46 protein-coding genes, 2 tRNA genes and 1 pseudogene (1 of these 49 only partly in view) are annotated in these 57,671 nt (G+C 39.0%); 28 read left to right on the top strand and 21 right to left on the bottom strand.

Going from position 1 to position 57,671, the window contains the following annotated elements:
- From leuC to H3U82_RS02355, 12 genes are all read left to right on the top strand, one after another.
- Positions 1-353: the final stretch of a 3-isopropylmalate dehydratase large subunit gene (gene leuC, locus H3U82_RS02410; protein WP_198209020.1), read on the top strand. Its footprint begins 1,054 nt before the window's first position; the window shows 353 of its 1,407 coding nt (coding positions 1,055-1,407); its start codon lies beyond the left edge, outside the window; its stop codon occupies positions 351-353.
- A 95-nt stretch (positions 354-448) separates the two neighbouring features.
- The gene (locus H3U82_RS02405) at positions 449-574 is read left to right on the top strand and encodes an entericidin A/B family lipoprotein (RefSeq protein WP_078474712.1); all 126 of its coding nucleotides are present in this window, start codon (positions 449-451) and stop codon (positions 572-574) included.
- A gap of 18 nt (positions 575-592) precedes the next feature.
- The gene (locus H3U82_RS02400; RefSeq protein WP_051506459.1) at positions 593-733 is read left to right on the top strand and encodes an entericidin A/B family lipoprotein; all 141 of its coding nucleotides are present in this window, start codon (positions 593-595) and stop codon (positions 731-733) included.
- Between the two features lie 66 nt (positions 734-799).
- Entirely contained in the window at positions 800-1,441 is a 642-nt protein-coding gene (leuD, locus tag H3U82_RS02395; RefSeq protein WP_100125930.1) for a 3-isopropylmalate dehydratase small subunit, read from the top strand.
- Positions 1,442-1,532: 91 nt separating this feature from the next.
- Positions 1,533-2,603, top strand: coding sequence for a 3-isopropylmalate dehydrogenase (gene leuB / locus H3U82_RS02390; RefSeq protein ID WP_037392326.1), 1,071 nt, complete (start codon positions 1,533-1,535; stop codon positions 2,601-2,603).
- 107 nt (positions 2,604-2,710) lie between these two features.
- On the top strand, positions 2,711-4,048 hold the full coding sequence (locus tag H3U82_RS02385; protein WP_100125981.1) for a paraquat-inducible protein A: 1,338 nt from the start codon (positions 2,711-2,713) through the stop codon (positions 4,046-4,048).
- Positions 4,035-5,672, top strand: coding sequence for an intermembrane transport protein PqiB (gene pqiB, locus H3U82_RS02380; RefSeq protein WP_198209018.1), 1,638 nt, complete (start codon positions 4,035-4,037; stop codon positions 5,670-5,672). The genes H3U82_RS02385 and pqiB overlap by 14 nt, the downstream gene beginning before the upstream one ends.
- Entirely contained in the window at positions 5,672-6,208 is a 537-nt protein-coding gene (locus tag H3U82_RS02375) for a membrane integrity-associated transporter subunit PqiC (RefSeq protein ID WP_025330978.1), read from the top strand. The genes pqiB and H3U82_RS02375 overlap by 1 nt, the downstream gene beginning before the upstream one ends.
- Positions 6,209-6,636: 428 nt before the next feature.
- A complete protein-coding gene (locus tag H3U82_RS02370; RefSeq protein ID WP_084564498.1) occupies positions 6,637-6,891 on the top strand; it encodes a hypothetical protein in 255 nt (84 codons plus the stop codon).
- Positions 6,892-7,144: 253 nt separating this feature from the next.
- Positions 7,145-8,260 carry a chorismate synthase gene (aroC, locus tag H3U82_RS02365; protein ID WP_084585107.1) on the top strand — a complete coding sequence of 372 codons (1,116 nt, stop codon included), beginning with the start codon at positions 7,145-7,147 and terminating at the stop codon, positions 8,258-8,260.
- Positions 8,261-8,361: 101 nt separating this feature from the next.
- The gene (locus H3U82_RS02360) at positions 8,362-8,799 is read left to right on the top strand and encodes a ProQ/FINO family protein (protein WP_025330981.1); all 438 of its coding nucleotides are present in this window, start codon (positions 8,362-8,364) and stop codon (positions 8,797-8,799) included.
- Positions 8,800-8,843: 44 nt separating this feature from the next.
- The gene (locus H3U82_RS02355) at positions 8,844-9,611 is read left to right on the top strand and encodes a TatD family hydrolase (RefSeq protein WP_198209016.1); all 768 of its coding nucleotides are present in this window, start codon (positions 8,844-8,846) and stop codon (positions 9,609-9,611) included.
- A 207-nt stretch (positions 9,612-9,818) separates the two neighbouring features.
- On the opposite strand, the gene H3U82_RS02350 is transcribed toward H3U82_RS02355, so the two are convergent.
- Together H3U82_RS02350 and H3U82_RS02345 are read right to left on the bottom strand one after the other, a co-directional pair.
- A complete protein-coding gene (locus H3U82_RS02350) occupies positions 9,819-11,798 on the bottom strand; it encodes a ligand-gated channel protein (RefSeq protein ID WP_198209014.1) in 1,980 nt (659 codons plus the stop codon).
- 311 nt (positions 11,799-12,109) lie between these two features.
- Positions 12,110-12,202 (bottom strand) — tRNA-Ser (locus tag H3U82_RS02345).
- A 460-nt stretch (positions 12,203-12,662) separates the two neighbouring features.
- On the opposite strand from H3U82_RS02345, the gene eno reads away from it, so the two are divergent.
- From eno to H3U82_RS02330, 3 genes are all read left to right on the top strand, one after another.
- On the top strand, positions 12,663-13,946 hold the full coding sequence (gene eno, locus H3U82_RS02340) for a phosphopyruvate hydratase (RefSeq protein WP_198209012.1): 1,284 nt from the start codon (positions 12,663-12,665) through the stop codon (positions 13,944-13,946).
- A 30-nt stretch (positions 13,947-13,976) separates the two neighbouring features.
- The gene (ftsB, locus tag H3U82_RS02335; protein ID WP_198209010.1) at positions 13,977-14,297 is read left to right on the top strand and encodes a cell division protein FtsB; all 321 of its coding nucleotides are present in this window, start codon (positions 13,977-13,979) and stop codon (positions 14,295-14,297) included.
- Between the two features lie 293 nt (positions 14,298-14,590).
- Positions 14,591-14,968 carry an STAS/SEC14 domain-containing protein gene (locus H3U82_RS02330; RefSeq protein WP_198209008.1) on the top strand — a complete coding sequence of 126 codons (378 nt, stop codon included), beginning with the start codon at positions 14,591-14,593 and terminating at the stop codon, positions 14,966-14,968.
- 78 nt (positions 14,969-15,046) lie between these two features.
- On the opposite strand, the gene H3U82_RS02325 is transcribed toward H3U82_RS02330, so the two are convergent.
- On the bottom strand, positions 15,047-15,739 hold the full coding sequence (locus H3U82_RS02325; protein ID WP_198209006.1) for an alpha/beta fold hydrolase: 693 nt from the start codon (positions 15,737-15,739) through the stop codon (positions 15,047-15,049).
- Positions 15,740-15,956: 217 nt separating this feature from the next.
- Between H3U82_RS02325 and H3U82_RS02320 the strand changes: the two genes are divergently transcribed.
- A complete protein-coding gene (locus H3U82_RS02320; protein ID WP_198209003.1) occupies positions 15,957-16,442 on the top strand; it encodes a YbhB/YbcL family Raf kinase inhibitor-like protein in 486 nt (161 codons plus the stop codon).
- Positions 16,443-16,519: 77 nt separating this feature from the next.
- On the opposite strand, the gene rbfA is transcribed toward H3U82_RS02320, so the two are convergent.
- The 4 genes from rbfA to rimP form a co-directional block, all read right to left on the bottom strand.
- Positions 16,520-16,891 (bottom strand): 30S ribosome-binding factor RbfA, encoded by a 372-nt coding sequence (rbfA, locus tag H3U82_RS02315; protein ID WP_025330989.1) that lies wholly within the window; start codon positions 16,889-16,891, stop codon positions 16,520-16,522.
- Positions 16,892-16,971: 80 nt separating this feature from the next.
- Positions 16,972-19,893, bottom strand: coding sequence for a translation initiation factor IF-2 (gene infB, locus H3U82_RS02310; protein ID WP_198209001.1), 2,922 nt, complete (start codon positions 19,891-19,893; stop codon positions 16,972-16,974).
- 10 nt (positions 19,894-19,903) lie between these two features.
- Entirely contained in the window at positions 19,904-21,391 is a 1,488-nt protein-coding gene (nusA, locus tag H3U82_RS02305; RefSeq protein ID WP_037392462.1) for a transcription termination factor NusA, read from the bottom strand.
- A 47-nt stretch (positions 21,392-21,438) separates the two neighbouring features.
- Positions 21,439-21,921 carry a ribosome maturation factor RimP gene (gene rimP / locus H3U82_RS02300; RefSeq protein WP_084585112.1) on the bottom strand — a complete coding sequence of 161 codons (483 nt, stop codon included), beginning with the start codon at positions 21,919-21,921 and terminating at the stop codon, positions 21,439-21,441.
- 441 nt (positions 21,922-22,362) lie between these two features.
- On the opposite strand from rimP, the gene H3U82_RS02295 reads away from it, so the two are divergent.
- The 4 genes from H3U82_RS02295 to H3U82_RS02280 all read left to right on the top strand — a co-directional run bounded on the left by H3U82_RS02295 (position 22,363) and on the right by H3U82_RS02280 (position 27,527).
- Entirely contained in the window at positions 22,363-24,234 is a 1,872-nt protein-coding gene (locus H3U82_RS02295; RefSeq protein WP_084564512.1) for a potassium transporter Kup, read from the top strand.
- A 31-nt stretch (positions 24,235-24,265) separates the two neighbouring features.
- Complete coding sequence (gene argC / locus H3U82_RS02290; RefSeq protein ID WP_198209960.1) at positions 24,266-25,312, top strand: N-acetyl-gamma-glutamyl-phosphate reductase; 1,047 nt, start codon at positions 24,266-24,268, stop codon at positions 25,310-25,312.
- 54 nt (positions 25,313-25,366) lie between these two features.
- Entirely contained in the window at positions 25,367-25,714 is a 348-nt protein-coding gene (erpA, locus tag H3U82_RS02285; RefSeq protein ID WP_025330995.1) for an iron-sulfur cluster insertion protein ErpA, read from the top strand.
- Between the two features lie 292 nt (positions 25,715-26,006).
- On the top strand, positions 26,007-27,527 hold the full coding sequence (locus tag H3U82_RS02280; protein ID WP_084551049.1) for a catalase: 1,521 nt from the start codon (positions 26,007-26,009) through the stop codon (positions 27,525-27,527).
- 357 nt (positions 27,528-27,884) lie between these two features.
- Here the strand turns inward: H3U82_RS02280 and H3U82_RS10825 are convergent, their stop codons facing one another.
- From H3U82_RS10825 to H3U82_RS02225, 7 genes are all read right to left on the bottom strand, one after another.
- Complete coding sequence (locus H3U82_RS10825) at positions 27,885-34,208, bottom strand: calcium-binding protein (RefSeq protein ID WP_232336094.1); 6,324 nt, start codon at positions 34,206-34,208, stop codon at positions 27,885-27,887.
- A gap of 102 nt (positions 34,209-34,310) precedes the next feature.
- Complete coding sequence (locus H3U82_RS02250) at positions 34,311-35,297, bottom strand: hypothetical protein (protein WP_198208999.1); 987 nt, start codon at positions 35,295-35,297, stop codon at positions 34,311-34,313.
- Between the two features lie 129 nt (positions 35,298-35,426).
- Positions 35,427-35,591: a hypothetical protein gene (locus H3U82_RS02245; protein ID WP_198208997.1), complete on the bottom strand. Its 165-nt coding sequence runs from the start codon at positions 35,589-35,591 to the stop codon at positions 35,427-35,429.
- Between the two features lie 100 nt (positions 35,592-35,691).
- Positions 35,692-36,678, bottom strand: a complete 987-nt coding sequence (locus tag H3U82_RS02240) for a hypothetical protein (protein WP_198208995.1) — start codon at positions 36,676-36,678, stop codon at positions 35,692-35,694.
- A 72-nt stretch (positions 36,679-36,750) separates the two neighbouring features.
- Positions 36,751-36,972 carry a hypothetical protein gene (locus H3U82_RS02235; RefSeq protein WP_198208993.1) on the bottom strand — a complete coding sequence of 74 codons (222 nt, stop codon included), beginning with the start codon at positions 36,970-36,972 and terminating at the stop codon, positions 36,751-36,753.
- Positions 36,973-37,056: 84 nt separating this feature from the next.
- A complete protein-coding gene (locus tag H3U82_RS02230; RefSeq protein WP_198208991.1) occupies positions 37,057-38,043 on the bottom strand; it encodes a hypothetical protein in 987 nt (328 codons plus the stop codon).
- Positions 38,044-38,314: 271 nt separating this feature from the next.
- Positions 38,315-40,981, bottom strand: coding sequence for a calcium-binding protein (locus H3U82_RS02225; protein ID WP_198208989.1), 2,667 nt, complete (start codon positions 40,979-40,981; stop codon positions 38,315-38,317).
- Positions 40,982-41,449: 468 nt separating this feature from the next.
- Between H3U82_RS02225 and H3U82_RS02220 the strand changes: the two genes are divergently transcribed.
- From H3U82_RS02220 to H3U82_RS02210, 3 genes are read left to right on the top strand one after another with little or no spacing between them, the layout of a single operon-like run.
- Entirely contained in the window at positions 41,450-43,615 is a 2,166-nt protein-coding gene (locus tag H3U82_RS02220; protein WP_198208987.1) for a type I secretion system permease/ATPase, read from the top strand.
- Between the two features lie 34 nt (positions 43,616-43,649).
- Positions 43,650-45,077, top strand: a complete 1,428-nt coding sequence (locus H3U82_RS02215; protein ID WP_084553533.1) for an HlyD family type I secretion periplasmic adaptor subunit — start codon at positions 43,650-43,652, stop codon at positions 45,075-45,077.
- Complete coding sequence (locus H3U82_RS02210; RefSeq protein WP_198208985.1) at positions 45,077-46,396, top strand: TolC family protein; 1,320 nt, start codon at positions 45,077-45,079, stop codon at positions 46,394-46,396. Before H3U82_RS02215 ends, H3U82_RS02210 begins: the two co-directional genes overlap by 1 nt.
- Positions 46,397-47,048: 652 nt before the next feature.
- Here H3U82_RS02210 and lptG read toward each other — a convergent pair.
- The gene (gene lptG, locus H3U82_RS02205; protein WP_198208983.1) at positions 47,049-48,137 is read right to left on the bottom strand and encodes an LPS export ABC transporter permease LptG; all 1,089 of its coding nucleotides are present in this window, start codon (positions 48,135-48,137) and stop codon (positions 47,049-47,051) included.
- A complete protein-coding gene (gene lptF / locus H3U82_RS02200; protein ID WP_084547227.1) occupies positions 48,137-49,246 on the bottom strand; it encodes an LPS export ABC transporter permease LptF in 1,110 nt (369 codons plus the stop codon). Before lptF ends, lptG begins: the two co-directional genes overlap by 1 nt.
- A 133-nt stretch (positions 49,247-49,379) precedes the next feature.
- On the opposite strand from lptF, the gene H3U82_RS02195 reads away from it, so the two are divergent.
- Positions 49,380-50,789, top strand: a complete 1,410-nt coding sequence (locus tag H3U82_RS02195; RefSeq protein WP_198208982.1) for a leucyl aminopeptidase — start codon at positions 49,380-49,382, stop codon at positions 50,787-50,789.
- Positions 50,790-50,799: 10 nt separating this feature from the next.
- A complete protein-coding gene (locus H3U82_RS02190) occupies positions 50,800-51,243 on the top strand; it encodes a DNA polymerase III subunit chi (protein ID WP_025331009.1) in 444 nt (147 codons plus the stop codon).
- A 56-nt stretch (positions 51,244-51,299) separates the two neighbouring features.
- On the opposite strand, the gene rfbD is transcribed toward H3U82_RS02190, so the two are convergent.
- The 5 genes from rfbD to H3U82_RS02165 all read right to left on the bottom strand — a co-directional run bounded on the left by rfbD (position 51,300) and on the right by H3U82_RS02165 (position 55,513).
- Positions 51,300-52,160, bottom strand: a complete 861-nt coding sequence (gene rfbD, locus H3U82_RS02185; protein WP_084553505.1) for a dTDP-4-dehydrorhamnose reductase — start codon at positions 52,158-52,160, stop codon at positions 51,300-51,302.
- 175 nt (positions 52,161-52,335) lie between these two features.
- A complete protein-coding gene (gene ribD, locus H3U82_RS02180; RefSeq protein WP_198208981.1) occupies positions 52,336-53,478 on the bottom strand; it encodes a bifunctional diaminohydroxyphosphoribosylaminopyrimidine deaminase/5-amino-6-(5-phosphoribosylamino)uracil reductase RibD in 1,143 nt (380 codons plus the stop codon).
- 3 nt (positions 53,479-53,481) lie between these two features.
- On the bottom strand, positions 53,482-54,075 hold the full coding sequence (locus H3U82_RS02175; RefSeq protein ID WP_198208980.1) for a cytochrome C: 594 nt from the start codon (positions 54,073-54,075) through the stop codon (positions 53,482-53,484).
- 105 nt (positions 54,076-54,180) lie between these two features.
- Positions 54,181-54,636, bottom strand: a complete 456-nt coding sequence (gene nrdR / locus H3U82_RS02170; RefSeq protein ID WP_025331013.1) for a transcriptional regulator NrdR — start codon at positions 54,634-54,636, stop codon at positions 54,181-54,183.
- A 388-nt stretch (positions 54,637-55,024) separates the two neighbouring features.
- The gene (locus H3U82_RS02165) at positions 55,025-55,513 is read right to left on the bottom strand and encodes a GNAT family N-acetyltransferase (RefSeq protein WP_198208979.1); all 489 of its coding nucleotides are present in this window, start codon (positions 55,511-55,513) and stop codon (positions 55,025-55,027) included.
- 146 nt (positions 55,514-55,659) lie between these two features.
- Between H3U82_RS02165 and msrAB the strand changes: the two are divergent.
- From msrAB to H3U82_RS02150, 3 genes and pseudogenes are all read left to right on the top strand, one after another.
- Positions 55,660-56,652: pseudogene (msrAB, locus tag H3U82_RS02160) on the top strand (bifunctional peptide-methionine (S)-S-oxide reductase MsrA/peptide-methionine (R)-S-oxide reductase MsrB); the annotation flags it as partial.
- Positions 56,653-56,890: 238 nt separating this feature from the next.
- Positions 56,891-57,463, top strand: coding sequence for a CDP-diacylglycerol--glycerol-3-phosphate 3-phosphatidyltransferase (pgsA, locus tag H3U82_RS02155; RefSeq protein ID WP_041879843.1), 573 nt, complete (start codon positions 56,891-56,893; stop codon positions 57,461-57,463).
- Between the two features lie 107 nt (positions 57,464-57,570).
- Positions 57,571-57,646 (top strand) — tRNA-Gly (locus tag H3U82_RS02150).
- Positions 57,647-57,671 lie beyond the last annotated feature (25 nt).

Here is a 57,671-nt window from a genome sequence, read left to right as displayed (position 1 = left end):
GACGAATTGAAGACCTACGTATTGCTGCCAGTGTCGCAGAAGGACATCACAAAGCAGATAATGTAAAAAGGGTATTGATTGTACCCGGTTCCGGTCTGGTTAAGCAGCAGGCAGAAGCAGAAGGACTGGATAAAATCTTTACAGCAGCCGGATTTGAGTGGCGTGAACCGGGTTGTTCAATGTGTCTGGCCATGAATGCAGACCGCTTACAGCCGCAGGAGCGCTGTGCCTCAACGTCTAACCGAAATTTTGAAGGCAGACAGGGCAACGGCGGACGTACTCATCTGGTTAGTCCGGCAATGGCAGCGGCTGCTGCCATTGCCGGACATTTTACCGATGTGCGACAGATATAAAGTGAATAACTTGCAGTTTTAAGCCAGCACGTGCATGATAAGCATGTAGTTCTGATTGAATTTGTTAATATTTATCTTTGTTGAAGGAGTACGGTATGAAAAAAATGTTGTTAATTGCTGCAATGGTTATGGCCGTAGTTACTGGTTGCCACACAATTCACGGTGTGGGACAGGATGTCAAAGCTGGTGGTCAACATTTATCCAATGCTGCCAACAGATAACAATACAAGGATAAAATCATGAAAAAATTAATGCTTTTGAGTCTTGCTATTGTTGGTTTTCTGGCCGGTTGTCATACTGTTTCCGGTGTAGGCCGCGATATTTCTGCCGGCGGTCAGGCTGTAAGTAATGCTTCTGACAACGTACGTTCAGAAATGTAACTGCATGCAAGCCCGAAAGGGCTTGCATAAAATTCAATCATAAACTACAAAATACTAAAATACCGCATGAAATCTTTTACTACTCTTACTGCACTCGTAGCGCCTCTTGACCGCGCTAATGTAGATACTGATGCAATCATTCCCAAACAATTTCTTAAATCCATTAAACGCAGCGGCTTCGGGCCGAATGCATTTGATGAATGGCGTTATCTGGATCATGGTGAGCCAGGTATGGATAACAGTAAACGTCCGCTAAATCCAGACTTTGTGCTTAATCAGCCACGTTATCAGGGCGCGCATATTCTGCTCACACGGAAAAACTTCGGTTGCGGCTCCAGCCGTGAGCACGCTCCCTGGGCTCTGGATGATTATGGCTTCCGTGCCATTATTGCACCTTCTTTTGCTGATATCTTTTTCAATAACTGCTACAAAAATGGCTTATTACCTATCGTTCTGCCTGAAGAAATCGTTGATCTCTTATTTCACGATGTGACAGCTAACGAAGGTTATCAGCTAAATATTAATCTGCCGGAACAAACTGTTAACACGCCGGACGGAAAACATTATCATTTTGAGATTACTGAACACCGCAAACACTGTCTGCTCAACGGTCTGGATGAAATCGGACTGACATTACAACACGCTGATGCTATCAAAGCATATGAAAATAAACATAAGCAACAACAACCATGGCTGTATCAGTCCTGACTGAATCATAAATTTTCAATCATTTATAATCTGAAAAACTAACTGACAACTCAAAATTATCAGTCATTAATCGATAAGCAGAAAGAATAAAATGAGCAAACATATTGCTATTCTTCCCGGTGACGGTATCGGACCGGAAATCATCGGACAAACCGTACGCGTTCTGGATAAACTGATTGCAGAGGGGCTGGATGCAGATTATCAGTATGCACCATTGGGCGGAGCAGCCTATGATGAATACGGACATCCCTACCCTGAATTTACTCAGAATATCTGTCGTCAGGCAGATGCAGTATTGCTTGGCGCAGTCGGCGGTCCTCAATACGATAAACTGGAACGTTCTTTACGCCCCGAACGCGGTCTGCTGGCCATACGCAAAGACCTCAATCTTTTTGGCAATCTGCGTCCGGCAATCCTCTATCCAGAACTGGCCAATGCTTCTACATTAAAACCGGAAGTAGTTTCCGGACTGAATATTCTTATTGTGCGTGAATTAACCGGCGATATTTATTTTGGCGAACCGCGCGGAATTCATACATTAGCTAACGGTGAACGCGAAGGTATCAACACCATGCGTTACAGTGAGAGTGAAATTCGCCGTATCGGTAAAATTGCGTTTGAAGCAGCACAAAAACGCAACAAAAAACTTTGTTCCGTCGATAAAGCCAATGTTCTGGAAACAACAGAATTATGGCGTGAAATCATTACAGAAATGAGTAAAGATTATCCTGATGTCAGTGTTAGCCATATGTACGTAGACAACGCCGCCATGCAACTGGTTAAAGCACCTAAGCAATTTGACGTTATCGTAACAGGCAACATCTTCGGTGATATTCTTTCTGATCAGGCTTCAATGCTTTCCGGCTCTATTGGTATGCTGCCCTCCGCTTCTCTTAATGAAACCGGTAAGGGCATGTATGAACCCTCCCATGGTTCTGCTCCTGATATTGCCGGTCAGAATCTGGCTAATCCACTGGCTACTATACTTTCTTTAGCGATGCTTTTACGTTACAGCCTGAATAACGAAGATGCAGCTCAGCGAATCGAAGCAGCTGTAGGCAAAGTGCTGGCACAAGGTTTGCGGACAAGTGATATATTTGAAGAAGGTTGTACGCGTATTTCATGCAGCCAGATGGGTGATGCCGTACTTGCTGCGTTATAAGATAATTGCACATTATCATTAAATTACGTATATTGAACTTAACAGAGAATTTATATCTCTGTTAAGTTATTTTTATATAGCTATTTTTATAATTGAAATTTGATATCTTGAGCTACCGTTCCACACAACAGGCGCAAACTTCATTAACTGACTTGCCAGATGGCAGCCTGCCGGCACATCATGTTGGCTGCCCCTGCTGTGGTCTTTCTCTGTCTATTCCTTCGCTGACTCCCGGCGAATATGCTCATTGCCCCCGTTGCAGGCAGCATCTGGTCAGAATTGAACATCATCCACTGGATACGCCAACAGCTTATGCTATTGCTTCATTAATTATCATGTTAATTGTGTATACACAGTTATACATGAGCATAGATTTACTTGGCATACATGTAGAGCTAACTATTCCGTATATGGTTGAGACACTGGCCCAGCAGGATTATTCTTTGCTGGCGGAAGTCATGTTCCTGTTAACTTTTGGTTCGCCGGTACTGTTTCTGTTATTGTGTCTGTACGTATACACAGGTTTGCGCTACCGGCAGATATTACCCGGTATGCTATACGCTACCCGTACACTGGTTCGTCTGCGCCACTGGATTATGGTCGATGTATTTTATATTGCCACACTGGTAGCTTATATTAAAATCAGTGGTATGGCACAAATTCATTTCGGACTTGCTTTCTGGCTGATGATGGTACTGGCCATTTTACTTATCCGCACTTCTCAGGGTGTACCTGAACACTGGATTTTTTATCAGATACAGCGCCTTACCGGCAATGATCCTGTTTTACAGAACAATAGTGCTGATACCATCAACTGTAATTATTGTCTTTTTGAGCAACCAGCCAGCCTGAATGTATGCAGCGTTTGCGGTTCGTATCTGAGCCGCCGTAAACCGTTAAGTCTGAGCATTAGTATGGCCTTTCTGCTGGCAGCCATTATTTTCTATATACCGGCTAATTTATTGCCGATGATGATTACCCGCTCGCCGGGCACCAATCTTTCTAGTACCATTCTTGATGGTATAGAATACATGTGGAATGATGGTGACGTTTTAATTGCAGTTGTTATATTTAGTGCCAGTATGGCCATTCCCATATTGAAAATTATTTCTATGCTGGTTTTACTGTATTCTGCTGCTTACCGTCCATTAATGTCTGCACACAAATTAACCATACTCTACCGCATTACCGAATCAATCGGGCGTTGGTCAATGATTGATATATTTGTCGTTATCATTCTCATGTCGGCATTTTCCACACCACTGGCCAATGTAACCCCGGGTGCTGCCACCATTTATTTTTGTGCAGTTGTCATCCTGACCATGGTTTCTGCACTGAGTTTCGACCCGCGTTTACTCTGGGATGAAGCAGTACAACAAAGAAAACACCATAAACCTCATTATAAAAACAGCAGTAAAAGGCATTCTCATCATGAGCCAATCTGATAATCAGACGCCGCAGGCAACTGCCACAGTAAAACGTAATCCACCCTTTAACGTACTGGTGTGGATTATTCCGGTGCTGGCATTATTAACCGGGGCATGGCTGCTTTTTCAGCATCTGCGCCATACAGGGCCGGAAATTACTTTGTATATAAAAGATGCTGACGGACTTGAAATTAACACGACTACCATTAAAGTCATGAACGTCACCGTCGGTAAAGTTACTGCAATCAGAATCAGCCCGGATGAAAAAGGCGTACAAATCAAAGCGCAGATGACAGCTGACGTCAAAAATATGCTACGTAAAGACACTCAGTTCTGGATTGTTAAACCACGCATAGATCAGAGTGGTATTACCGGCCTGAATACCTTAGTTTCCGGTTCATATATCGCTTTTACTCCGGGGCACAGCAAAGAAAGAGCAGAAACATTTACAGTTGCTGATTTACCTCCGGTCACTGCCATATCGCAAAGTGGTATACGTTTGCGTCTGAAAGGCCACAGTGACAAGCTGCTTAATCCGGGCAGCCCGGTACTTTACGGAGATATCAGTGCCGGACAAATTGAAAAAGCCTATTTTGACCCTAAAGACAACAGTGTACATTATCAGGTCTACATCAATAGTCCGTATGACAGCCTGATAGGCGACAAAGTTAAATTCTGGCTGCAGACCGGCCTGCAGGTTACTGCTTCTGGCGGCGGTGTACATATTGATTCAGCTCCCATACCCGCACTGCTCTCCGGTGCAATCGTATTCAAAACCATGTTTGAGGGTAAAGGCAATCCTGTTGCCAACAATACCGAATTTACTCTCTACAATAGCGAACGGGAGCTGGATAACCTGCCAACAAATCGTGCCCAATACTATGTTGTATTCTTCCAGCAGTCTGTACGCGGACTCAGCGTTGGTGCTCCGGTTGAATATCAGGGTATTAATATCGGTTCTGTTGCAGATGTACCTTACTTTGCCCCAAATGACAGCCATAAACTTTTCCAGCATGGCTGGATACCAGTACGTTTACGTATTGAGCCGGGACGTATGGAAATAAATGCCGGCAAACAGGACGATAAAATCTGGCAGCAGCAAATCCAGCAGGCACTTAATCTGGGTTTATCTGCATCTCTGGAAAAAGATAATTTGATTACTGGTAATCAGTATATTAGTTTATCTCAGGCACAACCGGGAGAATCACTGTTTAAACCAGTAACACAATATCAGGGATATACCGTTATCAGCAGCACCCATACCGGACTTGATATGATCCAGAATCAATTGACTGCACTATTAGCCAAAATGAATAAGCTGCCTATAGAAAACACCATGAAACAGCTGGATATGACACTGGCGCAATTAAAAACGACTCTGGCCAGTGCAGACCGTTTGTTGTCACAAAATAAAACTCAGCAACTACCTGCTGAGCTGGCGGCTACGCTGAAAGAATTACGGACTACATTACAAGGTGTATCCAGCACCTCGCCACTATATGGTGATATTCAGCAAACCCTGAAAAGTATTGACAGCACCCTGAAAGATGCACAGCCAACACTGAAAACCCTGAAACAACAACCCAATGCCCTGATTTTTAACCGTCGCGGGCATGATCCGGAACCAAAAGGAGCCAGATAATGAAAATTTTGTTACCACTTGTCTGTGCTGTCAGTCTGACGCTTGGTGCATGTGCCGGTAATCCAATTACTTACTATCAGCTACCCGGTAGTAACTATCAATTGCCGGCTGGCAGCCAGAGAATTCCGGTACAACTCAAAGTGGTACTGGCTGAGCGCCTTAATCAGGGGAATTTAGTTTATCAGGATAGTCCGACAACTCTGCATTTTGCCCAGCAGCATCTATGGGCTGATGATCTTGGCGATGAAATTAGTCAGACTCTGGCTAATGAACTTAATAAACAAAGTATTCGCTATCTGTTTACTCCTGAAAATAAAACTAAAACCACACTAACTGTATATATACAGTCTTTTCAAGGTAGCTATGATGGTTATATCTACATCAGTGGTTACAGCAGCTGGCAGGGTATTAATAATGAACAAGGTCAGAATTTTAATGTCCGGCTACCTCAGCAAGGCAATGGCTACAATAATATGGTTAATGCTCTGGCTCAAGGACTCAGTAATGTAGCCAAAAGCATTGCTCCATATAATTAATTATTGCAATACTAACCAGGATCGCAGTTTGGCCTAATAAGCACATTTGACAATTTTTTTCTAAACGGGACATACCGTTACTAATTCAAGTGCATAAGATGGCAATTCAGTAAATGAAAATGCAGATGAGATGAGCTATGATGGGGAATTTATCAATACCCCATCATTTATAATAATAAAAAATTATTCTTTTAATGCCATATTTAATAAATATAGATAAAACAATAATATAAATCAGTAAAAATATTGATATTCTCTATATTAATAATGATACTTTCAGTTAAATGATTTTTCATTCTATACTCTCCATATCACAAAATTATCTAATGTATTAAGTGCAACAAAATTACACTAATCACACCATAAATTTATTCGCCAGATAACTAGAAAGATTTATAATAAAACAATATTTCTATCCGAAGAGAATTATGAGATTAAAACTCGTTTCCCTTATTGCTTTACTTCTAGTTGGAGCATGCAGTATTGGCATGCCTTCTAATGTGGCAGTCGGTATTGGTGGTGGCAATCACAATTTTGGTCTTGGTACGACAATTAACTTTCCGATTAGAACCAAGCCCGTACCATCAGAACCACCCGTTATAGCCGGTACAGAACCAGCCGGCCAGCCTGAAAAACCGGCAGCAAAAACAACCGATCAGAAAAAACAGCCTATCAATAAATAAAAATATTACATTTGATTCATTATTAAATTTTACTATCCATTTAACATATTTTTTACTTATCAGGCTTATCATATCCTTATTTCTGTTGATAAGAGACAAAAATTTCTGGTAAAAAAGGTAAATTTATAACCATATCAAAGCATCTGCGCCAAAAACAAACGAACTGCCAGACAAATTATGCCTAAACCGTATAAACCATGCTAAACTCAACAGCAAAATTATTTCTGATACTGAAAATGTAAGAGTAAAACTTATGGCCGGCAATACTTTCGGACAAATCCTTACTGTTACCACCTTTGGTGAAAGCCACGGTGCTGCAATTGGTTGTATCATAGACGGGTGTCCGCCGGGACTGGCTTTAAATGAGGCCGATATTCAGCATGATCTGAACAGACGTAAACCCGGTACCAGCCGCCATGTTACTCAGCGTCGTGAAGCAGATATTGTCGAAATTCTTTCCGGCGTATTTGAAGGAAAAACCACCGGCACACCGATAGCTTTATTAATCAGAAATACTGATCAGCGCAGTAAAGATTATAGTGATATTGCTCAGAGTTTCCGCCCCGGACATGCGGACTACACATATTGGCATAAATACGGTATCAGAGATTATCGCGGCGGCGGACGTAGCTCAGCTCGTGAAACAGCTGCCCGGGTAGCAGCAGGCGCAGTAGCCAGAAAATGGTTACGTCAGCATTTTAATACTGAAATAATTGCCCATATCACCCAGATTGGTGAAAAAAATATCTCTTTTGAAGATTATGCCTATATAAACAATAATCCTTTTTTTGTCGCTAATAAAAGCCAGATTCAAGAACTGGAACAATATATGGATAGCATACGTAAAGCATGTGATTCCATCGGAGCCAAACTGCATGTTACTGCTCGTCATGTTCCAGTCGGACTGGGTGAACCGGTTTTCGATCGTCTTGATGCCGATATAGCTCATGCCATGATGGGCATTAATGCAGTTAAAGGCGTAGAAATAGGTGCAGGTTTTGAATGTATACGCCAAAAAGGCAGTGAACACGGAGATGAGCTGACACCTGAAGGATTTAGATCTAATAATGCCGGTGGCATATTAGGAGGCATCAGCAGTGGTCAGGATATACACATTAATCTGGCCATCAAACCAACCAGCAGCATTGCCACACCTCGCCATTCAATAGATATTCATGGCAAGCCGGTTTTACTATCGACCCAAGGTCGTCACGATCCTTGTGTCGGACTGCGTGCAGCTCCAATTGCTGAAGCAATGCTTGCTTTGGTACTCATGGATCATGCTTTACGCCAGCGTGCACAAAATGCTGATATTCACGTAAATACACCTGATATTGCTCATTATTTATCTGATGAAGCTAATATCTGAATATTTTTTATAGCCATAACTGCAAAGTTATCATCTGTATCAATGATTTAATTCATTATTATTTCATTGAAATGGCCATAAACCCACAAGGAAGTAACTTTATGAGTCAAGAAACCGCTTTGGGTGCAGCCCTGAAATCAGCTGTACAGACCATGAGCAAAAAAAAGCAAACTGATATGATTGCCGAACATATCTATCGCAAATATGATGTATTTAAGCATTTTAAACCATTGGCAATCGGCATTGATCAGGATTTAATTACTGCATTACCACAATATGATCCTGCTCTTATAGCACGCGTTCTGGCCAATCACTGCCGCCGGCCGCGATATATCAAATCTCTGGCACGCGGAGGAAAGCGTTTTGATTTGAATAACCGCTTTAAAGGTGAAGTTTCACCAGAAGAGCAGGCTATTGCTAAACAACATCCCTCTATGCAGACAGCAAAACCGGCATCAGCAACTGAAGTCGCAGAAACCCCCTCTGCAAAAGCTGAAACTGATCACAGCAGTAGCAGCGAAGAATCATCACAGAACTAATACCAGCAGATACACGAGCCCTCAAGCTCGTGTTTTTTATTTTCATGCTATTTGACAGCCACTGCCATCTCAATCACAGCCCCCTGACAGAAAATTTAACCCAAGTACTGCAACAGGCTGCTGATAAACATATTGATCATTTTCTCGTACCAGCCACCAGTCCTGCTGACTGGCTGACAACTATCGAACTGCAAGAAGCTTACTCTTGCATATATGCGGCAATAGGCATTCATCCCTGGTATATCAACAGTCACAATGATTCTGCACTCAATCAACTCGAATCATTACTACATACACATCCAGATATTATGATGGGAGAAATTGGTCTGGATTTTGCACGAATAAATAACACAACAGACAAAAATTTGCAGATTAACTGTTTTGAAGCCCAACTAAGAATAGCCAAATCTCTACAGCGTCCTGTCATTATTCATAACGTCCATGCTACCGATGCTTGCATACACAGTATTAAACGTTGCCAATTTACTTTTGGCGGGATTGCTCATGCCTTTTCCGGCAGTATGGAAGAAGCACAGGCTTGGATTAAGCACGGTTTTTTTATTGGTGTTGGTTCTTTATTATTACGAACACAGGCAAAAAAAATTCGGCACATTGCCGAAAAGCTACCTTTACAACATATAGTAATCGAAACTGATGCACCTTATATGTCTCCTCTGCCGCATCAGAATAACACTCCTGATAATTTACGCCAGATTGCTGAAATCATAGCCGGCTTGCGCAATAGTCACTGGCAGGATATAGCTTCCATTACTAGCAAAAATACGTTTCAAGTTATTTCACAAAAAACTTAGTCTCAGTATTATTTATTAACTGAAAGAATCATTGGTGAAAGGCATGAATAACACTAGAATGTTTTTTGCTTAGTACTCATATACAGAAATTTAAATAACTATTCATCATTAGGAATCTGCCAGCTTTCAATAATTGAAAGCTGGCAGATTTATACTTTTTCAAAAATTAATAATAAGAAATTATTTTGAAACAGCAATAACTTCGGATTAGAAATTAACTTGTGCACTGATACTATAACGGCGCCCATCCAGAGTACGACCATAATCTTTCTGATCAACTCTTTTATCAAATATATTATAAATACCGCCACTTAAAATTAGATCTTTTTTCGGTTTAAATACCAATCCTGTATCTACAAAACCATATGATGGTTTACCAATTGCCATTGAGGTTCGTGACAGATAATCTGAAGTTCTGCTGCGGAAATTCCATCTGGCCCATGTAGATAATTTTTCCGTCGCATTCCAGTTAAGCGTTGTATTGAACATATTTTTTGGCATTTCATTTAATGGTTTACCACTAAACTGACCACTCTTTTGCTCACTATGTGTGTAGGTATAATTCGCAGACCAGTCTACTTTTGGTGTAATTTTCCAGCCAAATGTTGCTTCTATACCGCGTAAAACTGCTTTATCCACATTTTCGCGCTGACTGATGAAATCAAAATATTCATTACGCCAAGAACAGGCATTTGAACCAGCCTTACCCTGACAGGTACGTACTTCCGTTATTTTGTTTTTAAACTTTGTATAATAAGTAGTTAAACCAGCAGAAAGATTACGGTTATTATCCCAGTTGAAACTGATTTCGAAATTATCTGATTTTTCCGGTTTCAGATTTGAGTTACCTATAATAATACCATTAGAATATCCACCACCGGTTACCTGCCCCCAGCCATCTGATGCTGCACGCAGTGCAGGTGCTTTATAACCACGGGAATAACCACCCTTTATTGTCCATTCTTTATTAGGCGTCCATACACCATAAAACTTTGGAGTGATCTCAGAACCATAATTTTCATCATGATCCAGTCGTGCTGCACCAGTCAGTGCAAATGTTGGTACGATACGCCATTCATCCTGTCCGAAAACTGCCCAAGAATCACGCTCCAGATGAGTTAACCGCCGCCCGTTAATAACAAGCTGGTTACCCGTATCATTCAGTTCTTCCCGTTGCCATCTGCCGCCGATGCTCAAAGTATGTTTATTCAGGCGAAACTGAGTCTGGGTATTAAAAATAGTATTTTTTTCGTGCATATCACGTGACGGATTATCATTTTCCTCACGCTGAACATATGTCTGAGTATCGATTTTATCGTAGTAACCCCGATGAGTAATACTATACTGATTGCGATCATACAGCGTGTAATCGTCTGTAGGTTTTACACCCCTGCGCGGTGCTGTATCAATTGTTTTACCTACTTTACCATTGCGATTCTGTAAACTTCGGTTTACTTCAAAATCAATTGTATTTTTATCATCCGGTGTCCAGGACAAAACCAGATCACCATTGCGCATACGCTGTTCTTTATAGCCGCCAATAAATTTATCTTCTTCGCGGTGAGAATATCCTGCATTAACACGGATGCCTAATTTGTCCTGAATTAACGGACCGGAAACATAAACGCTGCTTTGCAGGGTATTACCGCTATTACTATGCTGTTGTATAGTAGCATCTGCTTTAATTGAACCTGTCCAGTCAGCAGCTGTTTTTTTGGTAATGATATTAATCACCCCACCCATTGCATCTGATCCATACAAAGCTGAAGCAGGACCACGAATCACCTCAATCCGCTGAATCGCTGAAATTGGTGGCATCCAGCCCTGCTCAATTCCCGGACCATCAGAATTAGGACGAACCCCGCGAGAATTTACCCGTTTGCCATCTATCAGCAACATAGTATAAGCACCTGACATCCCACGGATACTGATATCTTTCGTACTGCCACCACCGGTTACTACCACTCCTGGCACATCCAGCAAAGCATCAGTGACATCGTGATATTCCTTAGTTTCGAGTTCTTTGGCATTAATCACAGTAATTGATGCTGCTGCATTTTTTGCCTGTTGTTTAAATCCTGAAGCTGTTACCACTACATCATCCAGTTCTGCTTCTGCAGCATATAACGGAGATATTAAAGTTGAGAGTAATGCCAGTGAAAACGAATGGTGAACCAGTTTACGCATAATGAAGACGGACCTCTGACGAATTTATTTTAATAAAATAATAAAATTTAAATAAATTATTTAGTTAAATTCATTTAAATGATAATAGTAATCATTATATAATTTAACATAAATATACCTAAAAAGCATCAGATTTATTGACAAAATATAAAAAAGAATACCATTTGAGTTGGGGTAGGTATTATGTCATGGCAAGTAATGACATAACTCAATGATTTTAAAATAATATTTACCAATAGCGATACATGCTCTCATTTTAAAACCAGTAAATAAAAAATCCCTGAAATTTAATTCAGGGATTTTTTGTAATATGGCGGAGAGTAAGGGATTCGAACCCTTGATACAGGTTTTGCCCGTATACTCCCTTAGCAGGGGAGCGCCTTCGACCACTCGGCCAACTCTCCGTAGAGAAGTTGCGAACTATACCTAATCAACTCTTAACTGTCAAACAAAAATATACAAAAAAATCTCCGAAAAGGTGGCCTATTTGCTAACACCATAGCAGTAAACAATATTTTCTTTACGCCTATAAACCACTGACGGATACAAACCTGAGCTTTACTAAAATCCCGATCTCAGATAAAGCTGATATATAGCCACCATCACTTCCTGAGAGTTTTAGCTGATTCTCCAAAGCACTTTTAACAGAAAACAATTTGTTTACTTTTATATAATAAGCATATGCTACTTGATTGTTCTATTTAATTTACCGCTCAAAAAATCATGTGTAAATTACCCTTTTCTCATACTCAGCCTCCGGTATAATACAAAGTTTAACCATCTGGTCAACCCGATGACTGGCAAAATTATTGTTTGTAGTCTTTATCGCATAACAATATAAAATTTAAAATTCTGGAGACTTGCATGAGTGCAATTATTGACATCTTTGCGCGTGAAATACTGGATTCACGCGGTAACCCAACAGTTGAATGTGATGTTCTGCTTGAATCTGGGGTAATGGGCAGAGCTGCCGTGCCTTCTGGCGCGTCTACCGGTGAAAAAGAAGCACTGGAACTGCGTGACGGCGATAAACAGCGGTATTTGGGCAAAGGTGTATTACAGGCTGTAGAGAATGTTAATAATGAAATTGCACAGGCACTTATTGGCATTGATGCCAGTGAACAAAGCTATATCGACCAGATTATGATTGATCTGGACGGTACTGATAATAAAGGTCGCCTTGGAGCCAATGCTACGCTGGCAGTTTCATTGGCAGTTGCCCGTGCTGCAGCAGAAGATGCCGGTTTACCACTATATCGTTATATAGGCGGTGCTGGGCCAATGTCCATGCCTGTTCCCATGATGAATGTTATCAATGGCGGTGCACATGCCAATAATAGCCTTGATATTCAGGAATTCATGATTATGCCGGTGGGCGCAGAATCATTTCGTCAGGCATTGCGCTGTGGCGCTGAAGTATTTCACCATCTGAAAAAATTATGTAATGATAAAGGTATGTCTACCAGTGTTGGTGATGAAGGCGGTTTTGCGCCAGATTTAGCCAGCCATGAAGAAGCCATTCAGCTGATTCTGTCTGCTGTAGAGGCAGCAGGCTATATTCCTGGTAAAGATATCGTACTGGCTCTGGATTGCGCTTCCAGTGAATTTTACAAAAACGGGAATTATGAATTAACTGCAGAAAATCTGAGCCTGACCAGTGCCGAGTTTGCTGACTACCTGACTGACCTTATTAACAAATACCCTATTGTGTCTATTGAAGACGGCATGAGCGAACATGACTGGGAAGGCTGGAAACTTCTGACAGAACGTCTGGGTAAAAAAGTACAGCTGGTTGGTGATGATCTGTTTGTCACCAATCCGGCTATTTTAAGCGAAGGTATAGCCCAGGGTCTGGCTAACTCACTTCTGGTTAAGGTCAATCAGATTGGTACATTGTCCGAGACACTTAAAGCAGTAGATTTAGCCAAACGCTTTGGCTATACCAGCGTAATGAGCCATCGCTCTGGCGAAACCGAAGACAGCACCATAGCTGATCTGGCTGTAGGTACAAACTGCATGCAAATTAAAACTGGTTCACTTTCACGCTCTGATCGTATTGCCAAATATAATCAGTTGCTGCGAATTGAAGAAGAACTTGGTTCTGCAGCCTACTATCCGGGTAAAAAAGCTTTTTATCAGCTTAGCTAATTCTGATATGGAATATTATAGGCAAATAAAATGAAGTGGGTAACCTGGGTACTGTTATTTGCATTGGCAGGTTTACAATACGACTTGTGGATAGGGCATGGCGGATGGCACGATATGTGGAATTTAGAGAACAACGTCATAAATCAGAATGCCAGTAATGAAACCCTGATACAGCGTAATCGTGCTCTTACCGCCGAAATTAAAGATCTTGCCGATGGAAAAGATGCAATAAATGAAATGGCCCGGGATAAACTGGGTTATATACAGGATGGCGAAGTTTTCTATCGTTTTGTACCTTCAGGCACACTTGTAACTACTACAAATAATCAGAATAATATTCCTCAAAGATAAAGAAAAACACTTTGGCATTACCAAACCAGCAGTTTTTAGTACTAAAAACTGCTGGTTTTATTTTATGGCAATAAAATGCAATATATTCTGTTTCCAACAGATGATTTAATTTGACTAACAAAACCCATCAACCTATAGCTTGGTTGTATCAATACCACAGCTTTTAAAATTTTCTAATCAATATCAGAATAGACTTACAAGAATCATAGCCAATGTATTAATCAATTAGTATGATATTTTAAAATCTGCTGAATCAGGTAAGATAAATTGTTCAGGGCATTAAAGGCAAATATATGATTTCTATCCATCAGAAAAGTTATGGTTTAGACGTTGTACTATACAATGAATTTACACTAGAAGACTTTCATCAGCTGGAAAAAGCTTTGTTAAAAGCCATTGAACACATTCATTTACCTAATTTGTTACTTGATCTAAGCCAGATGAAAGATTTCACTATAGATATGGCTTTAGAACATCTCAGATTTCTTCGTCAGCATGCTCATGATTTTGGTCGCACGGCTATTGTCGTTGACGATATTTGGATTCGTATAGGTATACGTCTTGCTAATTTACTAACTTTGCAACGACCCAGATATTTTAGTGATACAGCTACAGCACAAAAATGGCTGGAACAGAATACACAGAATTCAAATGTCATACGCAATAATTAACCGCTTGATTTATCAGTAAGCATGCTTAATATATTTACCTGATAAAACCAGGAATTTTTTTAATTAAATTTAATTACATCAAAGCTGATTGAGCCAGCAGAATATCGTTTCAGCTAATATTTCCGGTTGCTCCAGTGGCAACATATGCCCGCTATTTTCAATTATTTTCAGACTAGCCTGAGGTATAAATTCCTGCAACTCCTTAGCTTCATCGATAGAGCGCATCTGATCCTGCGCAGCAGCAATAATCAAAGTCGGGCAGGAAATTTTCTGACCTGTCGGAGTTTTACGGTTTAGCAAAGATTGTCTGCTTAACACATCAAAACCCAAACGTTCACTCATCTGCCGGATTCTGCTAATCATCTCTTGATTATTTTGATTATCAGGTCGCAACGTCTGAATTATAGCTTTATGCCCCAAACCACGAAAATTTAAATGCTGCTGAATTTGTAAAGTATTTTGTTTTGCTGCATATTGCTGTGGTGTATCCTCACGCAATGAAGTAGCAATTAAGACAAGGGCGGCAACCCGCTGCGGATACTGGGCGGCCAGTGTTCTTGCAACATAGCCGCCAAGCGAAAAACCAATGAGCACAAAACGTTCAGGAGCTGAAACAGCAATATTTTCTGCCATAGCAGCAATACTGTCTCCGTTTGCCAGTGATGCACATAATACCGGCTGGGATTCAGCCAAATTAGCTTTCATATCATCCCATAATGTTTCATCCAGCATAAAACCAGGAATGCATACCCAAGGTAATATTTCTTTCATCTTGATAATCTCAATAGAGCAAATCACTGGCCTGATATTCTATAACAGTTTATCAATCAGCCAAATTAATGTTTGCAATTATTTTGCTACCAATCTAAAACCCTTTTAACTGATTTCATTATTATTTATTATTCTTACATTGCGTTGACTTAATTAACCTTATCCAGCAAAATTAAATCACCACATATCTTATCTTCTAATGACATTGAGAAATATAATGCCAAATACATTTACTTTAACCAGTCCTGAATTCAAAAACGGCGACACTGTTGATTCCTCTTATCAAAGTGATCGTGACAACCAGTCTCCTGCTTTAATTTGGGAAAATGCGCCAGCCGAAACCAAAAGTTTTGCAATTCAATGCCATGATCCTGATGCGCCTACAGGAGGTGCAGGCTGGTGGCACTGGATGGCTATTAATCTGCCAAAAGACTTAACTGAACTGAAAAGAAATGCTGGTGCAGAAGGAGGGCAGAATTTACCTGCCGGAACACGTCAGCTACGTAACGAGACCGGAACTTTAGGTTACTCGGGTTTTTATCCGCCAGTAGGTCATCCGCCCCATCGTTATATTTTTACTGTTTATGCTCTGAATACCGATAAAATTGATTTACCCGAGGATGCAACTACTAGTTATGCGGGTTTTGTAGTGAATAGTCATGCCATTGCCAAAGCCTCAGTAATGGTCCACTATGGTCGCTAAATTCATAATATAAATCAGGTTAAATAATATAAAAAGAGGTTGTCCAATCTTGGACAACCTCTTTTTTTAAGCTTCATTTAATCTTCAACCGGTTTTTCTTTAGACACTTTATCAATCAAATGCGAAATACTCATACCTCGTTCAAGCGAGTCATCATAAATGAACGTCAGCTCAGGTGTACGGAATAAAGTTATTCGACGAGCCAGTTCGCTACGCAAATAACCCTTAGCATGTTCCAGTGCTTCTTCGGTTACAGCACGGGTACTGTCATCCAGCACAGTGTAATAAATAGTAGCATGACTATAATCGCGGGTTACTTCTACTTCATTAATTGTAATAAAACCGGCACGCGGATCTTTGAGACCAACACGCACAAGTTCGGCCAGTTCACGCATAATCTGCTCTTTGACACGATCCTGACGAGCATAACCACGCTGAGGTTTACGCATAATCATTCCTTTCTGTGATCAGGCCAGTAAATTCAGGCAGCCGGAAACTTCTCTGGCTGCCTGTTATACCCTAAATCATTTTAAAGCTTACGGGCAACTTCAACTACCTCAAAGACTTCCAGCTGATCACCTTCCATAATTTCATTGAAGTTTTTCAGCATTAGACCACATTCGAAGCCTTGACGTACTTCCTTAACATCATCTTTAAAGCGTTTTAATGAAGCCAGTTCACCTGTATGCACAACCACATTATTACGAATTAACCGAACATGAGAATCACGCTTGATTAAACCATCGGTTACCATACAGCCGGCGATATTACCCACTTTTGATACGTTAATAACCTGACGAATTTCTACTGTACCAATCACATTTTCTTTTTGTTCTGGTGCAAGCATACCGCTTAAAGCTGCCTTCACATCATCAATAGCATCATAAATGATATTGTAATACCGGATCTCAATACCTTCATGTTCAGCCAGTTTACGTGCAGTGGCATCAGCACGTACATTAAAGCCGATGATAACTGCGCCAGAGGCGATAGCCAGATTCACATCAGATTCTGTCACACCACCTACACCGCTATGCAATACATCAACCCGTACTTCATTAGTAGACAGTTTACGTAAACTACCTGCTAAGGCCTCATAAGAACCCTGAACATCTGCTTTAATAATAATCGGCAAGCTTTGCGCCTGATTTTCACCCATGTTATTAAACATGTTTTCCAGTTTGGCGGCCTGCTGTTTAGCCAGTCGTACATCACGATATTTACCCTGACGGAACAGAGCAATTTCACGTGCTTTTTTCTCATCGGCCAGTACAATAAAATCTTCACCGGCATTAGGTACATCTGACAACCCCAGAATTTCTACCGGAATAGACGGACCGGCATCAGTAATGGTTTTGCCGTTCTCATCTACCATGGCACGTACACGACCAAAAGTTGTACCGGCAAGCACAACATCACCTTTACGCAACGTACCGCTTTGTACCAGCAAGGTTGCTACCGCACCACGCCCTTTATCCAGACGAGACTCGACAACAATACCTTTAGCAGCAGAATCTACAGGTGCTTTCAGCTCCAGAACATCTGCTTCCAGCAATACTGCTTCCAGCAATGCATCAATATTGGTGCCCTGTTTGGCTGAAACATCAATAAACTGTACATCACCACCCCATGAATCAGGGATGACTTCATGTGCTGTCAGTTCCTGACGAATACGTTCAGGATTGGCGCCTTCTTTATCAATCTTATTTACAGCCACCACTAAAGGTACTTTTGCAGCTTTAGCATGTGCAATGGCTTCAATAGTCTGAGGCATTACTCCATCATCAGCGGCAACCACCAGAATCACAATATCGGTAGCCTGTGCACCGCGGGCACGCATAGCAGTAAATGCTTCATGTCCCGGCGTATCCAGGAAGGTAATTACACCGCGTGGTGTTTCCACATGATAGGCACCAATATGCTGTGTAATACCACCTGCTTCACCCTGAACAACACGGGCACGGCGAATATAGTCCAGTAAGGATGTTTTACCATGGTCTACATGTCCCATCACAGTAACCACCGGCGGACGGGGTAATTCTTCAGCCTCAGTAACGGTAGTATCTTCATCCAGAAAGGCTTCAGGATCATCAGCTGCAGCAGCCTTACCGATATGCCCCATTTCTTCTACTACAATCAGGGCGGTTTCCTGATCCAGTGACTGGTTGATGGTCACCATCATACCCATCTTCATCAGAGTTTTAATCACTTCTGCAGCCTTAACAGCCATTTTATGTGCGAGCTCAGCAGCTGTGATGGTTTCCGGCACCAGCACTTCATGAACTACAGGCTCAGTAGGTGCCTGGAAGGCATGCTGATTTGGTTCCAGTTTAAGCTGTTTCTTACCACCTTTTTTACCACCTCGTCTGCTGCTGCGCCCCTCTTCTGAGTTAGCCGTATCTGCCGAGCGCCGGTTTTTACCACCGCGCGCTGATTTACCTTTTGGCATATCGTCTTCACGCTGATGACGCTGCTCATCCTTTTTACGCCGGCCTGCCGATTCAGACACATTTTCTGCTGCTTTCGGTGCATTACTGCTCACTGGCTTTTTCTCAGTTGGCTTAGCCGAACGCACTTCAGCAGTTTTCTGCTCACTAACTGCTTTACTTTCTTCCTTAGCCTGCTGTTTAGCTGCTTCGCGCCGTGCCTGACGTTCCTGTTTCTGTTTCAGTAACATTTCACGATGAGCGCGCATAGCTTCAGCACGTCTGGCCTCTTCATCACGCTGAGCCTGCTCTTCAGGACTGATAATCGGCTTGGCTGCTTCAGCCTTAAGTGCAGCCAAATCAATTTTTTTCGCATTCCGGTTACGGTTGTTGCGCTTGGATTTAGGCTGCTCAGTTTTGTCTGCTGCTGGCTTTTTATCAGCAGGTACTTCTGCAGGTTGAGCTGCTGCGTTCTGTTGCTGTTTCACTTCCTGTTTTACCACTTCTGTCTGCACAGACTCCACTTTAGGTTTCTGTTCGGTTTTACTAGCCGCTGCTGCTGCTTTCAGACGCGCTGCTTCTGCAGCTGCTGCCGCAGCAGACTCTTCTCTGCGTCGCGCTTCAGCCTGCTCTTCAGCAGCTTTTCTTGCCAGTTCTTCAGCCTCAGTATCTGCTGTTTTCACCGGTTCGGATTCAGGCTGCGGAAGATTCTGTTTTTCTTCTGCCTGTCTGGCTTCCTGTTCTTCCGGCGGTACAGCAATACGCCGCCGCCGGCGGGTTTCAACTTCAACACCGCCAACAGTACTTTTTTCAGCTGGTTTTTTACGATTCAGTGTGATGGTACCGGCAGACTGACTACCATTAGACTGCTTTAAATAAACCAGCAACTGTTTTTTATCTGCAGCTGTCAGTTTATCCGACGCCGCCTGTTTGTGTACTCCTGCTTCGGCTAACTGTTCCAGCAACCTTGAGGTTGATAAATGCAGTTCCGAGGCAAATTGTTCTACAGTTATTTGATTACTCATTCGCGTACCCTCATACTTCGTCAAACCAGTGGGCGCGTGCTGCCATCACCACTTTCTTGGCGGTTTCCTCATCAATGCCTGTAATTTCAATCAGTTCATCTACTGACAATTCAGCCAGATCATCACGGGTTTTAATTCCTTCATTGGCCAGATCATGCAGCATTTCCTGATCAACACCTTCCAGATTTTTCAAATCTTCGTCCATGTGTTCTAACTGCTCTTCAGAGGCAATGGCCAGGGTTAAAATGGCATCACGGGCACGATTACGCAATTCTTCTACCGTACTTTCATCAAAACCCTCAATTTCCAGCATTTCCTGAACAGGAACATAAGCCACTTCTTCCAGACTGGTAAAGCCTTCCTGAACCAGTACCTCAGCTACGTTTTCATCAACACCCAGGTTATTGATAAACAGCTCACGTACGGCTTTATCTTCAGCTTCATGGCGTTCTTGAGCCTCATCCACAGTCATGATGTTCAGCTGCCAGCCTGTTAGTTCGGCTGCCAGACGTACATTCTGTCCGCCACGTCCGATTGCCAGGGCCAGCTGATCTTCTGCCACAATCACATCAACAGAATGATGATCTTCATCTATCAGAATACGAGTTACTTCTGCAGGGCTCAGTGCATTAATCACAAACTGTGCAGTTTCAGGCGACCACAGCACTACATCAATACGCTCACCTGCTAACTCTTCCGTTACTGCATTGACACGCGAACCGCGTACACCAATACAAGTACCCTGCGGATCAATACGTGCATCATTGGATTTCACCGCAATTTTGGCACGTAAACCCGGATCACGAGTTACTTCCTTAATTTCCAGCAGACCATCTTCAATTTCCGGTACTTCCATTTCAAACAGTTTTAACAGGAATTCTCGCGAAGTACGTGTCAGAATAACCTGACTGCGGTTACCAATCTGGTCTACCCGTAAAAACAAAGCCCGTACTCTGTCGCCATTACGGAAGTTTTCGCGCGGAATCATCTGATCTCGCGGCAACAGTGCTTCCAGACGACCAATTTCTACGATTGCACCGTGCCGTTCCACACGCTTAATCGTACCCAGAACAAGGCTATCTTTACGCTGTAAAAATTCATTTAAAATCTGTTCACGTTCTGCATCGCGAATGCGCTGCAAAATAACCTGTTTGGCTGTCTGTGCGCCAATCCGGCCAAATTCCACATTTTCGATTGGTTCTTCGTAATACTCACCAATCTGCAGCGTAGTTCCCGGAATTTCTTCCTGAATCTCTTCAATGGTTTTTTGAATATCGGGATAGGTATAATCCTCATCAGCCACAATCAGCCAGCGGCGAAAACTGCTGTAATCGCCGGTATTGCGGTTAATCACCACCCGCACATCCATATTTTCACGCTCAGTTTTTTTCTTTGCCGCACTGGCCAGAGCAAATTCCAGCGCGCTGAATACTACTTCTGTATCTACATTTTTTTCACTCGCCAAAGCTTCGGCCAGTAGTAAAATTTCACGACTCATTTAATTCTCCTTGTAAGCCTTTGCTTACAAAAATATGAAATTTCAATTTAAAAATCAAATTCTGGTTTTAAACGTGCTTTATCAATATTCTGCCATTCTATTAAAACTGTCTTACCGGCTGCCACAGCAGCACGTTTGGCCCGACGCGCTTCATTAATTTCTTCCAGGGTAATACTGATTAAATCGTTTTCATCAATACCATTAATCCGGCCAATAAAATTCTTTTGCCCGTCTATAGGCAAACGTGTCTTAATCTTGGCCAGTTGCCCGGTAAAACGCGTAAAATCTGCCGGTTTGGTTAAAGGACGGTCTAAGCCCGGGCTGGAAATTTCCAGACGCTGATAATCCACATCCTCTACAGCCAATACCCGGCTTAAATGATTACTGACCGCAACACAATCATCCAGGGAAATACCGCCTTCTGCCTTATCAATAAAGACGCGTAAATCCCCCTGAGCAGTCAGCTCATAATTAACCAGCTCATAGCCCAGACCCGGCAAAGTTTTTTCTAAAATGCCCTGAATATCCATCTGTGCTCCATAAAAACAAAAAAATGGCCTTAGGGCCATTTCTCAATAATTCGAAAAATTTCTTTATTTTAACTCATTGTTGAAAAAAAAGAAACCACCTGCCATTATTCAAATTTAAAATTAATACCGATTAGCACAAACATATCAATTAATTGCGTCATCGGCACTGTATAATCACTGTCTGAAATCAGTCATAATAATTAACATTATGTAAATTTTTCATAACAAATTATGAAATAATGTCAACAATTTACCGTTTCGTTCAGATATACTGATAAATGATGCATCTGTATCATATCCAAAAGCACAAAATTAATATGAATTAATTATAAGTTGCTATGACTATTGAATAAAAAACTAAAGAAACTCACACTTAAGGGATTGGCTAAAGTTGACGTTAAGACTAAACTGCACTCCCCTATAATCACTAGAGGTAAATAAATGCGTAAACAGTTTTCTGCCAATACCGCAATGACACTGGCTGCATTGGGTATTGTTTACGGTGACATTGGAACCAGTCCTCTGTATGCCTTAAAAGAAAGCTTCCGCGCTTCTACAATCGCTCCCACAGAAACTAATGTACTGGGCTTTGTTTCTTTGATTGTATGGTCATTACTCCTGATCGTTACTCTGAAATATGTTCTGTTTATTCTGCGAGCCGATAATAATGGTGAAGGCGGCGTTGTTGTACTGATGCAGCAGGCAATGCAGCATCTTAAGGGTAAACCTGTATGGATTGTGATGATGATGGGGCTTACCGGCACCGCCCTTTTTTACGGTGATGCCATGATTACGCCGGCCGTATCGGTTTTATCCGCTGCAGAAGGGTTAACGGTAATCAGTGAAAACTTCCGCCCTTATGTTATGCCTATAGCATTGATTATCCTGTTCGGACTTTTTTTCATTCAAAAAAAAGGTACACACAAAATCGGTACACTGTTTGGTCCGGTTATGCTGATATGGTTTAGTGCTATTGCACTGATAGGTCTGTATCAGATAGTTCAGGCTCCGAAAATTATTCTTGCTTTCAGCCCTTTCTATGCAATTAATTTTGCCATTAATCATGGCTGGGACGGTTTTATCGGGCTGGGCTGCGTTGTACTGGCTGTAACCGGTGCAGAAGCCCTCTATGCCGATATGGGACATTTTGGTCGTAAACCAATCCAGACAGCATGGATAAAAATTGTTTTACCTAGTCTGATTATCAATTATCTGGGTCAGGGTGCCCTGATTCTGCATAATCCGAATGCAATTAATAACCCGTTTTTTCTCAGCGCACCGCACTGGCTATTGATTCCATTAATTATTCTGGCTACTTTTGCAACTATTATTGCCAGTCAGGCCGTTATTGCCGGAGCTTACTCGCTTACCCGTCAGGCAATACAGCTTGGCTTTGCCCCACGCATGAATATTATCCATACCAATAATGAAGAAGTTGGTCAGATTTACCTGCCGCTGGTTAACTGGCTGTTACTGGTAGCAGTCACATTAGTAGTACTGGCTTTTCACGATTCAGAACATCTGGCTTCAGCTTACGGTATTGCGGTTACGGGTACTATGGTTATTACTTCATGTCTGTTCTGCGTAGTAATGATTAAAAACTGGCGCTGGCCAATCCCGCTTGCCTTACTGCTTACTTCGGTTTTTCTGTGTTTTGATCTGGTTTTCTTCAGCAGTAACCTGCTAAAACTAATTCATGGCGGCTGGTTCCCGGTAATGGTAGCCCTGATTGTGGTTACATTATTCTCAACATGGCGTCGCGGACAGGCACAATTGCTACAGGCACAGCAAAATCAGGAATTTTCATTGGATAATTTTGTTGAAAACCTGCACGACTACCCGCCTCAGATTGTTTCCGGCAATGCAGTATTCATGGTTTCCGACCCGTTCAGCATTCCACGAGCACTCCTGCATAATCTGAAACACAATAAAGTACTGCATAGCTATAATGTATTGCTCAGCGTCAAAACCAAAGAAATACCCTATGTAGCCGATAATGACCGTATTGCCATGAAACAGATTGGTCCCCGCTTTACCAGAGTCATCGCCAATTATGGTTTTCAGGAAACAGCCAATATCACCCATATTCTGAAATTGATGGCTGATCAAGGGATTAAACTTGATACCATGGATACCTCTTTTTTTCTGTCACACGACAGCATTGTTGTTGCCGCCAAAACCAAACATGGCAATATGGGGCGGTTACGTGCACGCCTTTTCAAATGGTTATATAAAAACAGTGCTTCAGCCGGTAATTACTATCATATACCGGCTAACCGCGTCGTCGAACTCGGCGCTCAGGTCGTGATTTAACTACACAGCAATTGCAAAAAATTCATGAGAGATCCATATGAGCATTAAAATCGGCATAGTCGGAGCCACAGGTTATACTGGTGTAGAACTATTACGTTTACTGGCACAGCATCCGGAAGCTGAAATCATCACCGTTACCAGCCGCAGCACTACCGGAACAACGCTGAGCGATTATTTTCCCAGTTTGCGCGGCATCTATGATCATTTGATTTTCCAACATCCCAATCAGGCCGACTTAAGTAAATGTGACTTAGTATTTTTTGCAACACCTAACGGTGTAGCCATGCATGAGGCTCCAATATTACTGACACAGGGAGTTAAAGTAATCGACCTGTCTGCAGATTACCGTATCAAAGATGTAGCAGTCTGGCAAAAATGGTATCCGTTTACTCATGCCAGCCCCGAATGGATCGCAAAAGCTGTTTATGGTTTGGCGGAACTGAACCGTACTGCCATTACTCAGGCGCAGCTGGTAGCCAATCCGGGCTGCTATCCGACTTGTGTCAGCCTGCCTTTATTACCGTTATTGCAGCAACAATGTCTGATTCATGACATGCCGCTTATTGCCGATTGTAAATCAGGAGTATCTGGTGCAGGTCGCAAAGCAAATACCGGTAACCTGTTCGCAGAATGCAGCGATAATTTCAAAGCTTATGGTATCAGCGGACACAGACATTTACCGGAAATCAGGCAAACACTGAATCTTTTACAACCTAATTCAGGTAACAGTCTGGTGTTTGCACCTCATCTGACGCCCTTGATTCGCGGCATGCATGCCACCATATATATTCAGGTAAAAGAAGGTTGCAACCCATATCAGTTGATTGCCGATTATTATCAATCCAGCCCGTTTGTTGATGTCATGCCTGCTGGCAGCACACCTGAAACCCGCTCAGTCCGCGGAGCAAATCTCTGCCGCATCAGTATACAACCTGCGCCGCAGAATAATACCTGGATTATTCTTTCTGTAATTGATAATCTGGTAAAAGGTGCAGCCGGACAAGCTGTACAGAATATGAATATCATGTTCGGGCTTGATGAAAAAAGCGGATTAAATCTTATTCCCCTCTTGCCATAACCGGTCAGCAGGATAGACAATCAAGTATGCACATATTATTAAAAGGACTACACCATGTCAGAAACCGATATTGAAACACCGATTATCTTTACTGAAAGCTGTTGTACCAAAGTAAAAGATTTAATTGCAGAAGAAAACAATCCGGACCTGAAACTGCGCGTATTTGTAACAGGGGGAGGATGCTCAGGTTTCCAGTACGGTTTTACTTTTGATGAAATCGTTAATGATGATGATTTTGAAATCCAGAAAGATGGCTTAACATTTCTGATCGATCCAATGAGTTATCAGTATCTGGTTGGTGCTGAAATCGATTATTCTGAAAGTCTGCACGGTTCACAATTTGTTATCCGTAACCCTAATGCAACTACCACCTGTGGCTGTGGCTCGTCTTTCTCTGTTTAAGTGAATCGACTATATAGCAAGATTTCTTTACTCAAACAACTGAATTAATTTTCTAAACCAGCCAAAGCAGGCTGGTTTATTTATGGGCAACAACCAGCGATAACCAAAAATTGTTCACTTTAAAACTCAATACATTAAAAATTTCACACAATTTAAAAATAATTGTCATTTACAATAAAATGTAAAAATAACAAACAGTTAACATTCGATTTTATACTTAAGCCTATAATCATCTGGGTAGCCAAAAGCAGTAAAGGCCTTTTTTAATAATAAATTAACAAGGAGCTTTGCCATGAACCATGATATAAAAAAATGCCCGGTAACCCATCTCACAACAGATCAGGGGGCGCCTGTATCTGATAATCAGAATAGTCTCACAGCCGGACCACGCGGTCCTTTACTGGCTCAGGATTTATGGCTGAACGAAAGACTGGCCAATTTTGTCCGCGAAGTTATCCCTGAACGCCGGATGCATGCAAAAGGCTCAGGTGCATTTGGTACTTTCACAGTTACCCACGATATAACCCAATATACATGTGCCAAACTATTCAGCCAGATTGGCAAAAAAACCGAAATGTTTGTACGCTTTTCTGAAGTAGCAGCTGAACGCGGTGGTGGCGATGCTGAGCGCGATATCCGCGGCTTTGCCATGCGCTTTTATACCGAGCAGGGCAATTGGGATCTGGTAGGCAATAATACACCTGTATTTTTTCTGCGTGATCCGCGTAAATTTCCAGACCTTAATAAAGCCGTCAAACGTGACCCCCGTACCAATCTGCGCAGCCCTACTTATAACTGGGACTACTGGACTTTACTGCCGGAATCATTTCATCAGGTAACCATTACCATGTCCGACAGAGGCATACCGGCTAGTTACCGGCATATGCATGGTTTCGGTTCACATACATTTAGTTTCATTAACGCTAATAAAGAACGCTTCTGGGTTAAATTTCACTTCCGCACTCAACAGGGAATTAAAAACCTTACCGATGAAGAGGCCGCCACTATTATGGGACAAGATCGCGACAGTCATCAGCGCGATCTTTACAATGCTATCGAATCCGGTAATTTTCCTAAATGGACAATGTACATCCAAATCATGCCGGAAACCGATGCAGAAAAAGTACCCTATCATCCGTTTGATTTATCTAAAGTATGGCCGCATGGTGATTATCCGCTTATCGAGGTGGGCGAATTTGAACTAAACCGCAACCCGGATAATTATTATCTTGACGTTGAACAGGCTGCTTTCGCTCCTAGTAATCTGGTACCGGGAATCAGCGTTTCTCCTGACAAAGTATTACAGGCACGCCTGTATAATTACGCAGACGCTGCCCGCTACCGTGTAGGGGTCAATCATCATCAGATACCGGTTAATAAAGCACGCTGTCCCGTTTTCAGTAACCATCGTGATGGTACAACCCGGGTAGATGACAATTATGGAAGTCTGCCCCATTACGAGCCTAACAGCTTCCATCAATGGCAGGAACAGCCTGAATATCGCGAACCTCCGCTTAAAATACATGGTGATGCTGATTTCTGGAATTTCCACGAAGACGATAATGACTATTTCAGCCAACCCCGCGCCTTATTTAACTTAATGAATGATAACCAGAAGCAGGTACTGTTTGAAAACACAGCACGAGCTATGGGTGATGCACCTGACTTTATCAAATACAGACATATTCGTAACTGCAATGCCTGCCATCCGGACTATGGTACAGGCGTAGCCAAAGCACTGGGCATGACAGTAGAAGCAGCCATAGCAGCACGCAGCAGTGACCCGGCACAGGGATGCGCTGTTCTGATTTAAACTTAATCATTAATTGATATAAATCCTTAAACAATAACGTTTAAGGATTTTTATATAGAAATATATTTCTGTTAGATAATTTATTAAAACTAAAATCTTTATTAATCCGGATTCATAAACAACTAAAACATTAAAATATTTTAATATTTAAAATTTATAATATTAATTACCTGAATTTCTTTGATGACTATTCATCGATCATCAACTTATTTCAAACCTTCAAATTCTGCATTAAATTAACATTTAACTTTATTCTGAACTTTTCATAGATAATCTCATGCACAATAAAAAATACCCGTAATCAGTAATTACGGGTATTTTATTACCTAGGCTTAATTAATAAATAAACCAATTTATTCAATAAGCAGGGGCACTTGTTAAATGCATAGATTGCTGTATCGGCTCCACCGAATTTAATCTGTCATCAATAGCGGGAGTAAATCCTGCCATGGCTGAAAGTAAATTCTGAATCTGAGCTGAAGGATCATTACTATTATTAGAAACAAATTTACCTTTAAGTGATGTGTTATCTGCCAAATCACTGGAAGCAATATTCCGTAGATTAACAATATCATTTCCATTTTTAGCTTTAGTTACACCAAAGGAACGATTTTTCTTCATATCTTCATAGGTGACGCTTTTATCTTCAAACACAAAATTAAAAGCCCGGCTATTTTTATTTTTAGTATCAAAATAATCAGGTAAGGTCACTGAATCTGCTGATCCATATGCATAAATGACTAAATCATTACCAGAACGGATAAATTCAGCATCGGCCAGACTAGCACCTTTAAACACCAGATCATTACGCTGATCTTTATTTTTTTTATCCATATAGCCTAAATCATTCACCACATCCTGACCATGACCGGCTTCAAATTCATAACGATCTTTTTCATAGTTACCGCCGTTGAGAATATCATTACCGACACCGCCATTCAGAATATCATTACCAGATCCACCTTTTAGAACATCATCTCCTGCACCTCCGATAAGAATATCGTTTCCTTGCCAGCCTGAAATAATATTATCCTTTTCATCCCCGCTCAGGATGAAGGCATAATCTTTTTTGATATTTTCCAAAGTAATGGCTTGATCATCAAATATAAAGTTAAATCCTCTACTATCGTCTTTATAGTATGTAGAGTTGAAGTAATCAGGTAGAGTCACTGAATCTGCTGATCCATACGCCTGAATAACCAGATCGGTTCCAGAGCGAATAAATTTTGCATCTGCCAGCTTGGCACCTTTAAAGACAATATCATTTCGCTCATATTTTGTGAATTCATAACCACTACCTTTATCATTAATCACATCCTGACCATGACCTGCTTCAAACTCATAACGGTCTTTATGCCAATCTCCTCCATTCAGGATATCATTGCCTGTACCCCCTATCAGAATATCGTAACCTTCGCCTCCTTCCAGAATATCATTGCCTTCGCCTCCTTCCAAAATATCATTACCATATCCTCCCCATAAAGTATCATTACCCGCTCCTCCGCTCAAAATGTCATTTCCTTCCCAGCCACTAATCTCATTGTCTTTCTCATCTCCGCTCTGATAAAACGAAAAGTAACAGATATCTTCCCAAGTAATGACTTTATCATCAAATATAAAGTTAAATACCATTCTGTCGTTGTATCTGAAGAAATCAGGTAGAGTCACTGAATCTGCTGATCCATATGCCTGAATAACCAGATCACCTCCATATCGCAAAAATTTTGCATGTGCCAAACTGGCTCCCTTAAATACTACATCATTATAGTATTCAATATAGTTAATAGCTTTATCATTGATTATATCTTGACCATGCCCCGCCTCAAACTCATAACGGTCTTTGTGCCAATCGCCACCATTCAAAATATCGTTGCCTGCGCCCCCATTTAAAATATCATAGCCTTCTCCCCCATTCAAAATATCATCACCAACTCCTCCATTTAAAATGTCATCACCATTCTCTCCATTAAGAATATCATCGCCAGCTCCTCCATTCAGAATATCATTTCCTATACCTCCATTTAAAGTATCATTGCCTTCGTCTCCATTTAAAACATCATCGCCTGCTCCTCCCCATAAAGTATCATTGCCTTCGTCTCCATTTAAAATATCATCGCCATATCCTCCACCTAAAACATCATTACCCGCTCCTCCGTTAATCAAATCCTTTCCATCCCAGCCACCAATCTCATTGTCTTTCTCATCTCCGCTCTGATTAATCGTAAAGTGCTTCCTGATATCTTTATAAATGATAGTTTGATCATCAAATATAAAGTTGAATGCTTTCATGTAATTATTGATGAAGAAATCAGGTAGAGTCACTGAATCTGCTAATCCATACGCCTGAATAACCAGATCATCTCCATATCGCAAAAATTTTGCATCTGCCGAACTGGCTCCCTTAAATACTACATCATTATAGTTTTCAGTTTCATTGTCATCACCTCTATCATTGATTACATCTTTACCATGCCCCGCCTCAAATTCATACCGGTCTTTATGCCAATAGCCGCCATTCAGAATATCATTTCCAGCACCACCATTCAGAATATCGTAACCTTTTCCTCCTTCCAGAATATCATTGCCTTCGCCTCCATTCAGAATATCATTACCATCTTCTCCCCTTAGAGTGTCATTGCCCATCCCCCCATTTAGAATATCAGTTCCTTGCCAGCCAAAAATAACGTTGTCTTTTCCATCTCCATTCTGAGTGAAAATATAGTCTTTTATAAGATTATCATAAGAAATACTCTGATCATCAAATATAAAGATAAAAGCCTTATAATTATTATGTATGAAATAATCCAATAAAGTTACCGAATCTGCTGATTTATACGCTCGAACAACTAGACTGTTCCCTGAGCGAATAAATTCTGCGTCTGCCAGTTCCGCTCCTTTAAATACTACGTCATTAGATTCATCCTGATAACCTCGTGAATCATAAGCCTGGTCATTAATCACATCTTGGCCATGCCCAGTCTCAAACTCATAACGATCTTTATGCCCATCGCCTCCAATCAGAATGTCATTTCCAGTGCCACCATTCAGAATATCATAACCAGATTCTCCGTTCAGAATATCATCTCCTGCTCCTCCATTCAGAATATCGTTACCATAACCTCCCCATAAAATATCGTCACCATCTCCTCCATTCAGAATATCTTTACCATCTCCTCCGTCCAGAATATCAACTCCTGCTCCTCCATTCAGAATATCGTTACCATCTAATCCATACAGAATATCATCACCATCGCCACCTGTCAGAATATCATCACTGTATTTGCCCCAAATGGCGTCTTTATAAGGAGTAACGCTCTGATCATCAAATATAAAATTAAACTCTCTGTTATAATAACTACTGATGAAATATCCTGGGAGGGTCACAGAATCTGTTGAACCATACGCTTTAATAATCAGGTCTGTTCCAGAGCGGATAAATTCTGCGTCTGCCAGTTTCGCTCCTTTAAATACCAGATCATTACGAGCATTTAGATCGTCTTTAGAATCTCTACCTTTATCATTAATCACATCCTGACCATGACCTGCGTCAAATTCATAACGGTCTTTATGCCCATCTCCTCCATTCAGGATATCATTGCCTGTACCTCCTATCAGAATATCGTAACCTGCTCCTCCTTCCAGAATATCATTGCCTTCGCCTCCTTCCAAAATATCATTACCATATCCTCCTTTCAGGATATCATTGCCTTCGCCTCCTTCCAAAATATCATCGCCATCTCCTCCCCATAAAGTATCATTGCCCGCTCCTCCGCTCAAAATGTCTTTTCCATCACAGCCGGGAATCTCATTGTCTCCATCATCTCCACTATAAGTAAAAGTGTATCGACTCATCAACTCTTCATAAGTAATCGTTTCATTATCAAATACAAAATTAAATGCGCGATTATAGCTATTAAAATAATCCAATAAGGTTACTGAGTCATTCGTTCCATACGCTTTTATAATTAAATCATTGCCCGAACGCACAAACTGTGTATCTGCTAGCTTCGCTCCTTCAAAGCATAAATCATTGCGCTTACTTTTTTCACTGACATATCCAAAATCTTTTATTACATCCTGCCCATGGCCTGAGCGAAACAGATAGCGATCTTTCTGCCATTCGTTTCCATTAAAGCTATCATTTCCATTAGAACTAATAAAAATATTATCTATCTCACCATAAAGTTGAGCTATTAATCCATTATCACGAGCTACTTTCAATAGATTGGCTTGCCGTCTTTCCCGCGCTGCACTATTATATTTCCCCAGATTCTTATCAATTTGCATCAATTCTCTAGCTTCGGCCAGCTGATTATTTTCAACTAATCTTACAAGCTCTTGATCTAGCTTAGAGTAATCATATCCGATTTTTTGCTGTTCAGCATTCCACTGCGCCAGAATAACTGGGAAAAATAGCTCCTTATATACTCCTTCGGCCAATAAACTGGCGGAAACATATTCTGCAAATTTATTAAACTCCTTAATAAGTATAGGTGCTGCGTGTGAATGAGGATCTGAATCAAGTCTTCCTGAGCACCAAATACCTAAAAAATCTGAGCCGGTTAGATTTTCTAAAGTTACCAACTTCCGTGCGTCATCAATATATTTTCCTCGACTTACGGGATCAACCTGTTCAGAACCAGTCCATCTATAAATCAAATTGTTCAGTAATGATTCACGTGTTTTAGTATCAGCTGTCAGATAAGCTTTAACCATTTCCTTCAGAACAGCATCTTTCTGCATAGCAGTATGCAGATCTGATACATTACCAAAGCCTTGTATATAAGGTAATTTCGCTATATCTTTATCAATTGCCAAGTTATCAGTATTAAAAGTATCTCCTTTATCTACCTTAAACCATACATCTGTTGCATCTGTCTGATGCCCGTCTGCCCAGGTAACTTGAGATGTTTCTCTGTGCTCATGACCATTCTCATCTTTTTTATCACCTTTCAGATATTTAAGTCCTATCTCTGTAATCTGAGTATTACTCAGCGACAATAATTCTCCCTCATCAACTAAACCATTCTGATTTTTATCTTGCCATAATTGTAATCTCGACCACACTGAATCAGCAGCATCAATTACACCATCTCGATTCTCATCAAATTCAGCCAGAGCTTCGAATCCATTTTGTGCTTTTTTACCGGAAGATAATAAAGTATTACTGCCAAATAACTCTTTTCCGTCATCAATCAATCCGTTTTGATTACGGTCTAAAACCAGTAGTGCATCATTACTATCAACCCAGCCAGTATTCTCTGCAAAACCATTTCCATCATGATCAAAATATGTATGCTTACCTTGTGCAGTAGTTTTTACACCATCTCCATTCATATCAATGATAATAGGTGATCTGATAGACATAGCATCCCTGATATCCGGCCGAGTATCATCTTCTTCTCTCAGCCGGATATTTAAATCTCCATTTTTAAAATTTTTAACCGTTAATCCATCATTAATTATTAAATCTTTACCATCCCAGTAATATTTATTCCCATGGCCATAATAAGTATTCTCAGGATCATTCTTATAATGAACACCTCCGGTTAATATATTTTTCTTAGCAACTGAAATACTTCCATCTACATTAAATATGGCCCCCTCACCATCAGAATCTTCAATCACATCCATTTTGTCAGCGATATAAGTATCATAGCCTTCGCCACCCATAAGCATATCTTTTTCAATGGAGCAAGAACTCGACCCTATTAACAGATCATCACCATTACCACCTTGTAAAATATCTTCACCACCACCACCAATCAATACTGAATCAGGATCATCGGAAAATATTTCCAACAAACCTGCTGATTCTGCTTTTAGAAAACCATCATGAAATATATCTTTACCATCATAAATCACTTTTCTGCCGTGGGAGTCTGTATAATTGATAGATGGGGATATTTTGATTAGTCTCATAATTTCGCCTAAATAATAGCTCATAACCTCTGGTATTCGTCCAATAAGATCAGCATCAGCAGAGAGTTGCTCCATTTTAGCTTTCTTCAATTGAGCAAAATCTTTATCAGTCACAGTAACGGCGGACACATCTCCTGTAAATTGAATTGGTACCGTTCTACCAATTCCAGATGGATCGATCTTTTCTTTAAAACCTTTATTAAAGTTATTGGCAGCCGCGTTACTAGAATCAAAATCAAAATTATCTTCACATGGAATTATTTTTAACCCTTGTATTTCCCTTGTGCCATCCGCTTTAACCACAAATTTTATTGAATCGAAATCAATAGTAAAACTTGTTGAACCGAAAATAAAGGCACGAGTTAAGTAATCGCTAGACCCAATACCAGATTCATATTGACTAATAGCTGTTGTAAACCTCTTTACCTTTTTATCATTGCTTAATTCTGAATTAATAGGATTTTCAGCTCTTAATATATTCCACATGGAAATAAAATCATAACTGCCAGCCGAAAACTCTGAAGAAAAGAAATCTTTAAAAAACTTAAAATCAGCCGCCGATACAAATCGTCCACCACCATGCGTCATATATTCCTGTGCATCGATCATCAAGGCGTCTCCCTCAGCACTCGCATCTCGTATCCACTTATCATTAACTAGTTCTGAAGGTGACGGTGCTTTCTCCTGATTCCATAAATATCTGGCGAGAATCTCATCTACACTCACTAAATCTTTACCTGCATTCACGTCATAAGCCATGTTATTACTCCTTTTTTTAATATTTAAAACCACAGAATAAACAAATTAAAACTTATATTAATAAAAAAATAATTAAAATTGTAATATGTAATTTATTGTAAATTAACTGCGCCACCAATAATTTGGTCTATATAAAACATCGCCACAATTATTTAACAAATAAACTTTTCTGGTATCCTTAAAAGTTTTACTTCTATCTTTAGCTACAAATTCTGGCACAGTTATTGAATCAGAATATGTAACACTCAAATAAAAATTACCTACACCCCAGGAGTTAATCTCAATATCAATGGGAATTTTAGATTTTCCCATAAATACTGCTGTTTCCATTCCAATATATTTTAAAATATAGTTTTTTCTTATCAATGACCACTCTGATTTATTTAAAACAGTGCAGCAGCTATTACTATCATAGACAGAAAGATAATTTGGATTATCTAATTTATGTATCAAAATATAGTTTTTTAACTTAAAATCATCATTAATATAATTTTTATCCGACGCAAATATAAAGCTTTCCGCTTCATTATGTTTAATTAATATATCAAGTGCTCTCCGAAAATCATATCCATTTTCAATATCATCTTTAAGAAATTTTTCTTTATCTGGATTCATCGGAATCTTGAACACCCTACAACCCTGAGAACGTCTACAATCAGCTGCAGTTGGTAAAAATTCGCCATTGTCATTAACTACTTTATTATCCCAATAAAATTTATTTTCATATATCATTCGACCAGTTAAACTTTTCATCGCCTTATACCATAGCTCTTCCTTGCTATAATATTTTTTATCCCGCCAGCAATACCCAGCCCTGTTCTTAGCCTCAAATTCTTCTTGTGATACATTAAATGGTTTAGGATTTTTCCGCATTAATTCATTCCAGAAGTAATACGGCGATTTTTCATAATATATATCTCGTATTTTTAAGCCACCTGCTACCATCAATATAATGAACATAGTTATTAATGTATATTTTGCCGGTTTTGGATGTGCTTTTGCTAAAGATATTACTTTAACCAAAATCCAAACACTAAGTAAGGGTAAGACAAAATAGATTGTGATAATTCCAAAAAATATCAAAAACATACTTTTATATTCTCCCTGTACATATGCATTTCATCTGTTTAAACTGAAAGAACTATTACTTATAAAAACTATTTACAACTTAAAATCAGCTGCCGATACAAATCCTCCACCACCATGCGTAATATATTCCTATGCATCGATCATCAAGGCGTCCCCCTTAGCACTCGCATTTCGTATCCACTTATCATCAACTAGTTCCGAAGGTGACGGTGCTGTTTCCTGATTCCATAAATATCTGGCGAGAATCTCATCTACTCTCACTAAATCTTCACCTGCATTCACGTCATAAGCCATGTTATTACCCTTTCATTTAATATTTAAGGCCACAGATTAAACAAATTAAAACTTATATTAATAAAAAAAATTAAAGTTGTTATCAGTAATTTATTGTAAATTACCTGCGCCACCAATAATTTGGTCTATATAAAACATCGCCACAATTATTTAACAAATAAACTTTTCTGGTATCCTTAAAACTTTTACTTTTATCTTTAGCTACAAATTCTGGCACAGTTATTGAATCAGAATATGTAACACTCAAATAAAAATTACCTACACCCCAAGAGTTAAGGTCAATATCAATGGGAATTTTAGATTTTCCCGTAAATACTGCTGTTTCCATTCCGATATATTTTAAAATATAGTTTTTTCTCATCAATGACCACTCTGATTTATTTAAAACAGTGCAGCAGCTATTACTATCATAGACAGAAAGATAATTTGGATTATCTAATTTATGTATCAAAATATAGTTTTTTAACTTAAAATCATCATTAATATAATTTTTATCCGACGCAAATATAAAGCTTTCCGCTTCATTATGTTTAATTAATATATCAAGTACTCTCCCAAAATCATCTTCATTTTCAATATCATCTTTTAGAAATTTTTCTTTATCTGGATTCATCGGAATCTTGAACACCCTACAACCCTGAGAACGTCTACAATCAGCTGCAGTTGGTAAAAATTCGCCATCGACATTAGTTACTTTATTATCCCAATAAAATTTATTTTCATATATCATTCGACCAGTTAAACTTTTCATCGCCTTATGCCATAGCTCTTCCTTGCTATAATATTTCTTATCCCGCCAGCAATACCCAGCCATGTTCTTAGCCTCAAACTCTTCTTGTGATACATTAAATGGTTTAGGATTTTTCCGCATTAATTCATTCCAGAAGTAATACGGCGATTTTTCATAATATATATCTCGTATTTTTAAGCCACCTGCTACCATCAATATAATGAACATAGTTATTAATGTATATTTTGCCGGTTTTGGATGTGCTTTTGCTAAAGATATTACTTTAACCAAAATCCAAACACTAAGTAAGGGTAAGACAAAATAGATTGTGATAATTCCAAAAAATATCAAAAACATACCTTTATATCCTCCCTGTACATAAGCATTTCATCTGTTTAAACTGAAAGAACTATTACTTATAAAAACTATTTACAACTCAAAATCAGCTGCCGATACAAATCGTCGACCACCATGCGTCATATATTCCTGTGCCTCGATCATCAAGGCGTCTCCCTCAGTATTTGCATATTGTATCCACTTATCATCAGCTAGTTCCAAAGGTGACGGTGCTGTTTTCTGATTCCATAAATATCTGGCGAGAATCTCATCTACACTAACTAAATCTTTCCCATTTTCTAATTTATAAGCCATATATTTATACTTTCATACATAATTTTAGATTAATAAAACATATTATTAATAAGCTTTACAAAATATATCACATTTGTCATATAATTACATTTTATTTATTTTATAGAAATATGGTTTATATAAAATATCGCCACAATTATTTAAATAAAATACTTCATACGGATAATTTATCGGATAATAGTTTGTTTTGGTTTTTGGTAAAAAACCATCTATACCAAAATAATAATTACCTACTCCCAATGAATTTATATCTTCATCTGGAGGAATTCTTGATTCTTCTACAAAAGTATCAAAAATCGATTCTTTATATGCTAAGACATAATTTTTTCTTTTCTTCATTAATTGCCATTCAGATTTATTATATACTGTACAACAATCACTCCCATATAATTTAATAGAATCTTCACTTGTTTTTCGGTGTATTAAAATAAATTTTTCTAATCCAAAATTATAATTAATATAATTTTTATCTGAGTCATATATAAAAGTCTGTACTTTTAATTTAATAAGTTCATTAATATTATCCAAATAATTATTTTGAACACCTATATAATTATTAAGCTTCTGATTTGTTAGATCAACTGGTACTTGCCATACTCTACAATTATTCGAGGTAGTGCATTGACCATAAGTAGGTAAAAACTTACCATCCATATTTTTTGTCCGATTTTCCCAATATAATTTATTTTCATATATGATTTTTCCTATCAGACTTTTCATTGCTTTATGCCAAAGCTCTTTTTTGGTGTAATATTTCCTGTCTCGCCAGCAGTATCCTTCTCTATTCTTTTCCTCAAACTCGTTTTGTGAAATGTAAAAAGGTTTAGAATTCTTTTTTAATAATTCATACCAAAAGTGATAAGGGGGTCTTTCATAATATAGTTTTTTTATTTTAAATCCTCCTGCAATAATTAATATCATGGATAAAACTATTACTATATATTTTGTTTTTTTTTGATAATTTTTTGCAATAATCAGTACTTTATCTATCATATTTACTAGACAATATAGTAATGGTAAAATGATTATGAGCGTACCTAGCTGATCCAATATCAATATAAGTTTAAACATTGCTAATATATCCCTTTAGAAAAATTTTTTCAAATAATCAAATAATAAACCATTTAATAAAATATTTAAAATTAATATTTACCCGAGTATAATTGTTATATTTGCTGTATATGAAATAATTTTAATAAAATCTTGGATTTATATTTTTCAAAATTTTTATAATTAATATAGACCTTTATTTTATATAAATATCTTTGTCAAATATATTATAAACCTGTGATTAATATTAATCACAGGTTATTTTACACAGACTTTAATAATTAAATTTCAATTATTTATCAAAACTGGTTGCAATATTACCCAGTAATCTGTTTTGTTCTAATAATTCACACAATTGCACATCATCTATTGCATTTGTATTTAATCCTGCCATTGCATTAACAAGCTGTTGAACTTGTTGTGTGACCTGAGGATGACCGGTTATGTCGTTATGATTTACATTATTTCCAGTATAAAAATAGTAATCACCATCTTTATTTCCATTTCGTTCAAAACTAGCAAAAATTTCTGATAATGTAATTAATTGATTTTTAAAAACAAAATTCTCAACCCCGGCCCAATTTCCAGCACCTTTAGAAAGACAATCTCTTATTTCAATGGAATCACCCTGATTATAACCTAGAAGAAATAATGAATTTCCTTTTTTTCTAAATATAACTTCATTCATATTCACATCTGTAAATATTATAGTATCTTCTTTACTATTATTATGTTGTAATAATACATTTCCATCCCAGATAAAATCATTTCCATGTCCTTTTGAAAAAATATATATGTCATCACCACCTCCGCCGGAAAGATAATCATCACCAGCTCCGCCCACAAATATATTTTTTCCATCATCTGCTCTTAAATTATCATTACCTGTTCCTCCTATTAATGTATTATCTCCTCCATAAGCTTGTAAAACGTCATTTCCGTTACCACCAACTAAAACATCATTATATTTTCCACCACTAAGCATATCATCCCCATCCTCTCCGAATAATATTGCTCTGCCTTTATCAAGCCAAATTTCATCTTTGCCAGCAGTACCGTGTATTACCATTCCTTCTTTCTGAAACTGCTCCAGCGTAATTGTCTTATCTTTGAATACAAAATTTTCTATCGCATGCCCTCCATGCGGATAAAAGAAATCTCGTATTTCCACTGAATCTCCTTCGTTATAACCATAAATAAATAGTGTATTGTCTTTTTTCCTGAATTTTACTTCATCAAAATTGACATCTAAAAACTGAATCGTATCAGCTTCACCTGCCTCGTCACTTATAGTATCTTTACCATGTCCTTTAGCAAAAACATAAGTGTCGTTACCTTCTCCTCCATATAAATTATCATTTCCTCCACCTCCTATTAGGATGTCATCTCCTTTATATCCCCATAATGTATCATCTCCTGCACCACCATCCAGTATGTCATTTGCAATATCATATTGACTGGCTTTAAGAGTATCATTACCATCTCCGCCATGCAGTATTCCTCTGCCTTTTGATATATTGATAGTGTCATTTCCTGATGTTCCGTACAGTTCCATGCCTTCTTTTTGCAACTGTTCCAGCGTAATTGTCTTATCTTTGAATACAAAATTCTCTATTGCATACTTACCATTAAAATTAAAGAAATCTCGTATTTCAACTGAATCTCCTTCGTTATAACCATAAATAAATAGTGTGTTGTCTTTTTTCCTGAATTTCACTTCTTCAAAATTGACATCTAAAAACTGAATCGTATCTGCTTCACCTCCCTCGTCACTTATCAGATCTTTACCATGTCCTTTAGCAAAAACATAAGTGTCGTTACCCTCTCCTCCATATAAATTATCATTTCCTCCACCTCCTATTAGGATGTCATCTCCTTTATATCCCCATAATGTATCATCTCCTGCACCACCATCCAGTATGTCATTTGCAATATCATATTGACTGGCTTTAAGAGTATCATTACCATCTCCGCCATGCAGTATTCCTCTGCCTTTTGATATATTGATAGTGTCATTTCCTGATGTTCCGTACAGTTCCATGCCTTCTTTTTGCAACTGTTCCAGCGTAATTGTCTTATCTTTGAATACAAAATTCTCTATTGCATACTTACCATTAAAATTAAAGAAATCTCGTATTTCAACTGAATCTCCTTCGTTATAACCATAAATAAATAGTGTATTGTCTTTTTTCCTGAATTTCACTTCTTCAAAATTAACATCTAAAAACTGAATCGTATCTGCTTCACCTCCCTCGTCACTTATCAGATCTTTACCATGTCCTTTAGCAAAAACATAAGTATCGTTACCCTCTCCTCCATATAAATTATCATTTCCTCCACCTCCTATCAGGATGTCATCTCCTTTATATCCCCATAATGTATCATCTCCTGCACCACCATCCAGTATGTCATTTGCAATATCATATTGACTGGCTTTAAGAGTATCATTACCATCTCCGCCATGCAGTATTCCTCTGCCTTTTGATATATTGATAGTGTCATTTCCTGATGTTCCGTACAGTTCCATACCTTCTTTTTGCAACTGCTCCAGCGTAATTGTCTTATCTTTGAATACAAAATTTTCTATCGCATACTTACCATTAAAATTAAAGAAATCTCGTATTTCAACTGAATCTTCTTCGTTATAACCATAAATAAACAGTGTATTGTCTTTTTTCCTGAATTTCACTTCTTCAAAATTGACATCTAAAAACTGAATTGTATCCGCTTCACCTCCCTCGTCACTTATCAGATCTTTACCATGTCCTTTAGCAAAAACGTAAGTGTCGTTACCTGCACCTCCGTATAGCTTATCATTCCCTGAACCTCCTATCAGAGTATCATCCTGACTTGTTCCTGATAAAATATCATCTTTATCACTTCCTTCAATTAGGTTCACATTATCTGAAAATATTGAGCTAGTATTCTGATATTGGTATTCTTTGATTAACGCATTCATATAGCTAATCCTTAATTAAAAAAATTAATACAAAAGTTAAATTTAATATTTGCATTCTAAAAATTAATTTCTATTTATAAAATCCCCCCTTTACTTTATAAACAAAATAATAAATACAACTCTACATTTAACTTATTAAATAAAATTATCTGTATATCATTTTTATATTAACAAGGAATAAAATACTAGTTCGTGTTTAAAAGTATTCTTATATGAACTTAGTTATCCTTTTTATATAAAATCAACAAAATCTGATTTAAAACAGACTACTAGAATCCTGAATTGATATCAATTAAATTTAACATTATTTGATGTTAAGTCAAATATATACATATTATTTATATATATTTTAAATTTTATACAATATAATTAAATATTAAATATTTGGATTTTATTGTCTTTTTTATGTGTATTTTTGTTATTATTTATGTTAATTTGTCATCTTAAATTAAGATATTTTTAATACCTATGTCATTATCACCTGAGTCTCTGCCTTCAAAATCTGATTCTTTAAAAAAATCAGATAGTTTTCAAAAACCCAATATAGCGGTTACTGCACTCGTACTTATTGCCCATTTTCATGGTTTGGCAGTTAATCCTGCCGATATTACCCATAAATATGCTGAAAAAGGGGATTTAAACAGTGAGCAATGGCTATTGGCAGCCAAAGACCTGGGATTAAAAGCCAGACTGGTAAAGCATAATGTTGAACGTCTGCATCTTGTGGCTTTGCCCGCAGTTGTTTGGCGGGATGACGGACAGCATTTTGTTCTGGCTAGAATAGATGGTGATCGCTATTTAATTCAGGATCTTGAACAGGGTAAACCGGTTATCCTTACGAAAGAAGAATTTACCCAACGCTATTCCGGACAGCTTATATTGGTTACTTCCCGTGCATCAATACTTGGTCAACTGGCCAAGTTTGATTTCACATGGTTTATTCCGGCTGTTATCAAATACCGGCGTATTTTTCTGGAAGTACTGATTGTATCCGTTTTTATTCAGCTTTTTGCACTTGTTACACCTATGTTTTTTCAGGTGGTAATGGATAAAGTTCTGGTTCACCGCAGCTTTTCTACACTTGATGTTATTACTATTGCATTGCTGGTAATCATTATTTTTGATGTCGTGCTTAGCGGATTGCGTACATATATATTTGCTCATACTACATCACGTATTGATGTTGAATTAGGCGCACGATTATTCAGACATCTGTTAAGTCTGCCTCTGGCTTATTTTGAGCATCGCCGAGTGGGAGATACCGTTGCAAGGGTGCGTGAACTGGAACAAATCCGGAATTTCCTAACCGGACAGGCATTAACTTCTGTTCTGGACTTATGTTTTTCTTTTATCTTCTTGCTGGTTATGTGGTTTTATAGTGGCTGGCTAACATTGGTAGTTGTTATCTCCCTGCCCTGCTATGCCATCTGGTCTGCAACTATCAGCCCGATTTTGCGTGCTCGTTTGAATGAAAAATTTGCCCGCAATGCCGATAATCAGTCTTTTCTGGTTGAATCAGTAACTGCTGTAGGTACCATTAAAGCAATGGCAGTTGAACCACAGATGACTAGACGCTGGGATCAGCAACTGGCCGCTTATGTCAATTCCGGTTTTCGCGTTGCACGGCTGGCTACTATCGGACAACAAGGTGTACAGTTTATCCAAAAACTGGTTACAGTTGTTACATTATGGCTTGGTGCGCATTTGGTAATTAAGGGCGATCTGACTGTAGGTCAATTAATTGCATTTAATATGCTTGCAGGACAAGTAGCGGCTCCTGTTATCCGGCTGGCACAGCTATGGCAGGATTTCCAGCAGGTGGGAATATCGGTATCACGGTTAGGAGATATTCTGAATACTCCGACGGAAAATCCAACTTCGCGCATGGCTCTCCCCAATATTAAAGGACAAATTGAATTTGAAAAAATTTCTTTTCGCTACCGGCCTGATGGTGCAGAAATATTACGGGATCTGAGTTTAAATATCCGGCCCGGAGAAATTCTGGGAATTGTCGGGCGTTCTGGTTCAGGTAAATCCACTCTAACCAAGCTGGTACAGCGTTTATATACACCCGAGCGGGGGCGGGTTTTAGTTGATGGTAATGATTTGGCGCTGGCTGACCCGGCCTGGTTACGGCGGCAGGTAGGTGTGGTGCTTCAGGAAAACGTTCTGCTCAATCAGAGTATCCGTGCCAATATTGCTCTTGCTGATCCGGGCATGCCGCTGGAAAGAGTGATGTATGCTGCTAAAATGGCCGGCGCACATGAATTTATCATGGAGTTGCCGGAAGGATATGACACTATAGTTGGAGAACAGGGAGCTGGACTTTCTGGAGGGCAAAGACAACGAGTAGCAATTGCCCGGGCTCTGGTAGGCAATCCGCGTATTCTGATTCTTGATGAAGCAACCAGTGCACTGGATTATGAATCCGAACGAGCTATTATGAAAAATATGCAGGCTATCTGCAAAGGACGTACTGTACTGATTATTGCACATCGTCTGTCTACAGTGCGTATGGCCAATCGCATTATTGCCATGGATAAAGGCTGCATAGTAGAAGAAGGTACTCATCAGGAGTTACTGGAAAAACCAAATGGTTACTATCGCTATTTATATCAACTGCAAAACAGCTGACATTAAATTCAAAATAAGAAAATAAGATATGGGCATTCGCTTTCAAGCTTTTAAAGATTTTTTACAACGATATAGCACAGTCTGGAAAAATGTCTGGGCGGTACGCTTTCAATTGGATCCGCCTAAACGAGATGAAGACGAACGTGCTTTTTTACCGGCACATCTGGAATTAACTGAAACACCTATTTCTGCCGCACCTAAATGGACAGCAAGACTGATTATTCTGTTTGCCGTGCTGGCTCTATTATGGGCATTAATTGGCAAACTGGATATTGTTGCTGTAGCAATGGGTAAAACCACCCCGGGCGGACGCAGTAAAGTTATCCAGCCGCTTGAAACATCTGTTGTCGATAAAGTTGCAGTCAAAAATGGCGATCATGTAAAAAGCGGACAAGTATTAGTTCAGCTAAGTGGTATTGGTTCTGACAGTGATTATGCTCAGTCAGAAAAATCCCTGCAGGCCGCACGTTTAAATAAATTACGTCTGGAAGCGGTGATTCGCGCTGTTGATACACATCAACCTCCTGTACTGGATCACGAACTAGCAACAAAATGGCAGTTGACTCCTGATCAGATTATGGAAGCACAATCATTAGCAATAAATCAGTTCCAAACATGGTTTACTCAGGATGCCCAATTGCAGACTGTATTGCGCGAACATCAGGCACAGTTACAAGGAACCCAGTCACAGGTTAGTAAACTTGAACAAACTACAGCCATTGAGCAACGTCGTACAGCTGATTACAAGGACTTACTGGCACAAAATTTTGTATCCAAACATGCTTATTACGAGCAGGAAAGCAAGTTTATTCAAAATAAAAATGACTTAGCCAGCCAGCGTAGTCAGCTTCGTCAAATTCAGGAAAGCATACGCGAAGCTGAGCAAAACAGACTGTTACAGACTAATACCCTTAGACGCGATACACTCGATCAATTGCGTCAGGCCAATGAACAAATTCAGCAACTAACAGAAGCAACTGATAAAGCGTTACAGCGCAAACAATTAATGACATTGAAATCACCTGTCGACGGTACGGTGCAGCAACTGGCCACACATACTATAGGCGGTGTCGTTACAGCTGCTCAGCAAATTATGGTTATTGTGCCGGATCAGGATCAGATGGAAATCGAAGCACTTGTTCCAAATAAAGATATCGGTTTTGTTAAAGCAGGACAAAGTGCCATTATTAAAATTGAGTCATTTCCCTATACACGCTACGGATACCTGACCGGTAAAGTAAAAAATGTAAGCTTTGATGCAATTGAGGATGAAAAGTTGGGGCTGGTTTTTGCCGCTACTATTGTTCTGGATAGAAATTATCTGATGATAGATGGTAAAAAAGTGAATTTAACAGCCGGTATGAATGTAACTGCAGAAATTAAAACCGGGAAGCGTCGCGTCATCACTTATTTGTTAAGCCCGCTGCAAACTAAAGTTGATGAAAGTATGCGAGAACGCTGATGCAAAAATATACTTTTACTATTTGGAAAACTTTCTGTATTTGTATTGGATACAGTGTTATTTCTGCTCCTGTACAGGCATTCGATTTATTTGATGCCTGGCAGGCTGCAATAAACTATTCTGCAGATTTTTCAGCAGCTCAAAGTGAACGCGATGCTCAAAAAGAACAACTGGCACAGACACGTGCTGCTCTGCTCCCTCAGGTAAATGGCAATTATATCTATCAAAAGCAGCCCCCCTCTCTATCTAGTACAACCCAGACTCATGGCTGGAATGTTCAGGCAAGTCAGGCTCTGTTTGATAAAACTAAATGGGCACAATACCAGCAAGGTAAAATTACCGCCAATATGGCTGACTGGCAATTGGAGAATGTAAAAGAAGATTTGCTATTTAATGTTGCTAAGGCTTATTTTCAGGTCTTACTCATTGAAGATAAACTAGTTTCAATTGAAAAAGAAAAAGAAGCCTATGCAATGCAAATCAGACAGTCCAAAGCTCTATTCAATAAAGGTGCAGCCACCATTTTGGATACAAACGAAGCTCAGGCTGGATATGAAGCAGCGCGTGCAAAAAAAGTTAGTGCAATGACCGATCTGCTGGTAGCTCAAAATAATCTGGCTAATATCACCGGTCTTGATCCGAAGAAAATTAAACGTTTAAGACATACAGATTTTGGCGACTTACTGGGAAAAACAAGCAAAGCAGATTGGATAAATACAGCACAAAAAAATAATCCAGAATGGCAGCAGCAAAAGCTGGCTTTAGAAAATGCTAAACAAGCTTATATCGCAGCTAAAGCAGAAAACTGGCCGAAGTTAACGATTAATGGCGGTTATCAGGACAATCATCAGATTCAGCAATTTTATGGTTTGGATCATGGTACTCGCAGTAAAGGCGGGATTGTTACAGTCCAGCTTTCAATGCCTTTATTTACTGGTGGATTAATCCACAGTAAAATTAAAGAAGCAGCAGCAAAAGAGCAACAAAATAAATTTTTATTAATTGCAACTGAACGTAAAATTGAACTTAATGTTAATCAGGCTTATCAGACTACATTAGGCAATCTTTATCAGATTCAGGCACAGCAACAATTATTAAAAGCGAATTCTGTAAAACTTGAAGCTACCCAATTAGGTCGTAAAGTAGGTATACGCAGTAATCTGGATGAATTACAGGCTTTACAGGCTAAGGCTGATGCTGAGCAAAAATTGGCCGAAGCACAGTATGGTTATATAACAACGTATATTCAGCTTCTACAAAGCGCAGGGATTTTGACTCAACCCACAGAACAAAAAAAATTACATAAATTGCTGTATTAGGCAATTCTATTTATTTAAATAATTATAATTATAATTATTTTAAATATTGATTTAACATCAATTAATTTTATTAAGTACCTTAGATTAAGTAGCTATCAATTTCTCTGATATTTAATTGATAGCTACTAAAGAGAAATTTGTTACTTTATTTGAATTTTCATTTTTATGTTAAATCAATTTTTATTTAAATAAAAATATTATTTAATTTCTAGCGTTTCCTGAAAATTAATGTATTCAATTAAAATCGCAATCATTTAAATTATCTGTTAACTGTTGAGTCAATTCTTTACAGACGATAATTTTTTTATTTTCGATTATAAATAAAGCAAAAATCTCAAATTCACTAAAGCTATTTTCAGGTATGGTAACTTTTTACAAAATGGTAAATATAAATATAATTTCCTCATTTGCTTAGAATTTTTATATGTGAAATAAACTCACTATAACCAAATTTTTTACCGGCAATTATTTGCTAAAATTCTACTGAATAATATTTAGAAACTAATTCATTAATATTTTTCTTAACAATTAATAAATTGTTTAATGAGATTTACCATAAAAACAATATCCATTTAATTTTCTCATTGAAATTAGTAACTATCACTTAACATTTTACGGTTCAGGCGTATAAAGTTTAAATACAAAATGGATATTAACGTTTTTCCTGTCTTCGAATCAGATAAATAGCCAGACACAGAAAAAGAATTGTAGGCAAAAATGCAGCAATTATAGTCGGCACTCCATATAACTGACTGGTAAATCCAAACAGTCTTCCGGAAAAATGAAATAATAGTCCTAAACATATTCCATAGAATAGTTTCAAACCCATATTCCCATGCCGGTTTTGTTGGGGCGTAAATGCCAGCGCTACCAAAGCCATAACCATACACGCCAATGGATAGGCAATCTTTCTCCACCAGGCAAGTTCGTAGCGTGTTGTCTGTTGATGATTATGCTTCAGATGCTTGATATAAGTTGAAAGTGCTATAGCTGACATTTGTTCTGGTGCTACCAGCAATATATTGAGAAGCTGGTGATTAACAGACATTTTCCAATCCAGATTTTCAATATGATTTACAGATATCTGATTTTTCCCCAATAGTGACTGATCTACCTGATTCAAATGCCATTTAGATTTTTTACCTTCAGTAGAATGAACATCCACTTTAGCACTGAAAGCATGTAAAGTTTCAGTCAGTTGAAAATTTTCATCATGACGATAAATATTGATATCTCTTAAACTGCCATCTGGAAGCATTTCAGCTACATTTACAATATCTTTTCCTTGTTTTAACCATATACCACTATCTCCAGCACTAATGCTGTTCTGACGTGCATGTAATTGATACTGTTCTGCATAAGGACCTATTCTAGGTACGACATATTCACCAAGCAGCGCAGCAATGACTGCAAAGAATAGTCCAAATTGCAGCATCATACTAATAATGTTAGACAAACTGATTCCGGATGTTCTGATTACAGTAAATTCACTATTGCTGGCCATTTGACTAAGGCAAACCAGACCACCAACTAGTACAGCCAGAGGCATAAGCTCATAAGCATGTGTCGGAATCAGCATAAGAACATAATACAGCATTTTATCGGCAGTATAACGTCCGTCACCAACATGGCTGATTTCACCCATAATATCAAAAAAACTGTATAAGCTTACCAGTGCCAATAATGCATATAAAGTATAAACAGTCATTTGGCTGATGACAAAACGATTAAGCAAACGCATCAGGACCGTCCTCCCAGTAATGATGTAAACGCTGTTTTAAAAGAAGCTGATGGGAAGTCACGCCAGCGTAATAAGAATAGAAACAGCATAAACATCATTAGATGCATTGGAAATATGCCTAGCCAGAAAGGTATACGACCATTTTCTACCAGATCTCGCAGAAAGGTCAGGCCATTTTGATAAATTAAAAATACTGCAATTGCAATCAGAATATTGTATGTATGTCCGGTACGGGGATTAAAATAGGATAATGGTAAAGCCATTAAAGCAAGTACAATAACACTAATCGGTAATGATAAGCGCCACATTAGTTCTGCTTTGTAAATGGGTTTGTTACTGGCAAATAATGCAGAAGTAGGAATTGTATGCCGGTTCTGTTTTGGATCTATAACGGTTGTATTAACACTGATAATCATTGTCATTTTATCAAAAGAAGCTCTTTGATAATCAGCCTGTCCGGGCTTTCCATAGTAGCGAAAACCGTCTTCAAGAGTAAGAATACGTTTCTCTCCATCCTGTTTAAATTCGCCCTTTTTCGCAAAAATCGAACTTTCCTTGCCATTTTTTTCTTTTTCACGAACAAAAAGATTACTGGCACGACCGCTATCAGGGTCAAATGTTTCAATGAAATAAACTCGCGGATGGCTTTTGCCAATTTCTTTGAATACCCCGGGTTCCAGTAATGACATTTCCTGTTTTTGTTTTAGTATCTCCGCAAATTCACGGCTGCGCCACTCTGCCCAAGGCTGAATGAGCATGGAAACTATTGCCACCAAAACTGCAAACGGAATAGCGAATTTCATTAAAGGAATAATCCAGTTTCTTAATGATAAGCCACTGGATAGCCAGATCACCATTTCGCTATCACGCCAATAACGTGTAAGTACTGTGATAATACTGATGTAAGCTGTCAGAATAAGCAGTACAGGTGTCAGGCCAATTGTCCAGAATCCGATTAACGCAGACACTGCATCAATGGCTACACGACCACTGGCGGCACGACCCAGCAGATTGATTGCCTGTGTAGCTACCAGTACTACCAATAAGATCACGAATATGCCTACGGCAGTCCATGATAATTCTTTAATAAATTGGCGTTGATAAATCATAAGATAATTAAACACATTTGCGACTGTCCTTACTTTAGCGGCAGCCTGCGTTACAATAAGTGCATCCGGTTCTGCTTAACGCATGATTCGTACAGAATATATATAATGCCCTTATAAAATAGGATAGGAAAATATGGAATTTAGCATAAATGCGGAACAATTGCAGCCGCAAAACAACAGTTCTTTACTATTTGTGTATTGCAAAGAAAGCAAACCAGAACAACATCTGGCTAATACTTTGTTAACTCAATTACAACAGCAGCAAAAGGATTTTATTGCGACACACACCGTAAAAGATGAATTTTTACAGGCTTTAGCTGTAGTAAATATCGATAAAGATGATTATGCCAGTATCCAGAAACTGGCCGCAAAAGCTGCCAGCTGGTCCAAAGAGCAATCATCACTCAATATAGATTTAAGCAAATTACCGGAAATACTTGCCCAGAAATGGGTACAGGCTTTTACAATTGCTGTTGGCGAAGCGGTCTATTGCTTTGATAAATTCAAAAAAGATTCTAAGCCAGTTTTACTTGAAAAAATCAATTATCAGACTGTTCACCCTGTCAATAACCACCTTAGCAAGGCCGAAGCTATCATCTATGGTATGAATATCTGTAAAGATTTAGGCAATGCACCGGGAAATATCTGTACTCCGGCCTATTTGGCTTCTTCTGCTGCCAAGATTGCCAATGATTTAGGTGCCAGTGCAAGAATCATAAACGAAACCGAAATACAGGAAATGGGTATGAATGCTTTACTGTCTGTTGCACAGGGAAGCACGGCCGGAGCTTATCTTATTGAATTGCAATATCATGGAGCTTCGAATAACGAAGATAAGCCGGTAGTTTTGGTTGGCAAAGGTATTACTTTTGATTCTGGTGGTATTTCTCTTAAACCAGGTGCTGCCATGGATGAAATGAAATTTGATATGTGTGGTGCGGCTTCGGTTATTGGTACTTTTGCAGCTGCAGTAAAACTCAATCTACCATTAAACCTCGTTGCAATAATCCCAACTTGTGAAAATATGCCTTCAGGGAATGCTGTTAAACCAGGCGATATTGTTCAGGCTATGAATGGTTTAAATATTGAGGTTTTAAACACTGATGCAGAAGGCAGACTGATATTATGTGATGCACTTATCTATGCTGAACGCTTCCAGCCTAAAGCAGTAATCGATGTTGCTACCCTTACTGGTGCCTGTATCATCGCTTTAGGACATGTTGCACAAGGTGTATTAGGTAACAATCAGCAATTAATTGATCACTTATTACAGGCAGCAGACAGTATTAATGATAAAACATGGCAACTACCATTATTTGAGGAATACAAAGAACAATTAAAATCCAACTTTGCTGATTTACAAAATATTGGCGGTCGTCCTGCGGGAACGATTACGGCTGCTGCCTTTCTCTCATACTTTACTGAATCTTACTCCTGGGCACATCTTGATATTGCCGGTACGGCATGGAATTCCGGCAATAATAAAGGTGCGACAGGTCGTCCTGTTCCGCTTCTGCTTGAGTATCTGATTCAGCAATCCTGAGAAAAAAGATATGGCCACAACTACTTTTTATACTCACATTACAGACCCCGTTTCATTTACATGCCGGCTGACGCATAAAGTATTTAAAAGTGGTTCAAATATTTTGATTTGGTGTGATGATGTAAGCCGTGTTAATCAACTGGATCATGCTTTATGGTCATTTCAACCCGCAAGTTTTATTCCACATGAAATCTGGTCACCACAACATGTTCAACCAATTGGTTTACAGGCAGTATTACTGGCTTATGGTGAAGATTTACCAGTAATAGAAAAAGATTATGTTGTTATTAATCTTGCAGATGCATACTGGTGTAATGCCCCCCGGAAACCAGAACGTGTATTAGAACTGGTAAGTAATGATCTGGATGAAATTGCTGCTGCACGTCAACGTTTTCGCACTTATCGGAGCGCCGGATTTAAAGTTGAGCATTTCGATATGCGTACGCAAAACTAAATCTAGCAGTTATCAAAAAAGCGGGTTATCAGTTAACCCGCTTTCTTTTATGATTTTTATCTCATCAATTTTTCAACAATATGTGCTAAAGGTGTATCAGTAACCGGTTGCGGAAGCATATTTTGCAAGGTACGACTATCCAGAATACCAAACTCAGGTCTTCTGGCTGCTGACTGGTAATCAGCTGTGGCAATACGTTCTACCTTAACCTGATTATACCTTTCGTCAATTTTTGCCGCTTCAGTAAATATACGCTGAGCAAATTCTGCCCAACTCATCTGCTGACTTCCTGCAAAATGTAATAAACCGCGCGGGGAATGAGGTAATGCTGCAAGACGTATAATGGCCTCAGCCAAATCTCCGGCATAGGTAGGACAACCAATCTGATCATCAACAACCCGAATATTGGGTGTTTCCAATCCTTTTTGTAACATAATTTTCACAAAATTATGTCCGTATTCACTATAAACCCATGAAGTACGAATAACCACAGCATCTACATGAGCATTTAAAGCCAGCAGTTCACCCGCCAGTTTACTATGCCCATATACATTCAAAGGGTTAGGTGCCATATTTTCCGTGAGAATGACATGATGATGGCCATCAAATACCTGCTCAGTCGATATATGAATCAGACGTGCACCAATGGAATGCGCAGCCTGAGCCAGATTCAGTGTTCCTGTTGCATTTACAGCAAAAGCTCTGTCTATATCTGCTTCCGCAGCATCAACTTTGGTATACCCTGCCGCATTAATAATCACATCCGGTTCAAAAGTTTTCACCATATTAAGCACATTATGTGCATCAGTAATATTCAGTGTCTGAGAATCACTGGCAATCAGCTCCCAGCTTTCCGGCAATCTGTCTCTTAAACAACTACCTACCTGACCTTTTGAACCTGTTAATAAAATACGCATGGCGAAACCTTTTATTTTAAATTGCCAATAGAAAAATGAATATATTTACAACAATAACGCTAAATCACGCTTAAAAATTATGCTTACATAAAATAAGCTTATTGTTACATATTGAAAGTTTATTTTCAGCACCAAAAAATTTTTACTCAGAAGAATTGATTTGATATGCAGCAAACTATACTTCTAAAGCAGTTTTACCCGCTAACCATTCGGCACTTTCACGATGACGCAATAACCAGCGACAATCCTGACCTAAAACTTTTACATCAACAGTCTGCCATTTCCGCTCTGTTAAAGCATTTGGATTTTCTGATATTTCAATAGCATTGCGCGCATTAGCTCCGAGTATTTTGGGAGCCTGATAGTAAATGATTTCATCAACTGCATCAGCTGTCAGCAATGCTGAATTCAATATAGAACCTGCTTCCACCAATATCGAACCAATATCACGTTTGGCCAGAATCGCCCAAAGTTTTTGTAAATCAATCTGTCCTCGCAAATTTGCAGGTACATTAAGAATAGAAACATGCGGATAAGATGCAAAAATGGCTTTTTTAGCGCTGTTTGTGACAGTAGTAATGATCAGTGTAGGACTTTTAGTGTCCTGAATTACCTGATATTCAGGTGTAAGACGTAAGCGGCTATCCAGAATAATACGCAACGGTTGTCTTAATGTCGAAAAACGACGTACATTTAACAGAGGATCATCTGCCAGTATAGTATTAACACCAGTTAATATGGCACAACTTTCAGCACGTAATGTCTGCACATCATCACGCGCTGCCTCTCCAGTAATCCACTGGCTTAAACCATTACTTAGAGCTGTCTTACTATCCAGACTAGCTGCTATCTTCAATCTGATATAAGGTTTATTTCTTTCCTGTCTGGATAAAAAACCAGAATTCAGTTCACGCGCCTGTTGTGCAAACAAACCTCTGTCGACTTGTATACCTGCCTTTTGCAGCATGTCTAATCCATTACCTTTTACCAATGGATTTGGATCGCTCATAGCAACAACAACACGCTTAATATGAGCATCAATCAATGCCTGGGCACATGGTCCTGTCCGACCTGTATGACTGCACGGTTCCAAGGTTACATAGGCAGTAGCAGCCTTTGCCAGATATCCTGCCTGATGTAATGCGTGTATTTCTGCATGAGGCTGTCCTGCACAGACATGAAATCCCTGACCCACAATTTGTTCGCCATGAGTAATAACACAGCCTACTCTCGGGTTAGGACTGGTAGAAAACCGCCCTTGCCAGGCTAGCTCAAGGGCGGTTTGCATAAATTTCGCATCAAGCTCAGAAAAGCTCATTTTTTAATTATTCTGTACATTTATGGTTTTTAAAGTACCAGCAAGTGCATTATAGTCGGCACTTTCACTGCTGGCGCATACTGAATAAAGATTATTATCCACAATCAGTGCAACACAGCTTTCATTTAGCAACGTACCATTTTGCTGATGACTGAAACGATAATTCATACGGTTTACAGTAGCGGCACCTACTTTGATATTACTAATACTACTATTATGTTCGAGACTGTCAGCCAGATTTTTAAAATATTCATCTGGTTTAATTTTTAATGTACCTAAGTTATTTACTGCCAAAGTGATATTACTACTGTCATCATGCTGTAATAAAGTAAGATTATTTAATTGAGCCGGATCTACCCAGTCTGTTGCACTATCCAGTACATCAGCAAAATCTCCGTCTACTACTATACTGAGTTTACTGTCTTTACTGGTCAGAGTCTGAGTGGCAGAAACAGCAGGTTCATCAGCAGATGCTGCGCTACTGCTGGCAGTCTGAGTATCACTTGCATCCATAGTTACAGAAGTATCCTGTTTCGTGCAAGCAGATAAGCCCAATAAAAAAAGTATTGCACACAACCCTATACGAGATTTCAACATGATATATTTAAGCTTTCATGACAAGGCATAATAGTTACAAAGTATAACAAGAATTAGCGCCGAATGCAGCGAACAAAACAATACTCTTCTCAAGGGCTGATATAACTAATTGGTATTTTTTAAAGTAGCAATTAATTGAGTAAATTCCGAAACATCGTGAAAACTTTTATAGACAGAAGCAAAGCGCACATAAGCAACTTCATCCAGCTTAGCCAGTAAACTCAAGACCATATCTCCAATCATCTGACTGGGAACTTCCTTAACCCCCATGTGATAAAGATTAGTTTCTATTTCTGCCACTGCATTTTCAATACTTTCCCTATCCATTGGCCGTTTATGTAATGCCCTGCTGATACTGGTATACAACTTAGCCGGATCAAACAAAACTTTTTCTCCGGTACGTTTGATAATCAATGGCATCCGCATTTCAACTACTTCGAACGTACTAAACCGACAATCACAAGCCAGACAGCGACGACGTCGGCGAATACTATTATTACCCTCGCTCAGACGTGTATCAATTACCTGTGTATTGTTATGCTGGCAAAAAGGACATTTCATATAAATACAAAATAAATATTAAACTGAATAGCTATTGTGGCAGGCAGTACCACTGCTGGCAAGCTTCTTTGTTCTGTAAATTCAAATGATTTAATCAATTATAGATAACTTATCCACCTGTACACAAAATTCAGCGCAAAACTTTAGGTAAAATATGGGGATAACTACAATATAATATTGATTTATATTGATTATTTTTTATTGATTAAAAAATAGGCACATTATAATTATTGGATAATCCAACACACTCAAAAAAAGAGAAATAGAAATTTACTATCAACAATTTAGTTAAACAAACAATTTATAAAAATAAATTTAATAATTATTCAAACCATTAATTTTAAATTTTCATTTTCTGTATTAAGTATTAAATATTGTTTATAGCACATCACTCAATTAAATATTTGCGCATCAGTAAGCAGTTAACGGTAACGTCACGATTGAGTGGCAATGCACATTCACCTAATGAAGTATAACCATTAATTTCATAAAATTTTACGGAATTAAGCGATGCATAGAGCTTCAGCATACCCAGCCCTGCACGACTGGCAACATCTTCAGCACGCTGCAACAAAGCAGTTCCCAAACCCTGATTATGTACGAAAGGATGGATATATAAAGCATCCAGTTGAGCTTCTACTAAATCCATCTGAAAAAAGCCTTGTATATGGCCTTTATAATCAACCACCCATAAAGCTTTATTAGCATCTGCCAGCGTATGCAAATAGCTTTGTATATTTAATAATGACAACCATGCTTTCAATACTGTTTCATCATATTTACGTGCACAGGTATACTGAACAGCATAGCGATGAGCATTATAAATATCTTCACAGTCTTCCGGTCTCGCAGGACGTAAATAAGTAATAATACTCATATGATCTTTAACCAATATGACAATGCATCAATTTATCAAAATAAGTCAGAGATTTTATATCACTTAAACATAATTAAGCAAAACAACATCTTTTATTCAACACATGCTGGTGTTAGCATGTACAAATAAACCACACAAATATATGGAATAACATCATGAATCTAAAAACTATTTATTTAGCTGGCGGCTGCTTCTGGGGTATGGAAGGCTATTTTAAGCGTTTAAATGGCGTGATTGAAACCGAGGCCGGATATGCCAACGGTCATACTGATAATCCAAGCTATGAAGAAGTATGCAATCAGGACACAGGCCATGCTGAAACGATAAAGGTTAAATATGATGCAGATATCATCTCTTTAACTGATATCCTGCGGCATTTTTTCCGGATTGTAGACCCTACTACCCTAAATCGTCAGGCACACGATACAGGCACCCAGTACCGCAGCGGTATTTACTATACAGATCCGGCTGACCATGATGTCATTCAGGCAATGATTAAAGCTGAACAAGGGCGTTATACTGCACCTATCGTAGTAGAAAACTTACCTTTACAACAATTTTTTCCTGCCGAAGAATATCATCAGGATTATCTGGACAAAAATCCACAAGGCTACTGTCATATTGATTTACGAAAAGCTCGGGAGCCTCTCCCTGAACTGCCTCCATCTCAGACTTCCACAACAATATATGATGCAAACGCTTTCCATAAGCCTGATGCAGCTACTTTACACCAGCAACTGAGTGAAGAAGCTTATCAAATTACTCAGAATGCAGGCACTGAGCGCCCGTATAGTCATCCGTATGATGAACTGTTTGTCCCTGGCATTTATGTAGATATTGTCAGTGGAGAGCCACTTTTTAGCTCACGGGATAAATTTAATTCCGGTTGCGGCTGGCCGGCATTCAGTCAGCCAATACAATCCGAAGCAGTGAGTAAACATGAAGATAACAGTCATGGCATGCAGCGTACTGAAGTGCGTAGTCAGCATGCAGACTCACATTTAGGTCATGTATTTAAAGATGGTCCGCAAGATCGCGGTGGATTACGTTATTGCATCAACGGAGCAAGTTTACGGTTTATTCCCTATGAAGAGATGGATGCAGCCGGCTATGCTGCCTATAAAGACATGGTGAAGTAACTTCCTCAGCATCGGACAGGATATATAAACTATCTTTGCTGTCCGATGCTGTAGTTTCCAATAGTATGAACTACTATCAAAACATAATTAATAATTAAATATTTAAATAAAAATATAAAATTATCACAACAATTTATCCAGAGATACATTCATCAATCAATAATAAAAAATCACCTTAAAGCGCTCAAAGCGGTATCATATAAGCAACCAAATCATAACTTGTCAGGGACACCCCGTTATGCCATGGAATTTTCCGATATTGCTCACTTGGTTGCGTATCCTCATCATTCCAATATTTACTTTATTATTTTATTTGCCAGCAGACTGGATTAGTGATCGCCAGATCATTAACTGGCTTGCAGCAGGCTTTTTTGCCGTAGCTGCTATAACTGACTGGTTTGATGGTTATCTGGCACGTCGTTGGAAACAAACATCTAATTTTGGTGCTTTTCTTGACCCGGTTGCAGATAAACTAATGGTAGCTGTTGCTCTGATATTACTTGTAGCAACTGGCCGCACCTATGCCATATTTGCCATGATTATCATCGGTCGTGAAATTACCATTTCTGCTTTACGGGAATGGATGGCTCAGCTTGGCAAACGAAATAGTGTTGCCGTAGCCAAATTGGGAAAATTTAAAACCGCAGCGCAAATGGCAGCTATTTTTCTTTTACTACTCACTTCCCCACCATTAGCAGAACCCAATTTGTTATGGATACTTGGAAATATTCTTATGCTTATAGCCTGTATCCTTACTATCTGGTCCATGCTGTATTATTTAAAGATGGCAACGAAAGAATTTAAATCCTAAAAAATCATAGTGAAAGCAAAAAATACTTCATCAGATGTATTAATAATCTTGACACATTTTTTTTCATCGATATAATGTTGCTTCTTCATTCAGTACGAATGAACAACGCGGGAATAGCTCAGTTGGTAGAGCGCAACCTTGCCAAGGTTGAGGTCGCGAGTTCGAGACTCGTTTCCCGCTCCAAAAAAACATGCTCACATGTATAAAG

Source organism: Snodgrassella sp. W8132, assembly GCF_016100865.1.
Taxonomy (GTDB): Bacteria; Pseudomonadota; Gammaproteobacteria; order Burkholderiales; family Neisseriaceae; genus Snodgrassella; species Snodgrassella alvi.
Note: the sequence above shows the minus strand (reverse complement) of the source record. Positions and strands in the feature narration are given on the sequence as shown.

Excerpts from the sequence above, each read along its gene's own strand:
- H3U82_RS02190 (WP_025331009.1), top strand. The coding sequence starts at position 50,800 with ATGGCCACAACTACTTTTTATACTCACATTACAGACCCCGTTTCATTT.
- H3U82_RS02195 (WP_198208982.1), top strand. The coding sequence starts at position 49,380 with ATGGAATTTAGCATAAATGCGGAACAATTGCAGCCGCAAAACAACAGT.
- H3U82_RS02220 (WP_198208987.1), top strand. The coding sequence starts at position 41,450 with ATGTCATTATCACCTGAGTCTCTGCCTTCAAAATCTGATTCTTTAAAA.
- H3U82_RS02245 (WP_198208997.1), bottom strand. The coding sequence starts at position 35,591 with ATGGCTTATGACGTGAATGCAGGTGAAGATTTAGTGAGAGTAGATGAG.
- H3U82_RS02210 (WP_198208985.1), top strand. The coding sequence starts at position 45,077 with ATGCAAAAATATACTTTTACTATTTGGAAAACTTTCTGTATTTGTATT.
- H3U82_RS02370 (WP_084564498.1), top strand. The coding sequence starts at position 6,637 with ATGAGATTAAAACTCGTTTCCCTTATTGCTTTACTTCTAGTTGGAGCA.
- H3U82_RS02225 (WP_198208989.1), bottom strand. The coding sequence starts at position 40,981 with ATGAATGCGTTAATCAAAGAATACCAATATCAGAATACTAGCTCAATA.
- H3U82_RS02355 (WP_198209016.1), top strand. The coding sequence starts at position 8,844 with ATGCTATTTGACAGCCACTGCCATCTCAATCACAGCCCCCTGACAGAA.
- H3U82_RS02295 (WP_084564512.1), top strand. The coding sequence starts at position 22,363 with ATGCGTAAACAGTTTTCTGCCAATACCGCAATGACACTGGCTGCATTG.
- H3U82_RS02240 (WP_198208995.1), bottom strand. The coding sequence starts at position 36,678 with ATGTTTTTGATATTTTTTGGAATTATCACAATCTATTTTGTCTTACCC.
- H3U82_RS02360 (WP_025330981.1), top strand. The coding sequence starts at position 8,362 with ATGAGTCAAGAAACCGCTTTGGGTGCAGCCCTGAAATCAGCTGTACAG.
- aroC (WP_084585107.1), top strand. The coding sequence starts at position 7,145 with ATGGCCGGCAATACTTTCGGACAAATCCTTACTGTTACCACCTTTGGT.
- ftsB (WP_198209010.1), top strand. The coding sequence starts at position 13,977 with ATGAAGTGGGTAACCTGGGTACTGTTATTTGCATTGGCAGGTTTACAA.
- rfbD (WP_084553505.1), bottom strand. The coding sequence starts at position 52,160 with ATGCGTATTTTATTAACAGGTTCAAAAGGTCAGGTAGGTAGTTGTTTA.
- ribD (WP_198208981.1), bottom strand. The coding sequence starts at position 53,478 with ATGAGCTTTTCTGAGCTTGATGCGAAATTTATGCAAACCGCCCTTGAG.
- pgsA (WP_041879843.1), top strand. The coding sequence starts at position 56,891 with ATGCCATGGAATTTTCCGATATTGCTCACTTGGTTGCGTATCCTCATC.
- H3U82_RS02175 (WP_198208980.1), bottom strand. The coding sequence starts at position 54,075 with ATGTTGAAATCTCGTATAGGGTTGTGTGCAATACTTTTTTTATTGGGC.
- H3U82_RS02320 (WP_198209003.1), top strand. The coding sequence starts at position 15,957 with ATGCCAAATACATTTACTTTAACCAGTCCTGAATTCAAAAACGGCGAC.
- H3U82_RS10825 (WP_232336094.1), bottom strand. The coding sequence starts at position 34,208 with ATGGCTTATGACGTGAATGCAGGTAAAGATTTAGTGAGTGTAGATGAG.
- leuD (WP_100125930.1), top strand. The coding sequence starts at position 800 with ATGAAATCTTTTACTACTCTTACTGCACTCGTAGCGCCTCTTGACCGC.
- H3U82_RS02330 (WP_198209008.1), top strand. The coding sequence starts at position 14,591 with ATGATTTCTATCCATCAGAAAAGTTATGGTTTAGACGTTGTACTATAC.
- H3U82_RS02250 (WP_198208999.1), bottom strand. The coding sequence starts at position 35,297 with ATGTTTTTGATATTTTTTGGAATTATCACAATCTATTTTGTCTTACCC.
- H3U82_RS02165 (WP_198208979.1), bottom strand. The coding sequence starts at position 55,513 with ATGAGTATTATTACTTATTTACGTCCTGCGAGACCGGAAGACTGTGAA.
- H3U82_RS02230 (WP_198208991.1), bottom strand. The coding sequence starts at position 38,043 with ATGTTTAAACTTATATTGATATTGGATCAGCTAGGTACGCTCATAATC.
- H3U82_RS02405 (WP_078474712.1), top strand. The coding sequence starts at position 449 with ATGAAAAAAATGTTGTTAATTGCTGCAATGGTTATGGCCGTAGTTACT.
- rbfA (WP_025330989.1), bottom strand. The coding sequence starts at position 16,891 with ATGCGTAAACCTCAGCGTGGTTATGCTCGTCAGGATCGTGTCAAAGAG.
- nusA (WP_037392462.1), bottom strand. The coding sequence starts at position 21,391 with ATGAGTCGTGAAATTTTACTACTGGCCGAAGCTTTGGCGAGTGAAAAA.
- eno (WP_198209012.1), top strand. The coding sequence starts at position 12,663 with ATGAGTGCAATTATTGACATCTTTGCGCGTGAAATACTGGATTCACGC.
- H3U82_RS02375 (WP_025330978.1), top strand. The coding sequence starts at position 5,672 with ATGAAAATTTTGTTACCACTTGTCTGTGCTGTCAGTCTGACGCTTGGT.
- H3U82_RS02235 (WP_198208993.1), bottom strand. The coding sequence starts at position 36,972 with ATGGCTTATAAATTAGAAAATGGGAAAGATTTAGTTAGTGTAGATGAG.
- H3U82_RS02350 (WP_198209014.1), bottom strand. The coding sequence starts at position 11,798 with ATGCGTAAACTGGTTCACCATTCGTTTTCACTGGCATTACTCTCAACT.
- H3U82_RS02325 (WP_198209006.1), bottom strand. The coding sequence starts at position 15,739 with ATGAAAGAAATATTACCTTGGGTATGCATTCCTGGTTTTATGCTGGAT.
- H3U82_RS02400 (WP_051506459.1), top strand. The coding sequence starts at position 593 with ATGAAAAAATTAATGCTTTTGAGTCTTGCTATTGTTGGTTTTCTGGCC.
- infB (WP_198209001.1), bottom strand. The coding sequence starts at position 19,893 with ATGAGTAATCAAATAACTGTAGAACAATTTGCCTCGGAACTGCATTTA.
- lptF (WP_084547227.1), bottom strand. The coding sequence starts at position 49,246 with ATGATTTATCAACGCCAATTTATTAAAGAATTATCATGGACTGCCGTA.
- lptG (WP_198208983.1), bottom strand. The coding sequence starts at position 48,137 with ATGCGTTTGCTTAATCGTTTTGTCATCAGCCAAATGACTGTTTATACT.
- rimP (WP_084585112.1), bottom strand. The coding sequence starts at position 21,921 with ATGGATATTCAGGGCATTTTAGAAAAAACTTTGCCGGGTCTGGGCTAT.
- nrdR (WP_025331013.1), bottom strand. The coding sequence starts at position 54,636 with ATGAAATGTCCTTTTTGCCAGCATAACAATACACAGGTAATTGATACA.
- pqiB (WP_198209018.1), top strand. The coding sequence starts at position 4,035 with ATGAGCCAATCTGATAATCAGACGCCGCAGGCAACTGCCACAGTAAAA.
- erpA (WP_025330995.1), top strand. The coding sequence starts at position 25,367 with ATGTCAGAAACCGATATTGAAACACCGATTATCTTTACTGAAAGCTGT.
- leuB (WP_037392326.1), top strand. The coding sequence starts at position 1,533 with ATGAGCAAACATATTGCTATTCTTCCCGGTGACGGTATCGGACCGGAA.
- H3U82_RS02280 (WP_084551049.1), top strand. The coding sequence starts at position 26,007 with ATGAACCATGATATAAAAAAATGCCCGGTAACCCATCTCACAACAGAT.